The organism is Pseudarthrobacter sp. fls2-241-R2A-127, from assembly GCF_030209355.1.
GTDB lineage: Bacteria > Actinomycetota > Actinomycetes > Actinomycetales > Micrococcaceae > Arthrobacter.
Window position 1 is genome coordinate 56,729 of the sequence record NZ_JARVSF010000005.1, and the last position, 57,671, is coordinate 114,399.

48 protein-coding genes (1 of these 48 cut by a window edge) are annotated in these 57,671 nt (G+C 66.8%); 32 read left to right on the plus strand and 16 right to left on the minus strand.

What is annotated here, in order from left to right:
- The 18 genes from QRN53_RS02785 to dnaE all read left to right on the plus strand — a co-directional run.
- Positions 1 to 1,250: the 3' portion of a peptidoglycan D,D-transpeptidase FtsI family protein gene (locus tag QRN53_RS02785; RefSeq protein WP_285242499.1), read on the plus strand. The gene continues 556 nt to the left of window position 1, outside the view; only the last 1,250 of its 1,806 coding nucleotides appear in the window; its start codon lies beyond the left edge, outside the window; its stop codon occupies positions 1,248 to 1,250.
- 96 nt (positions 1,251 to 1,346) lie between these two features.
- A complete protein-coding gene (locus QRN53_RS02790) occupies positions 1,347 to 2,978 on the plus strand; it encodes a UDP-N-acetylmuramoyl-L-alanyl-D-glutamate--2,6-diaminopimelate ligase (protein WP_285242500.1) in 1,632 nt (543 codons plus the stop codon).
- A 6-nt stretch (positions 2,979 to 2,984) separates the two neighbouring features.
- A complete protein-coding gene (locus tag QRN53_RS02795) occupies positions 2,985 to 4,448 on the plus strand; it encodes a UDP-N-acetylmuramoyl-tripeptide--D-alanyl-D-alanine ligase (RefSeq protein WP_285242501.1) in 1,464 nt (487 codons plus the stop codon).
- Entirely contained in the window at positions 4,445 to 5,554 is a 1,110-nt protein-coding gene (gene mraY / locus QRN53_RS02800; protein ID WP_285242502.1) for a phospho-N-acetylmuramoyl-pentapeptide-transferase, read from the plus strand. The genes QRN53_RS02795 and mraY overlap by 4 nt, the downstream gene beginning before the upstream one ends.
- Positions 5,536 to 7,113, plus strand: a complete 1,578-nt coding sequence (gene murD / locus QRN53_RS02805; RefSeq protein ID WP_285242503.1) for a UDP-N-acetylmuramoyl-L-alanine--D-glutamate ligase — start codon at positions 5,536 to 5,538, stop codon at positions 7,111 to 7,113. The genes mraY and murD overlap by 19 nt, the downstream gene beginning before the upstream one ends.
- 2 nt (positions 7,114 to 7,115) lie before the next feature.
- On the plus strand, positions 7,116 to 8,441 hold the full coding sequence (ftsW, locus tag QRN53_RS02810; RefSeq protein WP_285242504.1) for a putative lipid II flippase FtsW: 1,326 nt from the start codon (positions 7,116 to 7,118) through the stop codon (positions 8,439 to 8,441).
- Positions 8,442 to 8,447: 6 nt separating this feature from the next.
- Complete coding sequence (gene murG, locus QRN53_RS02815) at positions 8,448 to 9,548, plus strand: undecaprenyldiphospho-muramoylpentapeptide beta-N-acetylglucosaminyltransferase (RefSeq protein ID WP_285242505.1); 1,101 nt, start codon at positions 8,448 to 8,450, stop codon at positions 9,546 to 9,548.
- Positions 9,545 to 10,921, plus strand: a complete 1,377-nt coding sequence (murC, locus tag QRN53_RS02820) for a UDP-N-acetylmuramate--L-alanine ligase (protein WP_285242506.1) — start codon at positions 9,545 to 9,547, stop codon at positions 10,919 to 10,921. The genes murG and murC overlap by 4 nt, the downstream gene beginning before the upstream one ends.
- Positions 10,914 to 11,831 carry a cell division protein FtsQ/DivIB gene (locus QRN53_RS02825; RefSeq protein WP_285242507.1) on the plus strand — a complete coding sequence of 306 codons (918 nt, stop codon included), beginning with the start codon at positions 10,914 to 10,916 and terminating at the stop codon, positions 11,829 to 11,831. Before murC ends, QRN53_RS02825 begins: the two co-directional genes overlap by 8 nt.
- A gap of 185 nt (positions 11,832 to 12,016) precedes the next feature.
- On the plus strand, positions 12,017 to 13,270 hold the full coding sequence (ftsZ, locus tag QRN53_RS02830) for a cell division protein FtsZ (RefSeq protein WP_285242508.1): 1,254 nt from the start codon (positions 12,017 to 12,019) through the stop codon (positions 13,268 to 13,270).
- Between the two features lie 8 nt (positions 13,271 to 13,278).
- Positions 13,279 to 13,968, plus strand: a complete 690-nt coding sequence (locus QRN53_RS02835; RefSeq protein ID WP_285242509.1) for a purine nucleoside phosphorylase YfiH/LACC1 family protein — start codon at positions 13,279 to 13,281, stop codon at positions 13,966 to 13,968.
- Entirely contained in the window at positions 13,961 to 14,713 is a 753-nt protein-coding gene (locus tag QRN53_RS02840) for a YggS family pyridoxal phosphate-dependent enzyme (RefSeq protein ID WP_285242510.1), read from the plus strand. The genes QRN53_RS02835 and QRN53_RS02840 overlap by 8 nt, the downstream gene beginning before the upstream one ends.
- A gap of 90 nt (positions 14,714 to 14,803) precedes the next feature.
- A complete protein-coding gene (locus QRN53_RS02845; protein WP_285242511.1) occupies positions 14,804 to 15,334 on the plus strand; it encodes a cell division protein SepF in 531 nt (176 codons plus the stop codon).
- Between the two features lie 135 nt (positions 15,335 to 15,469).
- On the plus strand, positions 15,470 to 15,757 hold the full coding sequence (locus QRN53_RS02850) for a YggT family protein (protein ID WP_285242512.1): 288 nt from the start codon (positions 15,470 to 15,472) through the stop codon (positions 15,755 to 15,757).
- Positions 15,758 to 15,933: 176 nt separating this feature from the next.
- Positions 15,934 to 16,617, plus strand: a complete 684-nt coding sequence (locus tag QRN53_RS02855) for a DivIVA domain-containing protein (protein WP_285242513.1) — start codon at positions 15,934 to 15,936, stop codon at positions 16,615 to 16,617.
- A gap of 94 nt (positions 16,618 to 16,711) precedes the next feature.
- Positions 16,712 to 17,284 carry a signal peptidase II gene (gene lspA, locus QRN53_RS02860; RefSeq protein ID WP_285242514.1) on the plus strand — a complete coding sequence of 191 codons (573 nt, stop codon included), beginning with the start codon at positions 16,712 to 16,714 and terminating at the stop codon, positions 17,282 to 17,284.
- Entirely contained in the window at positions 17,277 to 18,203 is a 927-nt protein-coding gene (locus QRN53_RS02865) for an RluA family pseudouridine synthase (protein WP_285242515.1), read from the plus strand. The genes lspA and QRN53_RS02865 overlap by 8 nt, the downstream gene beginning before the upstream one ends.
- A 49-nt stretch (positions 18,204 to 18,252) precedes the next feature.
- Positions 18,253 to 21,810 carry a DNA polymerase III subunit alpha gene (dnaE, locus tag QRN53_RS02870; RefSeq protein WP_285242516.1) on the plus strand — a complete coding sequence of 1,186 codons (3,558 nt, stop codon included), beginning with the start codon at positions 18,253 to 18,255 and terminating at the stop codon, positions 21,808 to 21,810.
- Positions 21,811 to 21,900: 90 nt separating this feature from the next.
- Here dnaE and QRN53_RS02875 read toward each other — a convergent pair whose 3' ends face one another.
- Complete coding sequence (locus QRN53_RS02875; RefSeq protein ID WP_285242517.1) at positions 21,901 to 22,401, minus strand: flavin reductase family protein; 501 nt, start codon at positions 22,399 to 22,401, stop codon at positions 21,901 to 21,903.
- Positions 22,402 to 22,526: 125 nt separating this feature from the next.
- On the opposite strand from QRN53_RS02875, the gene QRN53_RS02880 reads away from it, so the two are divergent.
- The 3 genes from QRN53_RS02880 (at position 22,527) to nrdR (ending at position 25,083) form a co-directional block, all read left to right on the plus strand.
- Entirely contained in the window at positions 22,527 to 23,057 is a 531-nt protein-coding gene (locus QRN53_RS02880) for a hypothetical protein (RefSeq protein WP_285242518.1), read from the plus strand.
- A gap of 4 nt (positions 23,058 to 23,061) precedes the next feature.
- On the plus strand, positions 23,062 to 24,435 hold the full coding sequence (hisD, locus tag QRN53_RS02885; RefSeq protein ID WP_285242519.1) for a histidinol dehydrogenase: 1,374 nt from the start codon (positions 23,062 to 23,064) through the stop codon (positions 24,433 to 24,435).
- A 147-nt stretch (positions 24,436 to 24,582) separates the two neighbouring features.
- The gene (gene nrdR, locus QRN53_RS02890; RefSeq protein ID WP_285242520.1) at positions 24,583 to 25,083 is read left to right on the plus strand and encodes a transcriptional regulator NrdR; all 501 of its coding nucleotides are present in this window, start codon (positions 24,583 to 24,585) and stop codon (positions 25,081 to 25,083) included.
- A gap of 51 nt (positions 25,084 to 25,134) precedes the next feature.
- Here the strand turns inward: nrdR and ppgK are convergent, their stop codons facing one another.
- Both ppgK and map read right to left on the minus strand, forming a co-directional pair.
- The gene (ppgK, locus tag QRN53_RS02895; protein ID WP_018763570.1) at positions 25,135 to 25,938 is read right to left on the minus strand and encodes a polyphosphate--glucose phosphotransferase; all 804 of its coding nucleotides are present in this window, start codon (positions 25,936 to 25,938) and stop codon (positions 25,135 to 25,137) included.
- 111 nt (positions 25,939 to 26,049) lie between these two features.
- Entirely contained in the window at positions 26,050 to 26,928 is an 879-nt protein-coding gene (gene map, locus QRN53_RS02900; protein ID WP_285242521.1) for a type I methionyl aminopeptidase, read from the minus strand.
- 122 nt (positions 26,929 to 27,050) lie between these two features.
- On the opposite strand from map, the gene QRN53_RS02905 reads away from it, so the two are divergent.
- Positions 27,051 to 27,215: an SPOR domain-containing protein gene (locus tag QRN53_RS02905; RefSeq protein ID WP_285242522.1), complete on the plus strand. Its 165-nt coding sequence runs from the start codon at positions 27,051 to 27,053 to the stop codon at positions 27,213 to 27,215.
- A 175-nt stretch (positions 27,216 to 27,390) separates the two neighbouring features.
- Here the strand turns inward: QRN53_RS02905 and panB are convergent, their stop codons facing one another.
- On the minus strand, positions 27,391 to 28,281 hold the full coding sequence (panB, locus tag QRN53_RS02910; protein ID WP_285242523.1) for a 3-methyl-2-oxobutanoate hydroxymethyltransferase: 891 nt from the start codon (positions 28,279 to 28,281) through the stop codon (positions 27,391 to 27,393).
- A 277-nt stretch (positions 28,282 to 28,558) separates the two neighbouring features.
- Here panB and glnA (QRN53_RS02915) point away from each other — a divergent pair, with 277 nt between their 5' ends.
- Genes glnA (QRN53_RS02915) through QRN53_RS02925 form a run of 3 tightly spaced genes read left to right on the plus strand, consistent with a single transcriptional unit; the run spans position 28,559 to position 33,455 of the window.
- Positions 28,559 to 29,899 carry a type I glutamate--ammonia ligase gene (gene glnA / locus QRN53_RS02915; protein WP_285242524.1) on the plus strand — a complete coding sequence of 447 codons (1,341 nt, stop codon included), beginning with the start codon at positions 28,559 to 28,561 and terminating at the stop codon, positions 29,897 to 29,899.
- 9 nt (positions 29,900 to 29,908) lie between these two features.
- Entirely contained in the window at positions 29,909 to 32,920 is a 3,012-nt protein-coding gene (locus QRN53_RS02920) for a bifunctional [glutamine synthetase] adenylyltransferase/[glutamine synthetase]-adenylyl-L-tyrosine phosphorylase (RefSeq protein ID WP_285242525.1), read from the plus strand.
- The gene (locus QRN53_RS02925) at positions 32,910 to 33,455 is read left to right on the plus strand and encodes a GNAT family N-acetyltransferase (protein ID WP_285242526.1); all 546 of its coding nucleotides are present in this window, start codon (positions 32,910 to 32,912) and stop codon (positions 33,453 to 33,455) included. Before QRN53_RS02920 ends, QRN53_RS02925 begins: the two co-directional genes overlap by 11 nt.
- 279 nt (positions 33,456 to 33,734) lie before the next feature.
- Here the strand turns inward: QRN53_RS02925 and glnA (QRN53_RS02930) are convergent, their stop codons facing one another.
- A complete protein-coding gene (gene glnA / locus QRN53_RS02930; RefSeq protein WP_285242527.1) occupies positions 33,735 to 35,159 on the minus strand; it encodes a type I glutamate--ammonia ligase in 1,425 nt (474 codons plus the stop codon).
- Between the two features lie 298 nt (positions 35,160 to 35,457).
- Here glnA (QRN53_RS02930) and QRN53_RS02935 point away from each other — a divergent pair, with 298 nt between their 5' ends.
- Positions 35,458 to 35,895 carry an RDD family protein gene (locus QRN53_RS02935; protein WP_285242528.1) on the plus strand — a complete coding sequence of 146 codons (438 nt, stop codon included), beginning with the start codon at positions 35,458 to 35,460 and terminating at the stop codon, positions 35,893 to 35,895.
- A 12-nt stretch (positions 35,896 to 35,907) separates the two neighbouring features.
- Here the strand turns inward: QRN53_RS02935 and QRN53_RS02940 are convergent, their stop codons facing one another.
- From QRN53_RS02940 to lipB, 4 genes are all read right to left on the minus strand, one after another.
- Positions 35,908 to 36,261 carry a DUF3817 domain-containing protein gene (locus QRN53_RS02940; protein ID WP_285242562.1) on the minus strand — a complete coding sequence of 118 codons (354 nt, stop codon included), beginning with the start codon at positions 36,259 to 36,261 and terminating at the stop codon, positions 35,908 to 35,910.
- Between the two features lie 110 nt (positions 36,262 to 36,371).
- Positions 36,372 to 37,124, minus strand: coding sequence for a DUF4191 domain-containing protein (locus QRN53_RS02945; protein WP_018763580.1), 753 nt, complete (start codon positions 37,122 to 37,124; stop codon positions 36,372 to 36,374).
- Positions 37,125 to 37,213: 89 nt separating this feature from the next.
- Complete coding sequence (gene lipA / locus QRN53_RS02950) at positions 37,214 to 38,233, minus strand: lipoyl synthase (protein ID WP_285242529.1); 1,020 nt, start codon at positions 38,231 to 38,233, stop codon at positions 37,214 to 37,216.
- Complete coding sequence (gene lipB, locus QRN53_RS02955; RefSeq protein WP_285242530.1) at positions 38,230 to 38,898, minus strand: lipoyl(octanoyl) transferase LipB; 669 nt, start codon at positions 38,896 to 38,898, stop codon at positions 38,230 to 38,232. Before lipB ends, lipA begins: the two co-directional genes overlap by 4 nt.
- 137 nt (positions 38,899 to 39,035) lie before the next feature.
- On the opposite strand from lipB, the gene QRN53_RS02960 reads away from it, so the two are divergent.
- Positions 39,036 to 40,718 (plus strand): protein kinase domain-containing protein, encoded by a 1,683-nt coding sequence (locus tag QRN53_RS02960; RefSeq protein WP_285242531.1) that lies wholly within the window; start codon positions 39,036 to 39,038, stop codon positions 40,716 to 40,718.
- A 43-nt stretch (positions 40,719 to 40,761) separates the two neighbouring features.
- Here the strand turns inward: QRN53_RS02960 and QRN53_RS02965 are convergent, their stop codons facing one another.
- Positions 40,762 to 41,664, minus strand: coding sequence for a TIGR01777 family oxidoreductase (locus QRN53_RS02965; RefSeq protein ID WP_285242532.1), 903 nt, complete (start codon positions 41,662 to 41,664; stop codon positions 40,762 to 40,764).
- Positions 41,665 to 41,737: 73 nt separating this feature from the next.
- Here QRN53_RS02965 and QRN53_RS02970 point away from each other — a divergent pair, with 73 nt between their 5' ends.
- Entirely contained in the window at positions 41,738 to 45,283 is a 3,546-nt protein-coding gene (locus QRN53_RS02970) for a S41 family peptidase (protein WP_285242533.1), read from the plus strand.
- A gap of 85 nt (positions 45,284 to 45,368) precedes the next feature.
- On the opposite strand, the gene QRN53_RS02975 is transcribed toward QRN53_RS02970, so the two are convergent.
- The 5 genes from QRN53_RS02975 to QRN53_RS02995 form a co-directional block, all read right to left on the minus strand.
- Positions 45,369 to 45,797, minus strand: coding sequence for an OsmC family protein (locus tag QRN53_RS02975; protein ID WP_285242534.1), 429 nt, complete (start codon positions 45,795 to 45,797; stop codon positions 45,369 to 45,371).
- A gap of 149 nt (positions 45,798 to 45,946) precedes the next feature.
- Positions 45,947 to 46,318 (minus strand): hypothetical protein, encoded by a 372-nt coding sequence (locus QRN53_RS02980; protein ID WP_285242535.1) that lies wholly within the window; start codon positions 46,316 to 46,318, stop codon positions 45,947 to 45,949.
- 181 nt (positions 46,319 to 46,499) lie between these two features.
- Positions 46,500 to 48,227, minus strand: coding sequence for a 2-oxoglutarate dehydrogenase, E2 component, dihydrolipoamide succinyltransferase (sucB, locus tag QRN53_RS02985; protein WP_285242536.1), 1,728 nt, complete (start codon positions 48,225 to 48,227; stop codon positions 46,500 to 46,502).
- Positions 48,228 to 48,341: 114 nt separating this feature from the next.
- On the minus strand, positions 48,342 to 49,724 hold the full coding sequence (lpdA, locus tag QRN53_RS02990; protein ID WP_285242537.1) for a dihydrolipoyl dehydrogenase: 1,383 nt from the start codon (positions 49,722 to 49,724) through the stop codon (positions 48,342 to 48,344).
- 253 nt (positions 49,725 to 49,977) lie between these two features.
- Positions 49,978 to 51,501, minus strand: a complete 1,524-nt coding sequence (locus tag QRN53_RS02995; protein WP_285242538.1) for a leucyl aminopeptidase — start codon at positions 51,499 to 51,501, stop codon at positions 49,978 to 49,980.
- 255 nt (positions 51,502 to 51,756) lie between these two features.
- On the opposite strand from QRN53_RS02995, the gene QRN53_RS03000 reads away from it, so the two are divergent.
- The 4 genes from QRN53_RS03000 to QRN53_RS03015 all read left to right on the plus strand — a co-directional run bounded on the left by QRN53_RS03000 (position 51,757) and on the right by QRN53_RS03015 (position 57,137).
- Entirely contained in the window at positions 51,757 to 52,695 is a 939-nt protein-coding gene (locus QRN53_RS03000; RefSeq protein WP_285242539.1) for a proteasome assembly chaperone family protein, read from the plus strand.
- A gap of 52 nt (positions 52,696 to 52,747) precedes the next feature.
- Positions 52,748 to 54,094, plus strand: a complete 1,347-nt coding sequence (locus tag QRN53_RS03005) for an MFS transporter (RefSeq protein ID WP_285242540.1) — start codon at positions 52,748 to 52,750, stop codon at positions 54,092 to 54,094.
- A 99-nt stretch (positions 54,095 to 54,193) separates the two neighbouring features.
- On the plus strand, positions 54,194 to 55,522 hold the full coding sequence (locus tag QRN53_RS03010; RefSeq protein WP_285242541.1) for a DUF4192 domain-containing protein: 1,329 nt from the start codon (positions 54,194 to 54,196) through the stop codon (positions 55,520 to 55,522).
- Positions 55,523 to 55,826: 304 nt separating this feature from the next.
- On the plus strand, positions 55,827 to 57,137 hold the full coding sequence (locus tag QRN53_RS03015) for an RNA polymerase sigma factor (protein ID WP_285242542.1): 1,311 nt from the start codon (positions 55,827 to 55,829) through the stop codon (positions 57,135 to 57,137).
- A 162-nt stretch (positions 57,138 to 57,299) separates the two neighbouring features.
- Here QRN53_RS03015 and QRN53_RS03020 read toward each other — a convergent pair whose 3' ends face one another.
- Positions 57,300 to 57,521 (minus strand): DUF7455 domain-containing protein, encoded by a 222-nt coding sequence (locus QRN53_RS03020; protein ID WP_285242543.1) that lies wholly within the window; start codon positions 57,519 to 57,521, stop codon positions 57,300 to 57,302.
- Positions 57,522 to 57,671 lie beyond the last annotated feature (150 nt).

The window sequence follows — 57,671 nt, forward strand, 5'->3', positions numbered from 1 at the left end:
GTGGGGTGGTGGGCTTCCTCCAGGACGGCACCACCGGGCAAGCCGGCATCGAGCAGACACAGGACGACAAGCTGAAGGGCACGGACGGCAAACGGCTGTTCGAGATCGGCGCGGACGGCCTGCGCATCCCCGTCGGACTCGACGAGTTGACCCCGCCCCAGAACGGCAAGGACGTCAAGCTCACCCTCAACTCGGACCTCCAGTACTTCGCCCAGCAGGCCATCCAGAGCCAGACGGACAAGCTCAGCGCCGAATGGGGCGTCATCATCGTGATGGACGCCAAGACGGGCAACCTCCTCGCCCTGGCGGACACCAATGCACCTGACCCCAACAACCCGGGCCTGGTGGCTGCGAAAGACCGCGGCACGCGCTCCGTGACCGCGGCCTATGAGCCCGGATCAGTGGAAAAGATGATAACCGCGGCGTCGGTCATCGACGAAGGGCTGGCCAGCCCGCTGGACAAGTTCACGATTCCGCCCACCTACACCGTGGACGGCCAGACCTTCAGTGACGCCTTTACCCACGGGACCGAGGAACGGACACTCGCGGGCATCATCGGGTATTCCATGAACACCGGAACCGTCATGGCCGGCCAGCGGCTCACTAAGGAACAGCGTCACGACTGGCTGCAGAAGTTCGGCATCGGCGAAGCGCCCGACATCGGACTCCCCGCGACGGCAGCTGGTATTCTCTCGCCCGCAGACCAGTGGGACGGACGGCAGCAGTACACCGTCCTGTTTGGCCAGGGCGTTTCCCAGTCGACGCTCCAGACCGTCCGTGCCTACCAGAGCATCGCGAACAACGGTGTCATGCTGCAGCCGCGGCTGATCGACTCGTACATTTCCCCCGACGGCACGGAAGAGAAAGTCCCGGCCCAGCCCTCCCGCCAGGTGGTCTCAGGCAACACCGCGCAGCAGGTCAAGGACATCCTGGAAAGCGCCGTCACCGAGGGTGAGATCAAGGACGCAGGCATCGACGGCTACCGGGTGGGTGCCAAGACGGGTACGTCCGAATCCCCCTGCGACGACGGCAAATCAGGCTACTGCGGCTACACCGCTTCCATCGTTGGAATGGCGCCAATGGATGATCCGCGGTTTATTGTGGAGGTGGTGCTCCAGCGGCCGAAGGGCAGCATCTACGGCATCACCAACGGGCCGGTCTTCCGGTCCGTCATGAGCCAGACGCTGCGGACCTACAACGTCCAGCCTTCGACCGGGCAGCCGGTCAGGTTGCCCCAGTACGCAAAGTAGCCGCTGCGCCACGCTGTAAATACCCGCAGCATCCAGCGCATCACAGTGCCCGGCGCGAACCATGGCGGGCACGCACTAGCACCATCGGAGATCCCCTTGTCAGAGTTCACCACGCCGGGCGGCGACGCTGCCCGGGATGAAAGCGCGGGCCGCTTCCGGCCGTCTGCCGTAGCCGCCGTCCCGCTGGCCGCCGTCGGCAACGCCGTAGGAGTAGCCGTTCCCGCTCCGGCCGCCGAGGTGCAGGTCACAGGCATTTCCATCAACTCCCGCACCGTGGAGCCCGGCGACCTGTATGTGGCACTGCCCGGGGCCAGCCGGCATGGCGCCGACTTCGTGACGGACGCCATCGGTGCCGGTGCGGCCGCGGTGCTGACGGATGACGCCGGCGCTCGGCTCCTTGCCCTCGCCGCTGACACGTCCGTCCCGGTCCTGGTTGTGGACAGTCCCCGGAACGAGGTGGGGCCCCTCTCTGCCCTGATCTACCGCAGCCAGTCCGCGGATGGCAGTCCGCTGCGGCTTTTCGGGGTTACCGGAACCAACGGGAAGACCACCACGACCTACTTCATCACCTCGCTCCTGCGGGCCCTGGGGCGGCAGGCAGGCCTGATCGGTACCATCGAAATCCAGGCCGGCGGAGAACCAATTCCCAGTCTCCTCACCACGCCGGAATCACCCGAGGTCCATGGACTGCTGGCGCTCATGCACGAGCGCGGGCTTGATGCCGCAGCCATGGAGGTGTCATCCCACGCCATCTCCTACCAGCGGGTGGACGGGCTGCTGTTCGACGTCGCCGGGTTTACGAACCTCACCCAGGACCACCTGGACCTGCACCACACCATGGACGGCTACTTCGCCACGAAGGCAGAGCTTTTCACCCCCGGGCGCGCCCGGAAGGCCGTGGTCACGGTCGACGACGAGTGGGGCCGCCGGCTGGCAGGCGACGCCCAGGTGCCGGTCACCACGCTCAGCACCAGCGGCCATGGGCCCGCCGACTGGAGCGTGACATCGACGTCGCCACGCGGTCTCGGAACCGAGTTCACCCTCGCGGGGCCTGAAGGTGCCGTCCTGAACGTCCACACCGGGCTGCCGGGCAGCTTCAACGTTGCCAACGCCGCCCTCGCCGCCGTCATGGTCGTTACCTCCGGCGTGGATGCCGCCGACCTGCAGGCCGCCCTGGACCGCGCCGACCCCTTCACCGTCGCCGTGCCGGGCCGCATGCAGCTGATCTCTGACCGGCCGGCCGCCGTCGTGGACTTTGCCCACAACACAGACGCACTGGCGCGGGCCCTGGAAGCAGTCCGCTCACCGGAACCCGGCTCACGGCTGATCGTGGTGTTCGGTGCCACAGGGCAGCGGGACCAGGGCAAACGTCCGGCGATGGGGGCCATCGCCGCACGGCTTGCTGACACCGTGATCATCACCGACGACGACCCGCACGACGAGGATGCCGCCGCCATCCGCGCGGACGTACTCGCGGGGGCCCGGGAGGCCGTGCAGAACGAATCGCTCGACGCCGGGGTGCTGGAAGTCTTCCCGCGGGCCGAGGCCATCCGACGCGCCGCAGAACTCGCCCGCCCGCAGGACACGATTCTTGTCGCCGGCCGCGGGCACGAGGTTTGGCAGGAGGTCAAGGGCGTCAACCTCGCCCTCGACGACAGGGTGGAACTGCGCAGCGCCTTGACAGCCAGGGGATTCAACGTTCTCCATGACGACCGGATAGAGTCCTAGACCGAGATGATTGCATTTACTGCGGCGGAAATCGCCGAAATCACCAACGGGCGCCTGGACGCCGATCCCGGAATTACGCCCCTTTCGGTGGTGACGGATTCACGTGAAGCCACGCCGGGTTCGCTCTACGTCGCGAAGCCGGGTGAGCAGGCCGACGGCCACGACTTCCTGGACGCCGCGTTTGCTGCCGGAGCCGTTCTGGCCCTCGTCGAACGCCCCGTCACAGCGGTGGACGGCCAGGGCTACCCGACCGTCCTGGTCAGCGACGCCGTCATCGCCATGGGCGCCCTCGCCGCTGAAGCTGTCCGCCGGATCCGTGCCGCGCGGTCAGCGGCGGGAGACCAGCTGACGGTCGTTGGCATCACCGGGTCAGCAGGCAAGACCACCACCAAGGACCTCCTGGCCGGAATATTCGCCACCCAGGGGGCGACCGTAGCGCCGCAGGGCTCCTACAACGGTGAGGTTGGCGTACCGCTGACGGTTTTCCGGGCCGGAACCGACACCCGCTACCTGGTCATTGAAATGGGCGCCACGGGGATCGGCCATATCCGCTACCTGGCGGAGATGGTCAAACCGGACATCGGAGTCGTGCTCGCAGTCGGAACAGCCCACGCAGGCGAGTTCGGGGGAGTGGAAAACATCGCGCTGGCCAAGGGCGAAATGGTTGAAGGACTCACCAGCGCAGGCACCGCCATCATCAACCTCGACGACGAACGCGTCGCCGCGATGCGCAGCCGGACCTCCGCGACAGTCCTCGGCTTCTCCGCGGAAGGCCGCCCCGAGGCACTGGTGCAGGCGCTGAATGCCGACACCAACGCTGAGGGCTGCCCGGAATTCGATCTCCAGCTGCCTGGCGGCGAAGCGCCGCGGCACGTCCGCAGCCGGCTCATCGGCGCCCACCACGTGGGCAACCTGCTGGCGGCTGCCTCAGCCGCGTGGGCCGCAGGGGTGCCTGGCGTTCACATTGCTGATTCATTGAGCAAGCAGGTGGCCGCCAGCCGCTGGCGGATGGAACGCACCGAGCGGCAGGACGGCGTCACCATCATCAACGATGCCTACAACGCCAACCCCGAATCCATGCGTGCCGCCTTGCGAACCCTGGCCGACCTTGGCCGGGGGCGCCGGACCTGGGCCGTCCTGGGGGCCATGCTGGAACTCGGCGAGGACTCCATCCGCGAGCACACCGCGGTGGGCACCCAAGTGGTGCGGCTCAACATCTCCAGGCTGCTGGTGGTTGGCCGCGAAGCCCGTGCACTCTACGTTTCCGCCGTCCAGGAAGGATCCTGGGGCGACGAATGCCTCTTCGCCGAAACGGTCGATGAGGCCCAGCAAATCCTTGAGGCCGAACTGCAGCCGGGGGACCTGGTGCTGTTCAAGTCGTCCAACAGCGTTGGGCTCCGCCATTTGGGTGATCGGATAGCATTACCCACATCCCCGACACCTGCCGACGAAAGGAGCACTCTGCTGTGATTGCTCTCCTGATCGGTGCGGGCCTTGCCCTGCTGTGCGCCCTCGTCGGCACCCCGTTGTTCATCCGGCTGCTGGTCCGCCGCGGCTATGGTCAATTCATCCGCGACGACGGCCCCACCTCGCACCACACGAAGCGTGGCACGCCCACCATGGGCGGCACCGTGGTGGTTGCCGCGGTCCTGCTCAGCTACGGGCTCACCCACCTCATCATGCTGATGATGAATCCCGACTCGCCCGGCCCTTCGGCCTCCGCGCTCATCCTGCTGTTCCTCATGGTGGGCATGGGGCTGGTGGGATTCCTGGACGACTTCATCAAGATCTCCCGGCAGCGGAGCCTGGGCCTCAACGCCAAGGCCAAGCTGATCCTCCAGGCAGCTGTAGGCATCATCTTCGCCATCCTGGCGCTGAACTTCCCCAACGGCGCCGGGCTCACTCCGGCGTCCACCAAGATTTCCCTGGTCCGCGACCTGCCATGGCTGGACCTCGCGTTCGGGGGCACCGTGCTGGGCGCCATCCTGTTCGTTATCTGGTCCAACCTGATCGTCACGGCGGCCACCAACGGCGTCAACCTCACCGACGGCCTGGACGGCCTGGCTGCCGGTGCCTCGATCATGGTGTTCGGTGCATATACGCTCATGGGCATATGGCAGAGCAACCAGGCGTGCGGTTCACCGCGGGAGGCCGGCAGCGGCTGCTACCTCGTCAGGGATCCGCTGGACCTGGCCCTCCTTGCCGCAATCCTGAGTGCAGCCCTGGTGGGCTTCCTCTGGTGGAACACCTCGCCGGCCAAGATCTTCATGGGCGACACCGGTTCGCTTGCCATCGGTGGAGCGGTGGCCGGGTTCGCCATCCTGTCCAGGACGGAACTGCTGCTGGGCATCGTCGGCGGCCTCTTCGTACTGATCACCCTTTCCGTCATCATCCAGGTGGGCTACTTCAAAGCCACCGGCGGAAAACGCGTGTTCAAGATGGCGCCGCTGCAGCACCACTTTGAACTGAAGGGGTGGGCCGAAGTGACCGTTGTGGTCCGGTTCTGGATCCTGGGCGGACTCTTCGTCGCCGTGGGCCTGGGCATCTTCTACGCTGAATGGGTTGTACTGCTGTGACCGTTTCCCCCCGCCTGGCCAACCTCGTCTCCTGGGACTCCGATTGGGCCGGCCTGCGCGTTGCCGTCACCGGCATCGGCGTCTCCGGGTTCGCGGCGGCAGACACCCTGATCGAACTCGGCGCACGCGTGGTGGTGGTGGACGCCGCCACCAGCGACACGGCGCGGGCGCATGCCGATACCCTGAAAATCGTGGGTGCCGCCGACGTCCTGCTGGGGCCGGATGCCGTCACCCACATTCCCCGGATCGACGGCGAACTCCCGGAACTGATCGTGACCTCGCCCGGGTGGCGCCCGGACCAGGCGCTACTCGCTGCCGCGGCCCGCGCGCACATCCCAGTGTGGGGTGACGTCGAGCTCGCCTGGCGCGTGCGGATCAGAGAGGGCCGTAAGACGGCCGACTGGCTGGCCATTACCGGAACGAACGGAAAGACCACCACGGTGGGCCTTACGGAATCGATGCTCCGGGCCGCCGGCCTGAAGGCCATCGCCGTCGGCAACGTTGGCACATCCATCCTCGATGCCCTTCGCGATCCGGTCGACTACGACGTCTTCGCCGTCGAACTTTCCAGCTTCCAACTGCACTGGGCCGAGTCGCTCTCGCCGGTGGCCAGCGTGTGCCTCAACGTGGCCGAGGACCACGTGGACTGGCACGGATCCTACGATTCGTACCTGGCTGACAAGGCCAAAGTTTACGAGAACACCCAAAAAGCCTGCATCTACAACGCCGAGCAGATTGAAACCGAGCGGATGGTGGAGAACGCCGACGTCGTCGAGGGCTGCCGTGCCGTGGGCTTCACCACGGTCACGCCTGCCATCAGCATGCTTGGCGTCGTCGAGGGGCTGCTCGTGGACCGTGCGTTCATCGAAGAACGCCGGGAAAGCGCAGCAGAACTCGCGTCCATGGCCGACCTCGGACCGCTGGCACCCCGCCACATGGTGGCCAACGCCCTCGCTGCCGCCGGCCTGGTGCGCGCATACGGTGTTGACCCCAAGGCCGTCCGCCAAGGCATCCTGGACTACGTCCCGGGAGACCACCGCATCCAGCCGGTGGCCCGCATGAACGGAGTCCTCTGGGTTAATGACTCCAAAGCCACCAACCCGCATGCCGCCTCGGCTTCCCTCTCCGCCTTCACCAAGGTGGTCTGGATCGCCGGTGGACTCTCAAAGGGCGTCAGCTACGACGACCTCGTCAGGCAGCACGCCGCCAGGCTCAAAGCCGTGGTCCTGATCGGAACTGACACCAGCGGCCTCCGTGAGGCCATCCGGCGACACGCGCCGGATGTCCCGGTCATCGAGCCGGAAGCGGGCGACACTGAAGGCGTGGAGACTGCTTCTGCGCCCGGTGCCACAGCGGCCGGTTCCCCCGGCAACGGAGAACTGGTGATGGTCCGGGCCGTCGCGTCAGCAGCCCGGCTCGCCGAATCAGGCGACACCGTGCTGATGGCGCCGGCTGCGGCCTCCATGGATCAGTTCTCTTCCTACGCTCACCGTGGTGGTACATTCATCGACGCTGTCCGCGAGCTGGTGGAAGGGCAGGCCCAGACCGGCGAGGAGTAACAATGGTCAGCACGCCAACCCGGCCACAGGGCAGCAAGCCGCGCTCCGGCTCCGCTGCCAAGGCCGCCCGGCCGCCGGCATCATTCCGGATGAGACTGCAGGCCCTGCACCACAAGTTCTGGTCCGCCCTGGAGGGCACCGGAACCTCCAAGAGCGGCTCCACCTACTACCTGATCCTGGGTGCCACCGTTGCCCTGACCGCCATCGGCATCATGATGGTGCTCTCCGCCTCCAGCGTCGAATCGATCGCTGCCGGCAAATCCCCCTACGGCGACGCCATTAAACAGGGCGTCTTTGCGGCGATCGGGATCTTCACCATGTTCGTCCTTTCGCGCATCAACGTCGTATGGCTCAAGCGGCTGGCCTGGCCCGCCGTCGGGGCCGCCGTGCTGCTGCTGGGGCTCGTCCAGGTGGTGGGCGAGGAAATCAATGGCAACCGGAACTGGATCGACATCGGCGGCATCAGCTTCCAGCCCTCGGAAGCGGCGAAGCTGGCCCTCGCCCTCTGGATGGCCACTGTCCTTGCCAGGAAGGGCAGGCTGCTCAGCCGGTGGCAGCACGTCTTGGTTCCGGCCATACCCATGGCCGCGGTCGTCATCGTCCTGATCCTGGTGGGCAACGACCTCGGCACGGCCATGATCATCATGATGATCGTGGCCGCGGCCCTGTTCTTCGCCGGTGTACCCCTCTACCTGTTCGGGATCGCCGGCATCATCGCCGCCGCCGGCACCGCCTTCATGGCCATCACCAGCTCCAACCGCATGTGCCGGATCACCTCCTGGTGGACGGGGCAGTCCTGCGCCGACGGCGTCGACGCCAACTATCAGGCAACCAACGGCCTCTACGGACTCGCCTCCGGTGGCTGGCTCGGGGTGGGCCTTGGTCAGAGCCGGCAAAAGTACAGCTGGATCCCCGAAGCCCACAACGACTTCATCTTCGCCATCATCGGCGAGGAACTCGGCCTGGTAGGGACCGTCGTCGTGCTGGTCCTGTTCGCCATCCTGGGCGCCGCGATCTACCGGGTGGTGGTGGCTCAGGAAGACATGTTCCACCGCGTCCTGGCCGGCACCATCATGGTCTGGCTCCTGGGCCAGGCCACCGTGAACATGTCCGTGGTCACCGGACTGGTGCCCGTCATCGGTGTGCCGCTGCCGTTCATTTCCTACGGCGGTTCGGCTCTGATGATGTCCCTGTGCGCGATCGGCGTGGTCCTCTCCCTTGCCCGGGAGCAAATGGCGCCGGCCATGCGGCCCAAGCGGATGCTGACGTTCAAGGCCCGGAAAGACCGCGACAAGAGCCAACCCAAGAATTCCAGAAAGCGTGCCTAACCTCAGATGACACCTGCAACACCCTCTATCGTCCTGGCCGGTGGCGGTACGGCCGGCCACATCAGCCCCCTGCTCGCCATCGCGGCTGCACTCCGGAGCGAAGCACCGGGGGCGGAGATCCTCGCCGTCGGAACGCCGTCCGGGATGGAAACCCGCCTGGTTCCGGCCGCCGGCGTGCAACTGGCCACGATTGACCGGGTGCCGTTTCCACGGAAACCCTCAGCTGACCTGTTCCGCCTGCCAGCGAGGCTGGCCGGCGCGGTCCGCCAGGCTGGCGCCATCCTGGACCGGGCCCACGCTGATGTGCTGGTGGGTGTGGGCGGGTACGTCTGCACCCCCATGTACCTGGCCGCACGGAAGCGCCGGATCCCCGTGGTGATCCACGAGGCCAACGCACGCCCGGGACTGGCCAACCGGGTGGGGGCATTCCTCAACGGCCGGGTGGCCGTGGCATTCGAAGGCACCCCGCTCCGGAATGCCGTCCATGTGGGAATGCCCATGCGGAAGGAAATCTCCGGGCTGGACCGCAAGGCCGCCAGGACTTCGGCCAGGGCCGCTTTGGGGCTTGATCCCCAGCAGCCCACCTTGATCGTGACGGGTGGGTCCTCCGGAGCGCAAAGCATCAACCGCACCATCGCCGCCGCCGTGGGCGCGCTTGCCGACGCCGGAATCCAGACGCTGCACGTCACCGGCCGCGGCAAGACCGTGCTGGATGAGGCCGGCCAGCCCCTCGCCGCGGAGGGGTACCGGCAGGTGGAGTACATCGACGGCATGGAGCTCGCCTACGCCGCGGCTGACCTGCTGCTGGCACGCTCGGGGGCCGCTACGGTCTGCGAGGTAGCAGCCGTGGGCGTTCCCGCAGTGCTGGTGCCCCTTCCCATCGGCAACGGCGAGCAGTCCTTGAACGCCGCTGGCCTGGTCGCCGCAGGCGGCGCACTATTGGTGGCCGACCGTGAATTTACTCCCGACTGGGTGGCACGCGAACTGATCCCCCTGATCACCGACAAGGCACGGCTCGCAGCCATGGAAGCAAAGTCCTACCGGCTCGGTATCCGAAATGCCGACCAGCGGATGGCTGGTCTTGTCCTGGAAGCGGTATCCGCATGAACCCCATCACCAACGCACACACCGACACCCTCGGCAGGGTGCACTTCATCGGCGTCGGGGGAGTGGGCATGTCCGCCGTGGCCCGGATCATGGTGGCCCGTGGCGTCCCGGTCAGCGGATCCGATGCCAAGGACCTGCCCGTCATGGCGGACCTCGCGGCGGCCGGTGCCCGCATCGCGGTCGGGTATGCCGCGGAAAACCTGGGGGATGCACAGACGGTGGTGGCCGGGTCCGCCATCAGGGAAGACAACCCCGAACTGGCTGCGGCGAGGAAGGCCGGGCTGCCCGTACTGCACCGCTCCGAGGCCCTGGCAGCCACCATGGAGGACGACGCCGTGGTGACGGTGGCGGGAACGCATGGAAAATCCACCACGACCTCCATGATTACCGTGTTGCTGCGTGCTGCCGGCTTGGACCCCTCCTTCGCCGTGGGGGCCAATATTCCCGCCCTTGGCGTCAACGCCGCCCACGGGACATCAGGGATCTTCGTTGCGGAGGCCGACGAATCCGATGGTTCCTTCCTTAACTACCGGCCCCGGATCGCCGTCGTCACCAACGTCGAGCCCGACCACCTCGACTACTACGGCACAGCCGAGGCGGTCTACGCGTCCTTTGACCGGTTCACCGCGCTGCTGCCTTCTGACGGGCTCCTCGTTGCCTGTGCTGACGACGCCGGAGCGTTGGCCCTCGCCGAGAGGACCAAGGCCCGCGGGGCCGCGCGGGTGGTCCTGTACGGCACCAGCGAGGCCGCTGACGTTCGGCTGCTCGACGACGGCCCGGGCCAGGTGGCCGTGGCAACCCCCGGTGCGCAGTTCCCGCTTGCCCTGCAGGTACCCGGCCGGCACAACGCGCTCAATGCCGCAGCGGCGTTTGCAGTGGCCCTGGAACTAGGCGTGGATCCGGCGGCAGCCGCGGCCGGCCTTGCCGAGTTCTCGGGAGCCTCCCGCCGCTTCGAACTGAAAGGCTCAGCCCGGGGGGTGCGGGTCTTCGACGATTACGCTCACCACCCCACGGAAGTCCGTGCTGCCCTTGCCGCGGCCCGCTCCGTCGCCGGGGACCATAAAGTCCACGTCTTGTTCCAGCCGCACCTGTTCTCCCGGACGAGGGAGTTCGCGGCCGAATTCGCCGACGCCCTGAACCTCGCTGACACCGCCCTGGTCCTGGACATCTATCCTGCCAGGGAAGACCCCATTCCGGGCGTCACCAGCCAGCTCATCGCCGACCACCTCACCGGGGGAGGACGGTTGGTGGCAGCCGACGACGCCGTCCCCACCCTGGCAGCAGCCGCCGGCGAGGGCGACGTCGTCCTGACCGTCGGTGCCGGTGACGTCACCGCCTATGGCCCCCGGATCGTGGAGGCACTTCATGCCTAGCTCCCGCCGCCCCACCTACGCCCCTCCGAAGCGGCCCAACCGGACCGACGCAGCCGCGGGTACCGGTGCCCGGAAAGACCCGGAGAACGGTGGTACCCCTGCCCCCGGCGGGGACGTCATCACCGCTTCGCGCGGCATTCCGGACCAGGCGGCGCAAAAACCGGCCAAGGTGCAGGAACCGGCCGGTGCGACAGTTTTGGCGTTCCCGGAGCCCAAAGCCAAACGGCGCCGGAAGAAAATCCTGATCGCCGTGGGCACCGTGCTGGTGCTGGTGGCCGGGATCGTGGCCGGTGCCATCTATTCACCCGTCCTCGCCCTCCAGACCATCTCGGTCAGCGGCACCCGGCTCCTGACGCCCGCCCAGGTGCAGGCCGCCCTGGAACCGCTCCACGGCAAGCCGCTGCCGCAGATCAGTGATGAGGACGTCCGGAACCTCCTCGGGCCGTTGGTCCAGGTTAAGTCCGTTTCGGTCGAGGCGCGGCCGCCCTCCACGCTGGCCATCGCGGTGCACGAGCGGGTCCCCGTGGCCCTGGTTAAGCAGGGCGATCAGTACCAACTGGTGGATGTCGACGGCGTCCAGCTGGGCACCACGGCCGATCCGGCGTCGGCGTCGCTGCCGGTGATTGACGGCGGGGCCGGCGCGATCGGCCAGGATCTGTTCCGTGCCACGGCAGCAGTCTTGGGTGCGTTGCCGGCGGACGTGCTGGCCAGGCTTTCCAATGCCTCCGCCCAGTCCGTGGATGCCGTCGAGCTGAAGCTCGTGGACGGCCAGACGATCGTTTGGGGCAACGCTTCGGAAAAGGAGCTCAAGGCCAAGGTGCTGGCCGCGCTGCTCAAGGTTCCGGCGGATCCGAAGAACCCCGTCAGGGTCTACGATGTCAGTGTGCCCCGGCACCCCGTGACGCGCTGAGCGCTTTCTTTCCCGGTATTAATCCGACACGCGGACCCGGTTATTGAATGTCGGATCCAGAGGAAATACCGTCACAGACATGAGTTACTTGACATAACTATAATCTTCAACTCGAAGGTTAAGGTTGCAGGGTTCAAGCTCACCATCAGTTTTCGCAATACAGACACGAACAAGGGACACGTAACGTGGCAGCTCCGCAGAATTACTTGGCCGTCATCAAAGTCGTCGGCATCGGCGGCGGTGGCGTGAACGCAGTCAACCGCATGATCGAGGTCGGCCTCAGGGGTGTTGAATTCATCGCCATCAACACCGACGCCCAGGCCCTGCTGATGAGCGACGCCGACGTCAAGCTCGACGTCGGGCGCGAGCTGACCCGCGGCCTGGGGGCCGGGGCCAACCCGGAGGTAGGCAAGCAGGCTGCCGAGGACCACGCAGACGAGATCGAGGAAGTCCTCCGCGGCGCCGACATGGTCTTCGTGACCGCCGGCGAAGGCGGCGGAACGGGCACCGGCGGCGCTCCCGTCGTCGCCCGGATCGCACGCTCCCTCGGGGCCCTGACCATCGGCGTTGTCACCCGTCCGTTCACTTTCGAGGGCCGGCGCCGCGCCGGCTCCGCCGAGGCCGGCATCGACGCCCTGCGCGACGAAGTGGACACCCTGATCGTGATCCCCAACGACCGCTTGCTCTCCATCAGCGACCGCAACGTCTCGGTGCTGGACGCCTTCCGTTCCGCCGACCAGGTCCTGCTGTCCGGTGTCCAGGGCATCACCGACCTCATCACCACCCCGGGCCTGATCAACCTCGACTTCGCCGACGTCAAGTCCGTGATGCAGGGGGCCGGCTCCGCGCTCATGGGTATCGGCTCGGCACGCGGTGAGGACCGCGCCGTCAAGGCTGCCGAACTGGCCATTGCATCGCCCCTGCTGGAAGCCTCGATCGACGGCGCCCACGGCGTGTTGCTCTCCATCCAGGGTGGATCCGACCTGGGCCTCTTCGAGATCAACGAAGCCGCACGGCTGGTCCAGGAAGTGGCCCACCCGGAGGCCAACATCATCTTCGGCGCCGTCATCGATGACGCCCTGGGCGACGAAGCACGCGTCACCGTCATTGCTGCCGGCTTCGACGACGTCAAGGCCACCTCACCGTCCATGGACCAGTCACAGCCGCAGGCCGCCCCCCAGCGGCCCGCTGCCCCCGCTGCCGCCCCCGCCTCTGCCCACCCCCAGGGTGGAAACCAGCAGGGCAGCGGAAGCCACCAGCAGAACGTCCAGCCCATCCATGCCGGTGTCGGTGCCGCGGGCCTGAGCAACTGGGGCCAGCAGCGTCCGTCTGCCGTCCCGGCCGACTCCGGTTTCGACGTGGACCTCCCGTCCGTCGTGGAGCCGGACATGACCGGCAACCACCCGGACGACCTGGATGTCCCCGACTTCCTGAAGTAGGCACCGGCTTGTTCCATTGGCGCGCCGACATCCTGCCCGGGGTGTCGGCCGCATTCACCGACGCCGGTGCCGGAAACCTGGCCCTGCACGTGGGGGACGACCCCGCCCGGGTCATGGCGCGCCGGAGCCGCCTGGAGGAATCCATCGGCGCCCTCCCGGGGTCGCTGTGCTTCATGAATCAGGTCCACGGCACCGCCGTCGCCCTGATGGGGCGGGACTCTCCGGTTCCCGAAGCTGATGCCATGGTGTCCAGGGGTCTTCCCCTGGCCGTCATGGTGGCCGACTGCATCCCCGTAATACTCGCGGGGGAGTCGGGCGACGGGCCCGTCCTCGCTGCCGTCCATGCCGGCCGGCCCGGTACCGCCGACGGAGTCCTGCCCGCCGCCGTGGATGCCATGAAGTCCCTTGGGGCATCCCGTATCCGTGCGTGGCTGGGGCCTTCGATCTGCGGAGCGTGCTACGAGGTCCCCGCTGCCCTGCGCGACGAAGTAGCTGCCAAGGTACCCGCAACATGGAGCACCACCTCCTGGGGAACCCCAGGGCTGGACCTGCCCGCGGGGGCCCGGAGCCAACTGGAGGCCGCCGGCGTCGAAGTGGCCTACTCCGGACCCTGCACCCTCGAGACCCAATCGCTGTACTCCTACCGCCGGGACCGGAATACCGGCCGCTTCGCCGGGCTGGTGTGGTGCCATGACTGAGCATCCGCACGGCGAACAGGACCCGGCGCTCGATCCCCGCGCCACGGAACTCGCACAGCGGCTCACCGCGGTACGGAAGCGGATCGCAGCTGCGGCCGAAAGCGCAGGTCGCAGCGACCGTCCGCCGTCGCTCATCGTGGTCACCAAGTTCCACCCGGCCGCGGACATCCGGCGGCTCGCCACGCTCGGGGTCACCGACGTGGGCGAGAACCGGGACCAGGAGGCGGCTGCCAAATCCGCCGAACTGGCGGGCTTGGCCCTCAACTGGCATTTCGTGGGCCAGTTGCAGAGCAAGAAGGCCAAATCGGTGGTCCGGTACGCCGCTGCCGTCCACTCAGTGGACCGCCTTCAGCTCGTGGACGCCCTGGCCAAGGCCGTGCGGAATGAGATGGATGCCGCGGGGCGGGCCCCTCTTGACTGCTTCATCCAGGTCAGCCTGGAGGACGACGGCGGCACGCACCGGGGCGGGGCTGACCCCGCCGACGTGCCCCTGCTGGCGGAAAGGATGGCCGGTTCCATCGGCCTGCACCTGGCCGGGGTCATGGCCGTGGCGCCGCTGGGAGCGCCGCCGGAACCGGCCTTCGAGAAGCTCGCGGCAATTTCGGCCCGGCTCGTGGCCGACCACCCCGGAGCCGCTGCCATCTCGGCCGGCATGAGCCAGGACCTGGAGGCGGCCGTCAAGTTCGGGGCGACACACCTGCGAATCGGTTCCGATATTCTCGGTTCGCGTCCGGTGGTGGGGTAGCGTCGGACCTGTTGGAAGTGATGGGCGGGGGACTCCAGTGCTGTCAAGTCATTGGGCGGCCCGCTTACGGGACACGATTAGGAGTCGACCATGGCCGGCGCTCTGCGCAAGACAATGATCTATCTTGGGCTCGCCGACGGCGATGAGCATTACGAGTCCGAGCACCAGACCACACGTAAGGATGAGGACGAACCCATGGAAGTCGACCGCGAGGAACGCCGTGCCCCGGCACCGGTCCGCGAAGTCAGCCGTGAGGCGTCTTACACCCCTGAAGAGGAATACCGCGCCCCAGTGACCCCGATTAAGCGTGCGGCCTCGAGCCGTGAAGAGAACACCGGACTTCGCCAAATCACCACCATCCACCCCCGCTCCTACAACGATGCCAAGCTCATCGGTGAAAGCTTCAGGGACGGCATCCCGGTGATCATGAACGTCACGGACATGGGCGAGGCAGACGCAAAGCGCCTGGTGGACTTCTCGGCCGGGCTGGTATTCGGCCTCCGCGGCAGCATTGAACGGGTCACCAACAAGGTGTTCCTGCTCTCGCCGTCCTACGTCGAAGTGATCGGCGACGACAAGAAAGCCAGCGACACCCAGGCCAGTTTCTTCAACCAGAGCTGACGGCAAAAGCCCTACGACAGATGCCAGGCAGGGACACCTGTCTGGCATCTGTGCTGAAATAGACAAGACACCAGCAGGACACAGCGGCATCCGGACGGGATGGTCCGCACGAAATATGGAGATATGAAATAAGTCATGGGAATTGTTTTCGGACTTCTCTATCTCGCGCTGCTGCTGTTCTTCGTCGCCCTCATCATCCGCCTGGTTTACGACTGGGTGCAGATGTTCGCGAGGGAATGGCGGCCCCGCGGCGTGGCGCTGGTCGTGGCGCACGCTGTGTATTCGATCACGGATCCGCCGCTCAAGGGACTGCGGCGGATGATCCCGCCCCTCCGGCTCGGCGGCATCTCCCTGGACCTGGGCTTCCTGATTCTGTTCATCGGCGTCAGCATTGCGATGAGCATCACCAGGAACCTGGCCTGATTCATCAATAAAGACTTGGCAATGCAGGATGATCCTCCCCGGAACAGCTACTGTAAAGCGAAGAAACCTCCCGTTTGACACCTCGGTGTTGAATTAGAGTAAGCAGACCAAATTTAGGTACCGTAGTTTTGACGGCCGGAAGGCCTACTGACTAACCAGACCAGTGAGGTGACCAGATGGCTTTGACGCCAGAAGACGTTGTCAACAAGCGCTTTCAGCCCACCAAGTTCCGCGAGGGCTATGACCAGGACGAGGTTGACGACTTCCTGGACGAAATCGTCGTCGAACTCCGCCGCCTGAACCAGGAAAACGACGAGCTCCGCAAGAAGCTTGCCGACGCCGGTTCCAGCGTCCCGGCAAGCACCACTGCCGCACCTGTTGTGGAGAAGGTCCCCGCCCCGGTCAAGTCCGAGAAGGACGAAGCCCGCGAGAAGGCCGAAGCCGAAGCGAAGGCCGCCGAAGCCAGCAAGAAGAAGGACGTCCAGCCGGCCGCTCCGGTCGCCGCCGCGCCCTCAGCGCCTGCCGCTTCCACTCCTTCCGCCGAGTCCGCTGCCGGCCTGCTGGCCATGGCGCAGCAGATGCACGACCGCCACGTCGCCGAGGGCCAGGCCCAGAAGGACAAGATCATCGCGGAAGCGCAGATCGAAGCCAGCAGCCTCGTCAACGACGCACAGGAAAAGTCCCGCAAGATCCTGGGCGCGCTGGAACAGCAGCGTTCCGTCCTGGAGCGCAAGGTGGAGCAGCTCCGCGGCTTCGAGCGCGACTACCGCTCACGCCTGAAGGCCTACATCGAGGGCCAGCTCCGCGACCTGGACGCCCGTGGTTCCGTTGCGACGCCGGAAGTCAGCGAAGCGAACTAACCCTGGCAACACGTATTCTGAAAGCCGGTGGCTGAGGATTCCTCGGCCACCGGCTTTTGGCATTGACACCTAAGTTTTTCGAAGTGAAAGCACCATGACTGACGAACTTGCAGCCGACGCCGCACGCCCCACCCCATCCTCTCCGCGCCCCCGACGGGCTGTGCTGCTGTCCCTCTTCGGCGGGTTCGCGGTCTTTGCCTACGTCCTGGACCAGCTCACCAAGCTCTGGGTGACATCAACCATGGTGGAGGGCGAGCGGATCCCGGTCCTGCCGCCCCTGCTGCACTGGTACTTCATCCGGAACTCCGGTGCCGCGTTTTCGATCGGGGAGAACGTCACCTGGGTGTTCTCCATCATCATGGCCGGCGTCGCCGTCGCCATTCTTTTGCAGGTCCGCAGGCTGGGCTCGGCCTGGTGGTCACTGGCGCTCGGGCTGCTGCTTGGCGGCGCACTGGGCAACCTGACCGACCGGCTCTTCCGCGAGCCTTCCTTCGGAATGGGGCACGTGGTGGACTTCATCCAGCTCCCCAACTTCGCAATCTTCAACATTGCGGACTCCGCCGTCGTATCAGCGGTCGCCATCATCTGCATCCTGACCATCCGCGGAATCGCCCCGGACGGAACCCGCCTGGGGAACGCACACAAGGACAAGCCCGACCATGAGTGAGCGAATCGTCGTGGGGGAGGAATTCGGTGGGACACGGGCTGACGCCGGCCTGGCCGGCCTGCTTGGCGTGTCCCGGTCGGTGGCTGCCTCCCTGCTGGCCGAGGGCCATGTGCTCACCCGCGGGAAGGTGCTGGGGAAATCGGCAAAACTTGTGGCGGGGGATGTCCTCGACGTCACTGTCCCGGAGCGGCGGGACCCGCTGGAAGTCGTGGAGGAAGCTGTGGAAGGCCTGAAGATCCTGCTGGACGACGAGGACTTCGTCGTCGTCGACAAGCCCGTGGGTGTCGCGGCACATCCCTCGCCCGGCTGGGTTGGCCCCACCGTGGTGGGCGGACTGGCCGGCGCCGGCTACCGCATCTCCACCTCCGGCGCTCCGGAGCGGGCCGGAATCGTGCACCGGCTCGACGTCGGCACATCCGGGGTGATGGTGGTGGCCAAGTCCGAGCGGGCCTACACGGCCCTCAAGCGGGCCTTCAAGGAGCGGACGGTGGACAAGGTGTACCACGCGGTGGTCCAGGGCCTCCCGGACCCCCTGACAGGCACCATCGACGCCCCGATCGGCCGGCATCCCGGCCATGACTGGCGCTTCGCCGTCATCGAGGACGGCCGCCCCTCGGTAACCCACTACGAAGTCCTGGAAGCCTTCGGGAAGGCCAGCTTGGTGGAAGTGCACCTGGAAACGGGCCGGACGCACCAGATCCGGGTCCACTTTTCCGCCCTCCGCCATCCGTGCGCCGGCGACCTCACCTACGGCGCCGACCCGCGCCTTGCCGCCACCCTGGGGCTCACCCGGCAGTGGCTCCATGCCCGCCAGCTGGGATTCGACCACCCCGTAACCGGGGAACTCGTCACCGTCACCAGCGACTACCCGCAGGACTTGGCCTACGCCCTGGAAGTACTGGAATCGGGACAGGCCTGACACGGGCGGCCTGGCCGGGCCGCCAACCGGCAGCGCTTAGAATGGTGCGGTGAGTTCCAGCAAAGATTCGTTTGTCCACCTGCACACCCACACCGAATATTCCATGCTGGATGGAGCTGCCCGCCTGGGCGAGCTGTTCGATGAAACCGAACGCCTGGGCATGCCGGCCCTGGCCACCACCGACCACGGCTATTTGTTCGGTGCGTTCGATTTCTGGCGCAAGGCCACGGACAAGGGCATCAAGCCGATCATCGGGGTCGAAGCCTACGTAACCCCCGGCACGGCCCGCACGGACAAGGAACGCGTCCGCTGGGGCGAGGAATCCCAGCGCAAGGACGACGTCTCCGGCGGTGGGTCCTACACCCACATGACGCTCCTGAGCTACAATAACGTTGGCATGCGGAATCTCTTCCGTGCCTCTTCCATCGCCTCCCTTGATTCCGTGTTCGGCAAGTGGCCGCGGCTGGACCGCGAACTCCTCAACACCTACTCCGAAGGGCTGATCGCCACCACCGGATGCCCCTCCGGCGAGGTGCAGACCCGGCTCCGGCTCGGCCAGTACCGCGAAGCGCTGGAAGCGGCCGCCGAATTCCGGGACATCTTCGGCGCGGAAAACTACTTCTGCGAGCTGATGGACCACGGACTGGATATTGAACGGCGGGTCACCGGCGACCTCCTGAGGCTCGCCAAGGACCTGAACCTGCCGCTGGTGGCCACCAACGACCTCCACTACACCCACGAGCACGATGCCAAAGCCCATGAGGCCCTGCTGGCCATCCAGTCCGGCTCCACGCTGCTCGAACCCACCTACGACAACGGCGGCTCACGGTTCGCGTTCTCCGGCAGCGGCTACTACCTCAAGTCCCCGCAGGAGATGCGCGAGCTTTTCCGCGACCACCCGGACGCCTGCGACAACACCCTGCTGATCGCCGAGCGCTGCGAAGTGTCCTTCAACACGAACGCCAACTTCATGCCCCGGTTCCCTTGCCCTCCCGGCGAGGACGAGACGTCCTGGCTGGTCAAGGAAGTGGACAAGGGCCTGCAGTACCGTTACCCGGGCGGCATTCCGGACGAGGTCCGCAAGCAGGCGGACTACGAGCTCGGCGTCATCACGTCCATGGGATTCCCGGGCTACTTCCTGGTGGTTGCGGACTTCATCAACTGGGCCAAGAACAACGGCATCCGCGTTGGCCCCGGCCGTGGCTCCGGTGCGGGTTCCATGGTGGCCTACGCCATGCGCATCACCGACCTCGACCCCCTGCGCCACGGCTTGATCTTCGAACGCTTCCTGAACCCGGACCGCGTTTCCATGCCCGACTTCGACGTCGACTTCGATGACCGGCGCCGCTCGGAAGTCATCGACTACGTGACCCGCAAGTACGGTGACGAACGCGTCGCCATGATCGTCACCTACGGCACCATCAAGACCAAGCAGGCACTCAAGGACTCTTCCCGCGTCCTGGGCTACCCGTTCAGCATGGGCGAGACGCTGACCAAGGCCCTGCCTCCTGCCGTGATGGCCAAGGACATTCCCCTCGCGGACATCCAGAACCCCGAAGCCAAGCGCTACAGCGAGGCCGGCGACTTCCGGCAGCTGATCGCCACCGACCCGGAAGCCGCCAAGGTCTTCGAGACGGCACTGGGCATCGAAGGCCTGAAGCGCCAGTGGGGTGTGCACGCCGCCGGCGTCATCATGTCCTCGGACCCCATCATCGACGTCATCCCCATCATGCGCCGCTTCCAGGACGGCCAGGTGATCACCCAGTTCGACTACCCGACGTCCGAGGGCCTTGGCCTGATCAAGATGGACTTCCTGGGCCTGCGGAACCTGACGATCATTTCCGACGCCCTCGAAAACATCAAGATGAACCGCGGCATCGAGCTGGACCTGGAAAACCTCGAGCTCGACGACGCCCCGTCCTACGAGCTCCTGGCCCGCGGCGACACCCTGGGCGTGTTCCAGCTCGATGGCGGCCCGATGCGGTCCCTGCTCAAGCTCATGAAGCCTGACAACTTCGAAGACATTTCCGCCGTGCTGGCGCTCTACCGGCCCGGCCCCATGGGCGCCAACGCCCACACCGACTACGCGCTGCGCAAAAACGGGATCCAGGAAGTCATTCCCATCCACCCGGAACTGGAGGAACCGCTCAAGGAGATCCTCGGTGGAACGTATGGCCTGATCGTGTACCAGGAGCAGGTGATGGCCGTGGCACAGAAACTGGCGGGCTACTCGCTGGGCCAGGCAGACATCCTCCGGCGCGCCATGGGCAAGAAGAAGAAGTCGGAACTGGACAAGCAGTTCGCCGGCTTCTCCCAAGGCATGCAGGACAACGGCTACTCCATGGAAGCTGTCAAGACCCTCTGGGACATCCTCCTGCCCTTCTCCGACTACGCCTTCAACAAAGCCCACTCGGCCGCGTACGGGGTCATCTCCTACTGGACCGCCTACCTGAAGGCGCACTACGCACCCGAGTACATGGCAGCGCTCCTGACCTCCGTCGGTGACGACAAGGACAAATCGGCCATCTACCTGAACGAGTGCCGCCGCATGGGCATCACGGTGCTTCCGCCCGATGTCAACGAGTCGGCACTGAACTTCACCCCGGTGGGCAATGACATCCGCTTCGGCATGGGTGCCATCCGCAATGTGGGTGCCAACGCCGTGGAGGCGATGGTCACCGCGCGCGAGAGCGAAGGCGCCTACACCTCCTTCAAGGACTACCTCATGAAGGTTCCGGCGGTGGTCTGCAACAAGAGGACCATCGAGTCCCTGATCAAGTCCGGGGCTTTCGACTCCCTGGGCCACCACCGCCGCGCGCTGGCCATGATCCACGAAGAGGCCATCGACTCCGTCATCACTTTGAAGCGGAACGAGGCGATCGGCCAGTTCGACCTCTTTGCCGGCTTTGAGGAAGCCGAATCGGAAGCGTCGCTCAGCATCGAGATCCCGGACCTTCCCGAGTGGGAGAAAAAGGACAAGCTGTCCTTCGAGCGGGACATGCTGGGCCTGTACGTCTCGGACCACCCGCTGCAGGGGCTCGAAGGCCTCCTGGCCCAGCACGCGGAAATGAGCATCACCAGCATCATCGGCGAAGATGGCCCGCAGGACGGCGCCATCATTACCATCGCCGGCATGATCACCTCGCTGAGCCGCCGGATCGCCAAGGCCAGCGGCAACGCCTATGCCCGGGCCGAGATCGAGGACCTGGGCGGTTCCATCGAAGTGATGTTCTTCGGCCAAGTCTACGGACCGATCGCCTCGGTCCTTGCCGAAGACCTGATCGTGGTGGTCAAGGGCCGCCTGCAAAAGCGCGACGACGGCGCGATCACCCTGAACTGCATGGAATTGTCCGTTCCGGACCTGAGCGAAGGCCTGCACGGGCCGCTGGTCATCACCATGCCTACCTACAAGGCCACCGAAGCCGTTGTCACGGAACTGGGGGACGTGCTCCGCACGCACCGGGGCAACTCGGAGGTGCGGCTCCACCTCCAGGGCGACACCCGCACCGAAATCATGGGCCTGCCGGTCCACCTGAGGGTGAACCCCAGCCCGTCCCTGTTCGGTGACCTGAAAGTGCTGCTGGGCCCGGCCTGCCTGGACGCCTGACGCAGGCGGGCACGACGCCGGAAGCCGGCTTCCGGCGTCGTCCGCGCCTTTCGCCCCGGGCACTGGGGCCCGGGGCCATGGGCGGGCCCGCTAGATTTCGTAGTCCAGCGGGACCGGCTGCCCGTAGGCGCCCCCGTGGTACAGCAGCGGCGCACTGTCGCCGCCCACCTGGCCGTCCACCACCTGGACCACCACCACGGCGTTGTTTTCGAAGGACAGGCGCATCTGCACCTCGCCGATCAGCCAGCCGGCCACATCCTTCAAGATGGGCACCCCGTGGGGCCCGATTTCCCAGTGGTTCCCCTCGAACCGGTTGCCCGGCCGGGCGAACCGGGCCGCCAGTTCCTGGTTTTCCAGGCCCAGCATGTGGACTCCCAGGAACTTGGTGTTGGCAACGGCGGGCCACGACCTAGAACTGCGTGCCATGTTGAACGTGAAGCGCGGCGGCTTGGCGGACAGCGAGGCCACCGACGTGGCGGTGAACCCGTACGGCTCGTCCTGGTAGTTCACGGTGATGATGGCGACGCCCGCGGCATGCCGCCGGAACATCTCCCTGAACGTCTGCTCAAAGGGCTCGCTGTTGTCGGTCACCGGAACTCCTGCACTAAGTGGCATATCTCTTTCCCCAAGCGTATTGGCCCGCGGGCCAGGCGGGAAAACACGCATCTGCGGAACCCCTGCGGGGCTCCGCAGGAACCTTTGTTAAGGTGTCTCTCATGATGAACTTTGGCCGCCCCGCGCGGCGGCTGCCCTGGTCCCTGCTGCTGGTCCCGGCGGCGGCAGGCGTTCCGGCCGGGCTCCTCTGGTGGCTGCTCGCCCCGGGCGGACTGAACCTGATCACCCGGAACCCCTCGCTGGCATCAGGGACGGCTCCGCTGGTGTGGCTGCCACGGGACCTCACGCTCGCCGGGATCATGGTGCTGGCCGGTTGCTTGCTGGCGGTGTTCCTGGCCGACGGCAAGCGTCCCGACCCCCAAACGGCGCTCCTGGCAGGCCTGGTTGGAGCGGTGGCCGGCAGCCTGGCCGCCTGGGGAACCGGCATCCTCGCGGCACGCCTCTGGGGTCCGGCGGTGGACACCTCGGTCAATGCCAGCGTCGCCTTCTCGCTCCGGGCGTTGCCGGTGCTGCTGCTGTGGCCAGCCGCCACGGCGGTCTCGGTCTTCGTTTTGGAGGTGGCAGGGATGGCAGGCCGGAAACCTGCCGGCAGCGGCGGCGGAACAGCGGGCGGCAACAGCGCCGTAAAATAGTCCGGTGACCACTTCACCGCAGCCTTCCGCCACCGCGACAACCGCCGTCGACTTCCGCACTATCGACCTTCGCGGCCGCACCCTGACCCTCGCGGCCTTGCGCGCCGCTGTTCCCCGCGCCAAGGGCCAGACTGTGGCGGATGCCGAAGAAAAGGTCCTGGACATTATCGCTGCCGTCCGGCGGCGCGGTTTCGCTGCGTTGTCGGACCTTGCGGAGAGGTTCGACGGCGTCGAGCAGCGCCATCCGCTGGTTCCCCGGGCAGCGCTCACCGCAGCCCTGGACGGGCTTGATGCGGACGTGCGGGCAGCACTGGAGGAATCCATCAGCCGGGCACGGAAATTCGCCGATCGGCAGCGGCCCCGCAACGTGGACGTCGAACTGGGCGACGGCGCCGTCGTCAGCCAGAACTGGGTCCCCGTGGCGCGCGTGGGACTGTACGTCCCCGGCGGCCTGGCCGTGTACCCATCGTCCGTGATCATGAACGTGGTGCCGGCCCTGGCTGCCGGCGTTGAATCCATTGCCCTCGCCTCGCCGCCCCAGAAGGAGTTCGGTGGCCTGCCGCACCCCACCATCCTCGCGGCGGCTGCACTCCTGGGAATCACTGAGGTCTACGGCATCGGCGGGGCGCAGGCCATCGCCGCATTCGCCTACGGTGTGGACGCCGGCGACGCCGGCCCCGCGCTGGAGCCCGTGGACGTGGTGACCGGGCCCGGCAACATCTTCGTCGCCACCGCCAAGCGCCTGGTCAAAGGTGTGGTGGGCATCGATTCGGAGGCGGGAACCACCGAGATCGCCATCCTTGCCGACGACTCCGCCCAGCCGGCGCTGGTGGCCGCGGACCTGCTCAGCCAGGCCGAGCACGACCCCAAGGCGGCATCGGTCCTGGTCACCGATTCGGAGCCGCTGGCCACCGCGGTACGCGACGAACTCGAACGGCAGGCCGCCGCCACCAAGCACTCCGCCCGGGTCCGCGAGGCGCTGTCCGGTCCCCAGTCCGGCGTCGTGCTGGTGGACAACCTGGAGCAGGGAATCGCCGCCTGCGACGCGTACGCCGCCGAGCACCTTGAGATCATGACGCGTGACGCCGCTTCCGTGGCCGCCCGGATCCGGAATGCCGGCGCGATCTTCGTGGGGGACTACAGCCCGGTCAGCCTGGGCGACTACTGCGCAGGTTCGAACCACGTCCTGCCCACCAGCGGGACCGCAGCCTTCTCATCCGGACTGAACGTCACCACATTCCTTCGCGCCATCCAGGTGGTCAACTACAGCCGCGCGGCATTGGCGGAGGTCAGCGGCCATATCGTAAGCCTGTCCCGCGCCGAGGACCTGCCCGCCCACGGCGACGCCGTCACGGCGCGGTTTCCGGTCCGGGGCTAGCCACTACATATAGGCCGCAGGGTACTACATATAGTAATTACAGGCTTGTTATTACCCGTGGTGCAGCCGTAAACTGGGATCGCAGCCCGCCCAACGGTGCTGCCGGCTTCGTTGCTGTTCGACGCCGGAAGGGAAAGGGGAAACGCCATGTACTGTCCGTTCTGCCGCAACCCCGACTCCCGCGTCGTGGACAGCCGGATGGCCGACGACGGCTCGGCCATCCGACGCCGGCGCCAGTGTCCCGATTGCGGCCGCCGGTTCACCACCGTTGAAACCACCAGCCTCTCCGTCATCAAGCGCTCAGGCGTGGGCGAGCCGTTCAGCCGCAGCAAGGTGATCAACGGCGTCCGTAAAGCATGCCAAGGCCGGCCGGTCAGCGAAGACGACCTCGCAATGCTGGCCCAGGAAGTGGAAGAACAGATCCGCTCCTCCGGCGCCGCCGAAATCGATGCGCACGAGGTAGGACTGGTCATCCTCGGACCCCTCCAGAAGCTGGACGAAGTAGCGTACCTGCGCTTTGCAAGCGTCTACCAGGCGTTCGAGTCCCTTGAGGACTTCGAATCGGCTATCGCCCTGCTCCGCCGTGAGGCCAATGCAGGCGCCAAGGGCGCTGCCGGCCCGAAGAGCTCCGAGAAGAGCCCGCTCTAAGCTCCGGTGGCGGCAGCGGAGGGGAAGCCGCAGCCGCCACCGGCACCACCTTTACTTGGTGAGTTTGTGCTGCAGCGCGATTTCCAGCGCCGCGCCCACGATTCCGGCCTCGTTCCGCAGGACGGCCGGGACGATCGGGGTCCTGAGCTTGAGGTTGGGAAGGTACTCGTCCGCGCGCTTGGAGATTCCGCCGCCGACGATGAACAGCTCGGGAGAAAACAGGAACTCGACATGCGAGAAATAGCGCTGCAGCAGCACGCTGTACTCGTCCCATGACAGCCCGTCCCGTTCCCGGGCCACGGCGGACGCCTTCGATTCGGCATCAAAGCCATCGATTTCCAGGTGCCCCAGTTCCGCGTTCGGTACCAGTTTCCCGTCGAAAATGAAGGCGGAGCCGATTCCGGTGCCCAGGGTGATGACCAGGACGGTGCCTGCGACGCCCTCACCGGCACCGTACCGGGCTTCGGCCAGCCCGGCGGCGTCGGCGTCGTTAATGACCTCCACAGGGCGGCCCAGCCGCTCCGTGAGGAGGGCATCGATGTCCGTGTCCAGCCAGCTCTTGTCCACATTGGCCGCAGAGTGGACCACGCCGTGCTGGATGATGCCCGGGAAGGTCACGCCCACGGGGGAGCCGGCTTCCGGGGCCTCGGGGCGCGCTGAGAGTTCGGCGACCACGAGGGCCACTGCCTCGGCAACCGCTTCGGGGGTGGCGGGCTGCGGGGTAGGAACCCGAAACCGTTCACCGAGCAGCTTGCCCTTCTTCAGGTCGACAATGCCGCCCTTGATGCCCGTACCGCCGATGTCGATGCCGATCAGTGGTGCGTTCTTGTGCGACTTCTCGTCCTTCTTGGCCAATGGGATTCCGTTCTAGGCTGGGGCGGGCAGGGAAGGGGCGCCCTGGGGCGCCCCCACAACAGGTGGTGGGCCTGCACCGGCAGCAGATGCCGTGTGCGGGCAGGGGACAGACTACGGCAGGGTGAGGATTTCCGCACCGGTCTCGGTGACCAGCAGGGTGTGCTCGAACTGGGCGGTGCGCTTGTGGTCCCGGGTCACCACGGTCCAGTCGTCGCTCCACATGTCCCACTCCACGGTGCCGAGGGTGAGCATCGGTTCGATCGTGAACACCATTCCGGTTTCGATCACGGTGTTGTAGGCGGGGGCGGCATCGTAGTGCGGGATGATCAGCCCGGTGTGGAACGCTTCGCCGACGCCGTGGCCGGTGAAGTCGCGCACCACGCCGTAGCCAAAACGCTTGGCGTAGGACTGGATGGCACGGCCGATCACGTTGATTTCCCGCCCTGGTGCCACGGCCTTGATGGCCCGGTTGAGCGACTCTTGGGTGCGTTCGACGAGGAGCCGGGATTCCTCATCCACGTCGCCCACGAGGAACGTGAAGTTCGTGTCGCCATGGACACCGTTGATGAAAGCCGTGATGTCGATGTTCAGGATGTCACCGTCCTGGACCACCGTGCTGTCCGGGATGCCATGGCAGATGACCTCGTTCAGGGACGAGCACAGGGACTTGGGAAATCCGCGGTATCCGAGCGTGGACGGGTACGCGTGGTGGTCCAGCAGGAATTCGTGACCCACCCGGTCCAGCTCATCGGTGGTGACGCCGGGCTGGATGTGCTTGCCGACCTCCACGATGGCCTGGGCCGCGATGCGTCCGGCGATACGGATCTTTTCGATCGTCTCGGCGGACTTGACCTCCGAACCGGTGAATTTGGCGGGGGCAGGCTTGCCGACGTACTCCGGACGGGGGATGGACGCCGGGACGGAACGCTGCGGGCCCACGGTACCCGGGGTGAGGGTGCCGGTGGGTGCAGTAGAGGCAAGGGAAGGCATAGATTGATCATATAAGGCACCGCAGAACGCCTAACAACCGACAAGCGGCGGAGGACGCACGTAAGTGTTTGTGTTACGTGGATCACCCCGCGGCTTCCCTGTCGCCGGAACGAGGAGCAACGATGACTGAGTACTGGTTCAACATCAACACCCACGAAGTGGAAGAAGACCGGCTCTCGGACTGGAGCCAGCTCATTGGGCCCTACAAGACCCGTGAAGAAGCCGAACACGCCATCGAGAAAGTCAAGGCGCGCAACGAGGCCTGGGAAAAGGGCGACGACGACTGAACAGTTTGGCGTCAGGGCGCAAGGCCGTTTTGACGGCATTCCTCCGCGGACTGCCTCGGCCGCTGGCGGCCTCACCTTGACGTCCGCTTCCGGAGTACCGTCCTGACGCCGCGGGTCATCCATGCATATCCGTCAGTCGCCGGTTCCGTGGTGCCGTCCGGCCGAAGGTGAAAGTTTAGAAGGAATGCTCCGGGCCGGGGAACTGGCCTGTCCGGACGTCGTCGCCGTAGGCGGTGGCCGCCTCCAGCAAGGTTGTGCGCAGGTCCGCGTACTGCTTGACGAACTTCGCCATCCGGCCGCCCCGCAGGCCCGCCATGTCCTGCCAGACAAGGACCTGGCCCGTGGTCGCGTTTCCCGCCCCAATGCCGATGGTGGGGACGTCCACAGCGGCGTCCACGGCGGCCGCGGTGTCGGCCGGGACCATTTCCATGAGCACGCAGAACGCGCCTGCGTCGGCGAGGGCGCGGGCGTCGTCGATCAGCCGCTGTGCGTCGTCGCCCCGGCCCTGCACCCGGTATCCGCCCAGTGCGTGCTCGCTCTGCGGGGTGAAGCCGATGTGGGCCATCACCGGGATGCCTGCTTGCACCATTGCGCGCACCGTTGGGGCATAATACGCGCTGCCCTCGATTTTCACCGCATGCGCCAGGCCTTCCTTCAGGAAGCGGACGCCGGTGGCGACGGCCTGTTCGGCGCTGACCTCGTAGCTGCCGAAAGGCAGGTCCGCGACCACCATGGCGCGTTCCGCGGACCTGGCGACGGCGCGGCACAGCGGCAACAGTTCGTCCACGGTGACGGGAAGGCTGGTTTCATTGCCGAACACGTTGTTCGAGGCCGAATCACCAACCAGCAGCAATTCGATGCCCGCAGCGTCAAAGATCTCAGCTGTGTACTGCTCGTAGGCGGTGAGCATGGCGAACCTGGTGCCGTCGCGCTTGGCCTGCTGCAGGTGGTGGATCCGGACCTTGGCTGGTTTCCGCCCGGCCGCTGCATCCTGACCGGGTCCGCTGCCGTAGGGGGCGGGTACTTCGGCGGACGCGCTGGAGTCGGAGCTGTTGCTGGTGGCCATGGGATGAGCGTAGTGCGGGACCTGCCGTGCTTTCTACCGCAGCCGGTTCGGGCAAAGGTGATTAGCGTCATAGCGGACGGGCCGGAACGTCGTGGACGCACCACGGTGGACCGCGCCAGGACGCCCTCCGGGCGGCTCCGCAGGTTAATGCTGTGTTACGCACGGCGCAGGCTCAAGCATCGGCGCCGAATGCTTAGTACAGTGTTGGTGAACTGCTGCCGGCTTCCCCCTACCCGCGGGCCCCGGAGCATGGACGTTGACCGGAGAAGAGGCCATCATGGACCGCCAGCAAGAGTTTGTCCTGCGCACAATCGAAGAGCGCGACGTACGTTTCGTGCGCCTGTGGTTCACCGACGTCGTGGGATCGCTGAAGTCCGTGGCCTTGGCGCCTGCCGAAGTCGAGGGTGCCTTCGAAGAAGGGCTTGGCTTTGACGGCTCGGCCATCGAAGGCCTGGCCCGGGTCTTCGAATCCGACATGCTGGCCCAGCCCGATCCGTCCACGTTCCAAATCCTGCCCTGGCGCGGCGAGACGGAACAGACCTCACGCATGTTCTGCGACATCCTCACCCCCGACGGCGAGCCGTCCGCAGCGGACCCCCGCAACGTCCTGAAGCGCACGCTGGCCAAGGCCGCGGACATGGGCTTCACGTGCTACACCCACCCGGAAATCGAGTTCTACCTGCTGAAGTCCCAGGAACCGGGCCCAAACGGATCGCCGGTGCCGGTTGACGAGGGCGGCTACTTCGACCACGTCCCGGGCGGCGTGGCCCAGGACTTCCGCCGCACGGCGGTAACCATGCTGGAATCGGTGGGCATCTCCGTGGAGTTCAGCCACCACGAGGCCGGACCCGGACAGAACGAGATCGACCTCCGCTACGCCGACGCCCTGCAGACCGCGGACAACATCATGACGTTCCGAACCGTCATCAAAGAAGTGGCGTTGCAGCAGGGCACGTACGCCACCTTCATGCCCAAGCCGTTCACCGACCACCCCGGTTCCGGCATGCACACGCACTTCTCCCTGTTCGAGGGCGACAGCAACGCGTTCTTCGAAGCCGGCGCCGAGTTCCAGCTGTCCAAGACGGCCCGGCAGTTTATTGCCGGCATCCTCAAGCACGCCCCGGAGTTCACCGCCGTCACCAACCAGTTCGTCAACTCCTACAAGCGACTCTGGGGTGGCGGCGAGGCTCCGAGCTACCTGAGCTGGGGGCACAACAATCGTTCCGCCCTGGTCCGGGTGCCGCTGTACAAGCCGGGCAAAGGCCAGTCTGCCCGGATCGAATACCGGGGGATCGACTCGGCCGCCAACCCCTACCTGGCCTACGCTGTCCTGCTCGGTGCGGGCTTGAAGGGCATAGAGGAAGGCTACGACCTGCCGGCCGCCGCCGAGGACGACGTCTGGTCGCTGAGCTCGGCTGAACGCCGTGCCATGGGCCACGATCCGCTCCCGGCCAGCCTGCACGACGCCATTCGTTCGATGGAAGACTCCGAACTGATGCCGCAGATCCTGGGCGAACAGGTCTACGAGCACTTCCTGCGCAACAAGCGGGCAGAGTGGCAGGACTACCGCCTGCAGGTGACGCCCTACGAACTGCAGCGCAACCTCGGCATCCTCTAGGTGCCCGGAGTGAGCCTGGCACGCCGGCTCATTTCGGCCGGATTCAGCGACCTGGAGAAGAGCGAACGGTTCCTGGCCGCGCGCGAGCTCGAGGGGCTCGACCAGGACAGGCTCTTCGCCGGGCTGCAGCTTGCGGCCAGCCCGGATACAGCCCTCCAGTCCTTGGTCCGGCTGATCGAAAAGCACCCGCAGCTCCGGGACCTGGCAGCCGCCGACCCGGAGTCCAGCGAACCGCTGTACCGGGTCCTGGGCGCCTCCGAGGCGCTGGGGGAGTTCCTGATCAGGCACCCCGAGCACCTGGACGCTTTCTGGGTCCGGGCCAGTCCCGAACCGCTGCCCGCCGAGCCTGAACAACTGCGGGCCGCGCTCCTGCAATCAGTCGGAGCCGACCCGCGCGCCGCCCGTCCCGTCGCCGCCGTGACCGGCGTCGACGCCTATGCCGCCTTGCGCACGGCGTACCGGCGCGGGCTGGTGGACCTCGCCGTCAAGGACCTCTGCGCCGCAGATCCGCTGGACTTCCTGCCGTCGGTGGGCCGTGAACTGGCAGACCTGGCCGCAGCCGCGATCGAAGCCGCCGTCGCAGTGTCCCGCGCCGAGGCAGCCGGCCAGTTCGGCGTTGCCGACGTCGCCGACGTCGGCCTCGCCGTCATCGGCATGGGCAAATGCGGAGCCCGCGAGCTGAACTACATTTCCGACGTCGACGTCATCTACGTGGTGGACGCCGGCAGCCTGGATGACGCGCACGCCAACACCATCGGTACCGCCCTGGCCAGCGGCATTTCGAGGGCCATCTCGTCGGTGGCCCGGGAGCCCGGGCTGTGGGAGGTGGATGCGAACCTGCGTCCGGAAGGAAAGTCCGGTCCGCTGGTCCGCACCCTCGCCTCGCACGAAACGTACTACGCCAGATGGGCTGAAAGCTGGGAATTCCAGGCACTGCTGAAGGCGCGGGCCATGGCCGGTGATGCCGCGCTGGGCCGGAAGTACGAGGAAGCCGTGGCGCCGTTGATCTGGAATTCGGCGGGGCGCGAAGGCTTCGTTGAGTCCGTCCAGGCCATGCGGCGGAGGGTGACCGAGCACATTCCGCCCGCGGAGGAGCAACGGCAGATCAAGCTGGGGCGCGGCGGCCTGCGGGACGTCGAGTTCACCGTCCAGCTGCTTCAACTGGTGCACGGCAAGGCTGATGAGACATTACGACGCCGGGACACCACCTCAGCGATCGCCGCGCTGTCCGCGGGGGGCTACATCGGGCGGTCTGACGCCGCCGCGTTCGACAATGCCTACCGGTACCTTCGCCTGCTGGAACACCGGATCCAGCTGTTCCAGTTGCGCCGCACCCATCTCATGCCGGTGGCGGAACCGGCCCTGCGGTCCTTGGCCAAGGCCGTGCTGGGACCGTTCTCCAACGAGCGGCCCGGACCCGATGCGCTGCTGTCCGCGTGGCAGCGGACCAAACGCTCGGTCCGGGAACTGCACGAGCGCATCTTCTACCGGCCGCTGCTGAACACCGCGGCCAAGCTCAGCACCGAAGATGCAAAGCTGACGCCGGAAGCCGCCCAGGGGCGGCTCGCCGCCCTCGGCTACCGGGACCCGCAGGGGGCGATGCGCCACATCGAGGCTTTGACGGCCGGTGTCAGCCGCCGCGCGGCGCTCCAGCGGCAGTTGCTGCCCATCCTGCTGGACTGGCTGGCGGAGGGGGTGGACCCCGATGCCGGTCTGCTCGCCTTCCGGCGCGTCAGCGAGGCGCTGGGCACCACGCACTGGTACCTGGGCATGCTGCGGGACTCCAACGCTGCCGCTGAGCGCCTGTGCCACATGCTGTCCAACTCCCGGCTGATCGCCGACCTGCTGGAAGTGTCGCCGGAGTCCGTGGCATGGCTGGGGCAGGACAAGGACCTCGTTCCGGTGGGCTTTGAAGCCCAATGGCAGGAGATCACCGCCAAGATGTCCCGGCACGCGGACCCGGAGAGTGCCATGCGCCTGATCCGGCTGATCCGGCGCCGGGAGATCCTGCGCATTGCCATCGCCGATTCGGCCGGCCTGCTGGACCAGGACCAGGTGGGCAGTGCCCTGGCGGACACAGACCGCGCCGCCGTCCTGGGCGCGCTCAGGGTGGCGGAGGGAATAGTGTCGGCCGGCGGCCCGCTCAAGACCACCGTCCTAGTGGTGGCCATGGGCCGTCAGGGCGGCCGGGAGATCGGCTATGGCTCCGACGCCGACGTCATGTACGTGCACCGGGCCCTCCCCGGCTTCACGGAGGCCGAGGCCCAGGAGCAGGCCACCCGCCTCGTGGCAAAGATCTCCAGCCTGCTCACCCAGCCGCTGAAACCGGCCATCATGGCCGAACGCGTGCTCCAGATGGATGCCGACCTCCGGCCGGAGGGCAAAAACGGGGCCATGGTGCGTTCCCTGGACTCCTTCGCGGAGTACTACCGCCGGTGGTCCCTGATTTGGGAGGCGCAGGCACTCCTGCGGGCACGCCCGATGGCCGGAGACGATACCCTCGCTGCCGATTTCCTTGAGCTGATCGATCCCATCCGGTACCCGGCCTCGGTATCCGACCAGGACCTGCGCGAGATCCGGCGCATCAAGGCCAGGGTGGAATCGGAGCGGCTGCCGCGCGGTGCCGACCCCGCACGCCACCTGAAGCTGGGCCGAGGGGGCCTGAGCGACGTCGAGTGGCTGGTGCAGCTGCTGCAGCTCCAGCACGCCGGCAGGAATCCGGAACTGCGGACCACGTCAACGCTGGAGGCCCTGTCCGCCGCGGCGGACCTTGGGTTGCTTGACGACGCCGACGCGCGGCTCCTGGCCGAAGCCTGGCGGCTGGCAAGCCGGATCCGGTCCGCCAACGTCATCTGGAGCGGCAAGGCCTCGGACCTCTTGCCGTCCTCCCGCCGGGACCTGGAAGCCGTGGCGCGCTGGTGCGGCTACGAGCCGGGCCGCGCCGCAGCGCTGGAGGAGGACTACCTGAGGGTGAGCCGGCGGGCCCGGGCGGTCTTTGAACGCGTCTTCTATGGCCAGTGAGGCCCCGGGATGGGTCTGGCTCATCCCGCTGGGCGAGCTCGACCCGGACGCCCGTGCCATCCAGCTCGGCGCCGTCGCCGGCCTGGAGTTGCAGCCAGGCCAGGAGCGCTTCGTCGGCGACCCCTTGCGGATGGCGCTGGCAGGGCTGGAAGAGGAATCCAGGCACCCGTACGTGGTGGAAGCCTTCGGGGCAGCTGTCGGGGTGCTGACGCTCCAGCTGGGCGCTGCAGGGCTGGCCGGCTGGCCCGACGATCATTCAGCCTGGCTGCTCCGTGGGTTCCTCATCGACCGCAGGCACCAAGGCAAGGGGCTTGGGACCCTCGCCGCGGTTGCCGCTGTCGACGCCGCCCGGCGGCTCACGGCTCGGCACAGAAGCGGCGAGGCCGGCGTCGTCCTGTCCGTCAACGAGGCAAACCTGGCCGGCCTGGCTGCCTACCGGCGCGCCGGTTTCACCGATGCCGGACAATACCTGGGTGGATCCGCCGGGCCGCAACGGACAATGTTCCACCGTTTTGGCGGCGTGGCGCAGCCGTAACGCGCCGGACCGGCATTGCGTTCAGCAAGCGTTTGCCCGATCATGTGGATTGGCGGTGTTCTTCAACCTTGTTGGGGGGAAGGCTGTACTGAGTCTTCGTCTCGGGGGGCATTCGTCAGGGGGTCCGGCTCCCGGTCTCAGCACGTCTGGAGGCGGGCCCCCACCTTTCCGTTCTTCCTTGCCTGTGGGCCCATGGCCCCGGAACGCAAAAGGCGGCCACCGGATGGTTCCGGTGGCCGCCTTTCGTTACGTCAGCGGGCCTGGCAGGCAGGCTGCAGGCTAGACGCCGTAGTAAAGCTCGAACTCGTACGGGTTCGGGCGCAGCGACAGCGGGCGGATCTCGTTCTCGTACTTGTACTCGATCCAGGTGTCGATCAGGTCCTGGGTGAAGACACCGCCGGCCTGCAGGAACTCGTTGTCCTCGCGCAGGGCCTCGAGGGCTTCCTCCAGCGTGCCCGGTGCCTTGGGGATGTCCTTGGCTTCCTCGGCGGGGAGCTCGTAGAGGTCCTTGTCGATCGGAGCCGGGGGCTCAATGCGGTTGCGGATGCCGTCGATGCCGGCCATCAGCTGCGCCGCGAAGGCCAGGTACGGGTTGGAGGAGGGGTCCGGAGCGCGGAATTCGATGCGCTTGGCCTTCGGGTTGGAGCCCGTGATCGGGATACGGATACCGGCGGAGCGGTTGCCCTGCGAGTAGACCATGTTGACCGGGGCTTCGAAGCCCTTGACCAGGCGGCGGTAGGAGTTCACCGTGGGGTTGGTGAAGGCCAGGACGGCGGAGGAGTGCTTCAGCAGGCCACCGATGTACCAGCGGGCGGTGTCGGACAGGCCGGCGTAGCCCTTCTCGTCGTAGAACAGCGGCTCGCCGCCGTTCCACAGCGACTGGTGGCAGTGCATGCCCGAGCCGTTGTCACCGAAGACCGGCTTGGGCATGAAGGTGACCGACTTGCCCCAGGCGTCAGCGGTGTTCTTGATGACGTACTTGAACTTCTGCAGGTCATCGGCAGCGTGGGTCAGGGTGGTGAACTTGTAGTTGATCTCGGCCTGGCCGGCAGAGCCGACTTCGTGGTGGCTGCGCTCAACCTCAAGGCCGGCTTCGTCCAGGGCAACACACATGGCGTCGCGCAGGTCAGCCTGCTTGTCCGTGGGGGAGACCGGGAAGTAACCGCCCTTGACAGGGGTCTTGTAGCCCAGGTTGCCGCCCTCTTCCTCGCGTCCGGTGTTCCAGTGGGCTTCCTCGGAGTCGATCTTGTAGAAGCTGCCCTGCGGTGAGGACTGGTACTGGACGTTGTCGAACACGAAGAACTCGGCTTCGGGAGCGAAGAACGCGGTGTCGGCGATGCCGGTGGAGGCCAGGTAGGCCTCTGCCTTCTCGGCCACGCCACGGGGGTCGCGGTGGTACGGGTCGCCGGTGCGCGGGTTCACGATCGAGAAGTTCAGCGCGAGGGTCTTCTCCATGCGGAAGGTGTCCAGGAACGCGGTGGTCACGTCCGGGATCAGCTGCATGTCAGACTCGGCGATGCCCTGGAAGCCGCGGATGGAGGAACCGTCGAAGAGCTGGCCGTTGACGAAGAAATCGGCGTCAACACTCTTGGCGGGGACGTTGAAGTGCTGCTGGACGCCCGGAAGATCGGTGAAGCGGATATCGACGAACTTTACATCTTCGTCCTTGATGAACTTGAGGACTTCGTCCGCAGTCTTGAACATCTATGCTCCTAACGCATATGTAAATATCTGGCATGCAAGCCATGTGGTCCAGCGCAATCCAAAGGCAGGGAGAACGCAAGGTTTTCCCTGCTGGTACACCTGCCGAGGGGATTGCTTGAAACTTCTCACAGCCTATGGATTCGGCATTTCCCGTCCGTGTCCGCATTGTTTCGGGCAGGTTACAGAATGCCCTGCTATGGACCTGCTATGGAAACGCTATCGCCGGTCCACAGTGTGGTCCAATCCCATCCACACTGTGGGCGTCCCCGCCGGCCGCGGGGGCCGGTAGGCTTGGATGGTGGTAGATCGCAAAGACATTGGTTCCTGGCTCAGCGGACCGGATACCTCCGGCATCTCCAAATATCCGGGGGAGCGGCTGGGCCTGCCGGAGTCCGGCCCCGGCTCCATTGCACGGGCGGGACGCAGGATCGCAGCGATCTTCATCGACTGGGGCATCGCGCTGCTGATCAGCAACTTTGCCTTCGGCGGCGACTCCTGGGCGACCCTGGGGGTCTTCGCTATCGAGCAGATCCTGCTGGTGGGAACCCTCGGCTACAGCATCGGCCACCGCGTCATGGGCATTGCCGTGGTGAGGCCGGGCGGCGGCACCCCCGGACCGCTCGCGGCCCTGGTGAGGACGGTGCTGCTGTGCCTGTTCATCCCTGCCGTCATTTTCGACCCCGACCAGCGCGGCCTCCACGACAAGGCCATGAATACGCTGCTGATCCGCCGGTAGGCGCCCGTAAGGTCAGGCGTGGCTGGACGCGAGGCTGTCCCTCGAGCCTTCCGTCAGGGCGGTGCCAAGGTAGCCGCGGCGTCCGGCCCAGCGCTCGAACAGGATGGTCGCGAGCGGGAAGATCGCGGAGAAGCCTGCCAGTGCCGCCACTCTGAAAGGCCACCGCTGAACGCGCCAGAGCGTCAGCGCTGCCAGCCCGTAGCCAATGAACAGGGCGCCGTGGACCGGCCCCGCCACCTGGACGCCAACCTCTGTGGTTCCGGCAATCCATTTCAAGTACATCCCTGCCAGCAGTGCAGCCCAACTGCAGGCTTCGGCGATGGCGAGGACCCGGAAAACCCGGGTCACGGTGGTCCTCAGCGGCATGGTGGTGTTCCTGTCGTTGTTGGGTGCACGGTCCGTCACGTGCCGCCGGTTTGGCGGCAACAAAAAACGCCCCGGCGGCCGGCTGTACCGGGACCGGGGCGTTCTGCCGGCTAGCGTCCGCGGTTGGGACGGGCCTTGTAGGGGTCGATGCCCTTGGGGATCGGCAGGCGCGTGCCCATGGAAGCGATGCGCTTGGACACGGTGCTGACCTCCAGCTTGGTCAGTTCGTTCTTCATCTTGCCCATCTTCTTTGCAACCTGGCTCAGCGGGACCTGACCTTCGCCGTGGCCGGTCTGGATGGTGTGGACCGGAACGTTGGGCAGAATGCGGGCGAGGCGCTTGCGTTCGGCATCCAGCAGGGGCTTCACGCGGTGGGTGGGGCCTTCGCTGACAAGGACGACGCCGGGACGGCCCACCGCACGGAACACGGCATCCTGCGTGCGCGGGTTCACAGCCACGGGCTGTTCCTCGGTAATCCAGCCGCGGCGCAGCGTGCCCAACGCGGCACCGGAGGCGCCGGGCTGGTTTTCGATCTGCGCAAACGCTGCCCGTTCGGCCCGGCGGGAGAGAATGAATGTGGCTGCCAGCAGGCCCAGCGGAATACCGATGATCAGGCCTGTGATCCAGTTATCCAGCCAGAAGCCCACCAGGAAGCTCACGGCCACAACACCAAGGAACACCAGGAGCATCAGCCACGGAACCATGGGGTCGTGGCGGCGGGTCATGGTGAAGACCTCGCCGATCTGCTTGAGCCTGCTGGGCTTCTTGGCCTTCGCTTCCTTCGGCTTGCGCGAGAAGAGGCCGCGCTTCACCGCGCTTGGGCCCGCCGGGGTGGAGTTGCTGGAGTCAGGGGATTTAGCCATAGTGCCTCAATTCTACGTGACTTAAACGCCGGGGCCGGACGCCGGAATCTTCCGGTGTCCGGCCCGTAGCCAGTCCGCGCAGGGGCAGGTCAGGAATGTGCGCCGAGGAGGGTGGCGGCTTCCTGGCGGGTGGTGCCGGAGTCCTGGATGCCTTCGGCGATGTGGGCGAGTTCGGCGGGGATGTCGCGGCCTTTTTTGCGCATGGCGGTGGCCCAGAGCCGGCCGGCACGGTAGGAGGAGCGGACCAGGGGGCCGGACATGACGCCGAGGAAACCGATCTCCTCCGCTTCCTGCTGCAGCTCCACGAACTCCTGCGGCTTGACCCAGCGGTCCACCGGCAGGTGGCGCTCGGACGGGCGGAGGTACTGGGTGATGGTGATCAGGTCGCAGCCGACCTCGTGCAGGTCGCGGAGGGCTTCGGAGATTTCCTCGCGGGTCTCGCCCATGCCCAGGATGAGGTTGGATTTGGTGACCATCCCGTGGTTGCGGCCCTGGGTGATGACGTCCAGGGAGCGGTCGTAGCGGAACGCGGGGCGGATCCGCTTGAAGATCCGGGGGACGGTTTCGACGTTGTGCGCGAAGACCTCGGGCTTGGAGTCGCAGATCGCCTTGATGTGCTCCGGGTTGCCGGAGAAATCGGGGATGAGCAGTTCGACGCCGGTGCCGGGGTTCAGTTCGTGGATCTTGCGGACGGTTTCGGCGTAGAGCCAGACGCCTTCGTCTTCAAGGTCGTCGCGTGCCACACCGGTGACGGTGGCGTAGCGCAGGGCCATGGATTGGACCGAGCGGGCCACCTTGGTGGGTTCGAACATGTCCACGGGGGAGGGTTTGCCGGTGTCGATCTGGCAGAAGTCGCAGCGGCGGGTGCATTCGGAGCCGCCGATCAGGAAGGTCGCTTCCTTGTCTTCCCAGCATTCGAAGATGTTGGGGCAGCCGGCCTCTTCGCAGACGGTGTGCAGGCCTTCCTTCTTCACCAGGTTCTTGAGCTGGACGAACTCCGGGCCCATCTGGACCTTGGCCTTGATCCACTCCGGCTTACGCTCCACCGGGACGGCAGCGTTGCGCTGCTCGATCCGCAGCATCTTCCGGCCTTCAGGTGCCAATGTCACAGTAGAGCTCCTTCAGGGCTCGAAACCAATGCTTCTTCGTGCTTGTGGAATTCCTCCACGAACCGGTCCACGATGTGGGCCGGACGGATATCCCGTCCTGTTTCCACGGACATGGTGGTCACCCCGGCGTCGGTGATGCCGCAGGCAATGATCTGGCCGTACGGGGCGAGGTCATTGCTGCAGTTGATGGCGATGCCGTGCATGGTGACGCCATTCAGGACCCGGATGCCGATAGCGGCAATCTTGCGGTCGGGTCCTTTGGCGTCCGCCTTGATCCAGACGCCGGCGCGTCCCTTGATGCGTTCAGCATGGATGCCGTAATCCGCCATGACCGTAATCATGATCTCTTCGAGTCGCTCCACGTAGTCGCGGATGCCGGCACGGTTCTTCAGCTTCAGGATGGGGTAGGCCACCAGTTGGCCGGGGCCGTGCCATGTGAGTTTACCGCCGCGGTCTACTGCGACGACCGGCGTGCCGTCGAAAGGCCGTTCGTGGTCCTCGGTGAGCTTGCCCGCCGTGTAAACGGCAGCGTGTTCAAGGAGCAAGACTGTGCTGGGGGCATCTCCGGCGACGACTTTTTCATGGAGTTCGCGCTGGGCTTCCCAGCCTTCCATGTAGTCAACGAAGTCGGGGGCCAGACCCAGCCGTGAAAACTCAAGAGTCATGGGATCCAGCTTAGACCCCGAAGCCGCTCCGGCCCGGTTTAGTGTCCAAGCTCACCGGAGGCACCCAATGTGACTGCAGCGGCCAGGACCTGTGGATAACTTCTGCAGCCCTTCGGGGATTCCGGTAGACATGGACCATGGATGGTGCACAGGTGCCGGAGGTTCCGGGCTACGACGTCGGACGGCTGCTGGGCCGCGGAGGCAGCGCGGACGTCTGGCTGGCGACGGAACAACGCACGGGGAGGGACGTCGCGCTGAAGTGCTTCCGTGGCCAAAGCACGGGGGCCCGGGGAGAAGCCATGTCGGAGGAGGAAGTGCGGAGGGAAATCCGCATTCTTTCGGTCCTGGACCATCCGCACCTCATCAGGGCCCACGATGCCGTGCGCGTGGCGGGGCCGGGGCCGGTGACAGCCCTCACGATGGACTACGCCGCGGGTGGCTCGCTGGCCCAGTTGGTGGCGTCCAGGGGCAAGCTCAGTGTGGGGGAGACCATTACCGTGCTGACTCCCATAGCGCAGGCCCTGGGCTACCTGCACGCGCAAGGGTTCACTCACTCGGACGTTGCGCCCGGAAACATCCTGTTCACCGGGCAAGGGAAACCGATGCTGTCCGACCTCGGGGTGGCCCGGATGCTCGGCGATCCGGGCGGTGCAATTGCGGCTGGAACCGGCGGCTTCCTTGACCCGTCACCGGTAGATGCCGTCCGCGCGGGGCTTCAGCCCGGGCGCGATGTCTTCTCGCTGGCCGCGATTGGCTGGTTTTGCCTGACCGGCGAGGTGCCCGGCCGCACGCTGGACCGGCCGCCGTTGTCCCTGCTGGTTCCCGGGGTGCCGAAAGAACTTGCCGCAGCCCTCGAACAGGGGTTGAACGAGGACCGCCGGCTGCGGCCTACTGCCATGGCGCTGGGTACCGCCGTCTACCGCAGCGCGGCGCCGCTGCCGGTTGACCTCTCGGCTGCCGTCCATCCCACGGTCCTGACGGAGCTGCTCACCCGCCGGAGCCTGCCCGCTTCGTCCGAGGGCACGGCGCTGGGCAGGAAACTCCGGACCCTGCATCGGCGGGCCTCAACGTTCCGGTGGTCAGGTCCGGTAGTCCAGGCCCAGGCCCTGGCCCGGGCCCGGTCCCGACCGTTGCCGCCGCTGTCCTCGGCCGATGCAGCACCCCGCGGAAAACATGCGGCCGGGCCAGCCGGGGCCCCGGCCCTGCGCATCCCGCGGCTGCCGGCCCGGCTCGTACTGCCGGCAGCGGGCGCCGCGGCGGCGGCGATCTTATGGTTGTCCGCAGCCGCCGGTGCCGGACCCTGGCCCGGCGACGCCGCACCAGCCGTGCCGGTGGACTCCGCTGCCCTCACTCCGTCGGTTCCCCCCGCGCCAAGCCATGACGGCGGCCGCAGCCGCACCACCGCGCTTGATGAGGCCCGGCTGCAGGCTGCGGCCGCCGATCCCGAGGTTGCCGTGCGGGGGCTGGCAGCCCTGCGGGACTATGCCCTCAACACCGGCAGCATGGACCTGCTGGCAGCCGTCAACGCGCCGGGTTCGGCCGCCGCCGCCGAGGACCAGGAAATTGCCGTGGCATTGGGTGCGTCCGGTCAGCGCCTGGACGGGTTCGCCACCACGGTCTCGGACGTCACGCCCGAGACAGTGCCGGCGCAGGGCCGTGCCGTGGTGGGGCTGACGTCCGCATCCTCCGGCTACCAGGCAAAGGGCCCGGGGGGCGAGGTACTGGCGGCCGGGGCGGCCAGCCCGGCCCAGCGGCTCAGGCTGGTCCTGGTGTCCGTGGACGGCCGGTGGAGGATCAGCGACATCCTCCCGGGCCGGTGAAAAGGGTACCGGAGAGACGGTTGTCCGGCATCGGTACCCCGGGTCAGCTGCCGCTGTCCCTCCCAGCGACCCAGCGGACCGCGGCGTCAAGGTTGCCGTGCTGCCACTGGAAGCCGGCCGCCGACAGGACGGCGGGTTCCAACCGCTGGCTGAACAGCAGAAGCTCCTCGGCCAGCCCGGGCATTACGGTGCGCAGCACGGGCGCCGGTACCCGCAGCACGGCAGGCCTGTGCAGGGCACGGCCCAGAGCTGCGACGATCGCATTGACGTCCGCCTGCTCCGGCGCCGCAACGTTCACCGGCCCGGCAACCTGGGATTCGAGGAGGAACAGGAAGGCAGCCGAGACATCGGGAAGCGTCACCCACGGCCAGAACTGCCGGCCGTTGCCGAACGGGCCGCCCAGGCCCAGCCGTAACAAGGGGAGCAGCTTGCCCAGTGCGCCGCCGGAACGGCTGAACACCACCCCGGTGCGGGGTGTCACCACGCGCACGCCCTCGGGCGCCAGGTTCGCTTCCCGTTCCCACTCGATGCAGATCTGCGACAAGGTGCCCGAACCGGCAGGTGCGTCCTCGCGCAGGACGGTGTTGCCGGCGTCGCCGTAGAAGCCCGAGGCCGATTGGCTGATGAAGGTGGCGGGCGGGGTCTCCAATTGCGCCATGGCCTGCACCAGGGTCCTGGTGGGTGCCAGCCGCGAACTGAACAACTCTTCGACCCTGCGCCGCGTCCAGGGCCTGTCGCCGATGCCGGCGCCGGCCAGGTTGACCACGGCGTCGGCGCCGGCAAGGGCGCCGGGGTCCAGGGTGCCGGCCGCCGGATCCCACCTGATTTCGGACGGGCCGGCGGCCTGGCGGCGGACCAGTGTCACCACCGAGTGGCCGGCGTCGCGGAAGGCTGCGGACATAGAGGTGCCGATAAGCCCGGAGGCGCCGGCCATGACGATGTGCATGGTCCATCTCACCACGTCAGCGCGGCTCCGGCACTTCCCGCGGGGGCGGCCGGTGGTTGACTATGATCGAACGATGACTTCCTCGAGCTACTTCCGTTTCCCGCATCTGCACGGCGACCTGGTCACTTTCGTGGCCGAGGACGACGTGTGGATCGCGCCCCTGGACGGCGGCCGGGCCTGGCGCGTCTCATCCCTCCAGCTCCCGGCCCGCAACCCGCGGTTCACCCCGGACGGCAAGCGGCTGGTGTGGACAGTGGTGCAGGGCACGGCGCCGGAGGTTGTCTCGGCACAGGTCGACGGCGGCGGGTACCGCCAACTCACGTATTTCGGGCACAGCAGCACCCGGGTCAAGGGGTTCACCGCCGGCGGTTCCGTGGTGGTCACCAGTGCGTTCCGGCAGGCTGAAAGCCGCCACACTTACGCCTACAGTGTCCCGTTGGACGGCGGGTGGGCCCAGGAACTGCCGTACGGCCCGGTCGAATCCGTGGCGTTCGCCCCCGAAGTAGGTGACGAACGGCCGGTGGTGCTGGCTTCCGTGCTGTCCCGCGAACCGGCATGGTGGAAGCGGTACCGCGGCGGCACGGCCGGAAAGTTGTGGATCGACAACGACGGCAACGGTGAATTTGAGCGGCTGCTGCCGGACCTGGACGGCAACCTCGCCGACCCCCTCTGGGTCGATGGCCGGATCGCCTTCCTCTCCGACCATGAGGGCTACGGCAACCTCTACTCGGTGCTGCCCAACGGGCAGGACCTGCGCCGGCACACCGACCACCAGGACTTCTACGTCCGGCACGCCGCCACGGACGGCAAGCGGGTCATCTTTGAATCCGCCGGTGAACTCTGGGTCTTGAACGACCTCGGGTCGGACGCCGTCAAACTGGACATCTCCCTGGGCTCCGCCTCGCAAACCAGGCGTCCGGCCCTCCTCGACGCGGCGAAGCACCTGGGCGCGGTGGCACCCGATACCACCGGTGCCGCCAGCGCCGTCGAATCGCACGGAACCATCCACTGGGTACGCCACAAGGACGGGCCCTCCCGGATCATTGAAGCCACCCCTGGCGTCCGCGGCCGCCTGCCCAGGCCCCTCGGCGACGGCCGCATCGCCTACATTGCCGACCACGACGGCGTCGAGGCACTGCACATCAAGGACATCGCAGCACCTGTCCCGCACGCGGCCCCGCAGGCGACGGCACAGGACGCAAATGCCGCTCCGGGTTCCGCCGCGGGCGACCCCGCCGGCGACGGACAACCCGGCGGGGAAGGCCCTGAAACGGTCAGCCTGCCGCAACCGGTCCCGGCCTCCGGTGCCGCCGTGCTTGCCGGCGGCAACCAGCATGTTCCGGCCGACGACGACCAGCAGGCCGACGTCGCACCGCAGGACCAGCCTGCCGAGGCGGAAAGCACCGAAGATGAGGGGGACACCGGCATCACTGTCCCCACGCCGTCGCGTGCCAGCTCACTCGAGGCCAGCCCGAACGGCCGGTGGATAGCCCTGGGCACCTCGTTCGGCGACGTCCATGTGGCCGATACCCGCACCGGCAACCTCACGCGCGTGGCCAGCATCGGCGAAGGCAGCATCTCCGAGCTGGCCTGGTCCGCGGACTCGCGCTGGCTGGCATGGTCGGAACCGGTCACGTCCTTCGGCTCGCGCAGCCGCCTGCGCCTGGCCACCGTGGACCGCCTCGACGCCGACCCCGTGGAGGTCACGGACGGGCGCTTCCGTGACGCCTCACCATCCTTCACCCCGGACGGCAAGTTCCTGGCCTTCCTCTCCAACCGCAGCTTCGACCCCGTCTACGACGGGCACTCTTTCGACCTCTCCTTCCCCAGCCCCATCAAGCCCTACCTGGTGGCACTCGCCGCTGACACGCCGTCGCCCTTTGGCCCATCGGTGGATCCTGCAGGCGTGGAGAGCGCAACCGAAACCGCAAAGGACGGCCCGGACGCAGGCGAAGGGCCGCAGGACGGTGCAGCCGCCGTCCATGTCGACGCCGAGGGCCTGGCGCACCGCGTCATCGGCGTTCCCGTCCCCCAGGGCAACTACAGCTCATTGAAGGCTGTTGACGGCGCACTCCTGTGGCTGGACTCCGTCCTTACCGGCGTGACCGGCGACGGCAAAGCCAGCCAGGAGGACAAGGACGCCCGCCCGAGCCTGGTCCGCTACGACATTGCCCGGCGCAAGCAGGCCACGCTGGTGGATGCCGTGGACAGCTACCGCCTGTCCGGGGACCGCAGCAAGGTGGTCCTGGTCTCGGACAAGCAGGTCACTGCCGTTCCGTCCGATGCGAAGGCGGAAGAGGAATCCGGCAAGGCCGTCAAGGTGGACCTGGGCCGGATCAGGGCCCTGCTGGACCCGCTCAGCGTCTGGGGACAGGCGTTCGACGAAGCCTGGCGCCTGCAGCGCGACTTCTTCTGGACCGAAGACATGGCCGGCCAGGACTGGGAATCGATCCGCGGCCGGTACCGTCCCCTGGTGGACCGCCTGGGCTCGCACGACGACCTGGTGGACCTGTTGTGGGAGTTGCACGGCGAACTCGGCACATCCCATGCGTACGTGCGCCCGGCCGCTGTAACCGAACGGGGCAGCCGCGGGCAGGGCCGGCTCGGAGCCGACCTCACCCACACACCCCAGGGCTGGGAGATCACCCGCATCCTGGCCGGCGAGTCCTCCGATCCGCTCGCCACGTCACCGCTGACCCGGCCGGGCGTCAGCGCCAGGGCAGGGGATATCCTGCTGGCCGTCGACGGCGTCCCCTTGTCGCAGGCCGTCACCCCGGCCATGCAGCTGGTGGGAGCCGCAGGCCGCGCGGTGGAGCTGACGCTTCTCAACGGCCCGGGACACGGCGGCGCTGCAGGCACCCAGCGGCGGGTCGCCGTCGTGCCTGTCAAGGACGAGGAACGGCTGCGGTACCAGGAATGGGTTGCCGGCAACCGCCGCACCGTCCGGGAGGCGTCCGACGGAACCTTCGGGTACCTCCATATTCCGGACATGATGGCCAATGGCTGGGCCCAGCTGCACCGGGACCTGGACACCGAAACCGCGCTGGACGGACTCATTGTCGATGTGCGCCGTAACCGCGGCGGCCACACGTCCCAGCTCGTCGCCGAGCTGATCGGCCGCAAGGTCACTGGCTGGAGCATGCCGCGCGGGGAGAAGCCCCGGACGTATCCGCACCACGCTCCGCGCGGGCCGGTGATCATCCTCGCCGACGAATTCGCTGGCTCGGACGGCGACATCATCACCCAGGTCTCCAAACTGCGGGGGATTGGCCCCGTGATCGGGACGCGGACCTGGGGCGGTGTGGTGGGCATCGACAACCGCTTCTCCCTGGCCGACGGCACAGGCGTCACCCAGCCCAGGTACGCCACGTGGTTCGGCGGCGGTGTTGGCTGGAGCGTCGAAAACTATGGCGTGGATCCGGACATCGAGGTGACCTACCCGCCCCACGCCTACGCCGCCGGGCGCGATCCCCAGCTCGAGTACGGCATCGGCGCCCTGAAGGAAATGATCCAGGAACTGCCCACCGACCGGCCGCCGGCGCGCTCGGGCTACCGCCGCCTGAAGCCGGAGCCGCTCCCGCCCCGCCGGGAAGGCAGCCAGGCGGCGACCACGGCCTAAGGTCACCCGCGGCAAAAGAAAAGGCCCTGCGCCGCCGGACGTCCGGCGGCGCAGGGCCTTTTCGCGTGGTCTAGTCCTGCATGGCCTAAGCCTGCAGCGTGGCATCCAGGGTGATCTCGATGCCGGCGAGGGCCTGGGACACCGGGCAGCCCTTCTTCGCTGCCTCGGCGATCCGCTGGAAGTCCTCTTCCGAAATGCCGGGAATACGGGCATTCAGGGTCAGGTGGCTACCGGTGATGCCGGTCCCCGGCTGGAAGCCGACCTCGGACTTGGTGTTGACTTCCTCCGGCGTGAAGCCGGCCTGGCTCAGTTCGTGGCTGAACGCCATGGAGAAGCATGCCGAGTGCGCAGCGGCGATCAGCTCTTCCGGGCTGGTCTTTCCGCCGGCGGCCTCGGTGCGCGCCTTCCAGGTGACATCGAAGGTGCCCAGGCCGGAGCTGTCCAGGGTGGTGTTGCCCGAACCCTCGGTCAGGCTTCCGTTCCATACAGTGTGCGCGTTGCGTGTTGTCGCCATGTCTCTCCTCAACGTCGGTTCGAATCCGGGCCGTGCAGCCGCTGCCGGGCCCGCCGTTCCCATCCTAGGGACCGTGCGCGCCCGGTGCACGGGTTGTCCGCTCTCAGAGGATTATGACCGGGCCGGCACGTCCGCGGGGTGCCGCGGGCCTACTGCCAGAGGGTGGCGATGGCCACGTTGACCAGGGCCAGGCCGCCGACGCCGTGCGCGAGGCCGGTGGAAACCGGCTGGCCGTTCTTGACCTTGCGCGTTCCAATGACCGCAAGAACTGCCACAACGACGGCGATGACGAGCTTGATGCCCAGCTTCGCATAGTTCAGCTCGCCGAACTGCGCAGGATCCTGGTTGTGCAGGACGGGGAGGACGCCCATCATGGCGATGCCCGTCAGCAGCTGCAGGAAGGCGCCGTCACGCTGGCGCGGGTGCACGGTGGGGGTACGCATGGTGGCAATCCAGTAGCCCACGATCATGGCAGCGCCCACCACGTGCAGGAAGATGAGGATGTTCAAGAGAATAGTCATGGCTCCAGCTTAGCCAGACATTTCTACGGCCCGTAGCAGAGGCGCGTTGCGACGGCATGGCGGTGCCGCCGCGCAGCGGCCCCGGGTTAAACCACGACGGCGGTGCGGGGCTGCGGATGGATACCCATCCGTGCCCGGCACCGCCGTCATGACTGCTTCGTGGCGTGAAGCCGGTTGGCTGCTAGAGCCCCAGGTCCGCCTCGAACGCGCCTTCTTCGAGGCGTGCCTTCAGGGTCTGGAGGAACCGGCCTGCGTCCGCGCCGTCCACCAGGCGGTGGTCGTACGTCAGGGACAGGTACATCATCGAGCGGATGGCGATCGAGTCGTCACCGTTCTCGTCCGAAACCACCACGGCGCGCTTGACGATCGCACCGGTGCCCAGGATTGCGACCTGCGGCTGGTTGATGATCGGTGTGTCGAACAGGGCGCCTACGGAACCGATGTTGGTGATGCTGAAGGTTCCGCCGGAGAGCTCGTCCGGGCCGATCTTTCCGCTGCGGGTGCGGTCGGCGACGTCGGCGATCTTGCCGGCCAGGCCGGCCAGGTTCAGGTTGCCGGCGTCGGCGATGACCGGAACCAGCAGGCCCTTGTCCGTGTCCACCGCAATCGCCAGGTGCTCGGCGTTGTGGTAAGTGATCTCCTGCTTGTCCTCGTCGTAGGAGGCGTTGACCTTCGGGTGCTGCTTCAGGGCCTCGGCGACGGCCTTGGCGATGAAGGGCAGGAAGGTCAGCTTGGAGCCGTTCTGGGCCTGGAACGAGTTCTTGGCCCGGGCGCGCAGCTTGGCGACCTTGGTCATGTCCACCTCGTGGACCTGGGTCAGCTGGGTGGAGATGTCCAGCGACTCACGCATGCGGCGGGCAATGACCTGGCGGATGCGCGGAGCCTTCTGGACGGTGCCACGCAGCGAGGACGCTGCTGCGCCGGATGCAGCCGGAGCCGATGCTGCCGGGGCAGCAGCCGGTGCTGTGGCCGGAGCGGCCTTGGCTTCAGCAGCAGCGATGACATCCTGCTTGCGGATGCGGCCGCCCACGCCGGTGCCGGACAGCGAGGAGATGTCAACGCTGTGCTGGTTGGCGAGCTTGCGGACCAGGGGAGTGACGTAACCGGACTCGGAGCCGCCGGCGGAGGCTGCTTCCTGGGCTGCGGGAGCCGCAGGTGCCGCCGGAGCGGCAGCCGGTGCGGGAGCAGCAGCAGGCGCGGGCGCCGCGGCGGGCTTCGGTGCCTCCTGCTTGGGTGCTTCCTGCTTGGGGGCTTCGGGTGCCGGTGCAGCGGCCGGAGCCGGGGCGGCAGCGGCGGGGGCGCCGGAGCCGATGACGGCTAGCACTGAACCGACCTCGGCGGTCTCGTCCTCGCCAACGCGGATTTCCTGCAGGGTGCCGGCTACCGGAGACGGGATCTCGGTGTCCACCTTGTCAGTCGAAACTTCGAGCAGCGGCTCGTCGACCTCGACGGAGTCGCCCACGGCCTTCAGCCAGCGGGTGACGGTGCCTTCGGTGACGCTTTCGCCGAGGGCGGGGAGGGTGACCTCGTGGCTCTCGCCACCGGCAGCCGGAGCGGCCTGGGCGGGAGCCTCCTGTGCAGGGGCTGCCTCAGGTTCGGCCGGTGCGGCCTCGGCCTGGGCGGGAGCTTCCTGGGCGGGGGCTTCCTCGGCAGGCGCGGAACCGCCGCCGGAGCCGTCGCCGATCCGCACCAGCGGTGCGCCCACCTCTGCGGTCTCATCTTCAGCGACCAGGATTTCTTCAATCACGCCAGCTACAGGAGAGGGGATTTCAGTGTCTACTTTGTCGGTGGAGACTTCGAGCAGCGGCTCGTCCACCTCTACCCGGTCACCTACCTGCTTGAGCCAGCGGGTGACGGTTCCTTCGGTGACACTCTCACCGAGGGCGGGCAAGTTAACGGATTCAGACATGTCGTCCCCGTTCTCCTTATTGATCTTTTGTGCGAATGATTGCTGCCATGGTGGAAGCCTAGTGCACCCGGCCTGCGCGGCCGGGTGCACCAGGCCTGGTAATACTGTGGAAAATCAGCCGTGCAGCGGCTTGCCGGCCAGCGCCAGGTGGGCTTCGCCGAGGGCCTCGTTCTGGGTGGGGTGGGCGTGTACCAGCTGGGCCACGTCCTCCGGGTAGGCTTCCCAGTTCACGATCAGCTGGGCTTCGCCCACCTGCTCGCCCATGCGGGCGCCAATCATGTGGACGCCCACCACGGGGCCGTCCTTCTGGCGGACCAGCTTGACCAGGCCGGCGGTGCCCAGGATGGAGCTCTTGCCGTTGCCGGCCAGGTTGTACTCCTGGGTCTGCACCTGGTCTTCGCCGAACTTTTCCTTGGCAGCCTTCTCGGTGTAGCCGACGGTGGCGATTTCGGGTTCGGAGTAGGTGACCTTGGGGATGTTGATGTCCTCGACCACAACAGGCTTCAGACCGGCGATTTCCTCGGCCACGAAGATGCCCTGCTGGTAGCCGCGGTGGGCCAGCTGCACGCCGGGGACAATGTCGCCCACAGCGTAGATGTTGCCGACGCCGGTGTGGAGGCGCTCGTTGGTGATGACGAAGCCGCGGTCGATGGTGATGCCGGCGTCCTCGTAGCCCAGGTTGGCCGTGACGGGGCCGCGGCCAACAGCCACGAGCAGCAGGTCGGCCTCGAACGTCTTGCCGTCCACAAGGGTGACCTTGACGCCGTCGTCATTCTGCTCGACGCCCTGGAAGAAGATGCCGGTGGAGAACTTGATGCCGCGCTTCTTGAAGGCGCGTTCGAAGTTCTTCACGATCGTGGCGTCCTCGTTGGGAACGAGGGAAGGCAGGCCTTCGACGATGGTGACGTCCACACCGAACGACTTCCAGACCGAGGCGAATTCGACGCCGATGACGCCGCCGCCGAGGATGATGGCGCTCTTGGGGATGAAGTCCATGGTGAGGGCCTGGTCGGAGGTGATGACCTTGCCGCCGATTTCCAGTCCCGGAAGGGTGCGCGAGTACGATCCGGTGGCCAGGACGATGTTCTTGCCTTTGTAGGCGGTCCCGTTCACGACGACCGTATCGGTGCCCTGCAGCTTGCCTTCACCCTCGATCACGGTGATGCCCTTGGACTTGATGAGTCCCTGCAGGCCCTTGTACTTGCCGGCGATGATGCCGTCCTTGTAGGCATTGACAGCGTTGATGTCGATGCTGTCGAGGGTGACGTTCACGCCATACTTGGCGGAGTCACGGGCGTGGTCGGCCAGTTCTGCAGAGTGCAGCAGCGCCTTGGTGGGGATGCAGCCGTTGTGGAGGCAGGTGCCGCCCAGCTTGCCCTTCTCCACGAGGCCGACGGTAAGGCCCAGCTGTACCGCCCGCAGCGCCGCGGCGTATCCGCCGCTGCCGCCACCGAGTACCAGGATGTCGAATTCTTGCGCAGTTGCCTGATCGGCCACTAAAACGCTCCCTCGCGTGAACGATGACGCGATCAGCGCGCATCATCTGGTCTTGGAACTTGCACTGCCGTGATTATGTCAGCAGGGCAACTCTCTTGCATTTGTGACTACCGTGGTTCACCTTAGCGAACCACCTATCCATGCTCCACCTTGCCGGCGCCTTTGTGGAGCGCTTGTGGCCAGTGTCACGCGGCTTTGTGGCGGAGGGATCACCCCGCCGCAAAGCCGCGCGGCACCGGCCATCAATCCCTCATCAGGCCGCGGCGATGATGTCCTCGACGTACGCAACCAAGGTCCGGACGGTGCAGCCGGTGCCCTGCTTGTGCGTGTAGCCGTACGGGCTGCCGTTGTTGAATGACGGCCCGGCAATGTCGATGTGCGCCCAGGGGATCTGTGCGCCCGCCTTGTCCTTACCCACGAACTCGCGCAGGAACACAGCGGCGGTCATCATGCCGCCATGCCGCTCGCCGATGTTGGCAAGGTCAGCCACCTGGGAGTCCAGGCTGGGGCGCAGTTCCTCCGGCAGGGGCATCGGCCAGACCAGCTCACCGGCGCGGTCGGCTGCAGCTTTAAGTGCCCCCGTGACGCTGTCCGAGCCCATGATGCCGGCGGTGCGGTTGCCCAGGGCAATAAGCTGCGCACCGGTCAGGGTGGCGACGTCGATGATGGCGTCCGGGTATTCGCCGCTCGCGGCGACGATCCCGTCCGCCATGACCAGGCGGCCTTCGGCATCCGTATTAAGTACTTCCACGGTTTTGCCGCCGAACATGGTCAGGACATCGGCGGGGCGTGAGGCGCCACCGCCGGGCATGTTCTCGGCGATGCACAGCCAGGCGGTGGCCTTGACGGGCAGGCCCAGTCCGGCAATGGCCAGGACAGTGTTAAGAACGACGGCGGCGCCGGCCATGTCACTCTTCATGTCGCCCATGTTCAGGGCCGGCTTGAGGGAAATTCCGCCGGTATCGAACGTGATGCCCTTGCCGACGAGGGCGATCTTCGACGTGGCCTTGGCGGGGGAGTATTCGACCTTCACCAGGCGCGGCTGGCGCGAGGAGCCCTTGCCAACGCCCATGATGCCGCCGAAGCCCTCCTTCTCCAGGCGCTTTTCATCCCATACGGTCACCTTCACCGGCAGGCCCTTGGCGAGGTCCTTGGCGGCCTCTGCGAAGGACTCCGGGTACAGGTGGCTGGGCGGGGTGTTGACCAGGGACCGGGTCGCGTTCACGGCCTTGGCCAGCAGGCCGGCACGCTTCAACGCGGAGTCCACCCCGCCGTTGCCGGCAAGTTCGGTGAAGATCACAGCGTTGCGGACGGGATCCTTCAGGCCGTCCGTCGAGGACCGGAACTCGGTGAAGGAGTAGGCGCCCAGCGCGGCACCCTCGGCGACGGCCGCGACGTCCTCCACGGTCGCCGTCGGAAACGCCAGGGTGACTGTGGCCAGGCCCGCAAGCTGGCGGACCGCCGAGCCTGCGGCGCGGCGAAGCGACTCGCCTGCCGGCGGCTCCGAGGCAGCAACCTTGCCAACCCCGGAAAGGACCAGGATTCCGGCTCCGGTTTCGGGCAGGCCCGGCAGGCGGACCAGCTGGTCTGCGGCGCCCGTGACGCCGAGCGCCTTGAGGGAGGCCGTGAGGGCCTCGGCGGACTTCGCCGTCAACGGGTTTTCCAGGAGGACGGGCCCGTCGGTTCCCTGCCCCACCCCGATGACCACAGCATCGCTGGGGCTCTTCTTCAAGTCCCGCGAGACGGTACTAAGGTTGATTTCAGTATTCTTGACCACAGGGATGAGTCCTCAATTCTCGAAACGTTCGGGCAGGGATGCATGTTGGGCGCTCTGCCATGGTGGCCCGGCTCCGGCCGTTGTGGACCGCTCCGGGAGCGTGCAAGCCCGCCTGGCAGGCCAGTTCCGATCGTAGCCCTTCCGCACCATGGCGGGAGAATTTCCTGAGAGGTGCGCCACACACGGTGCCGGAATGCCCGGCGCCCCCGCCGCGTTATGCAGGATGTCCACCCAAACCCCTGAAAGGAACACGCCGTGCTTGAACGGATTTCCGGCTCCCTGCTGGACCCCGACGCGCTCTATGCCAGCAACATCGAGCTGTTCCACAGCCCAGACCTCCAGGGGCTGAACCTGGTTATGGGATTCACCGGGTTCGCCGACGCCGGCCACGTGGTGAAGCAGATCAACGCCGAGCTGCTGGACACCCTCGATGCCCAGCCGGTGGCGGTCTTCGACGCCGACCAGCTGATCGACTACCGGTCCCGCCGGCCGCACCTGAGCTTCGTGGAAGACCACATCCAGGATTACCAGGAGCCCCGGCTGGCCCTTTACCGCCTCGTCGACGGACTTGGAAAGCCGTTCCTCCTGCTGGCAGGATTCGAACCCGACCTGCAGTGGGAGCGGTTCGCCCGCGCCGTTGTGAACATCGTGGAGAAACTGGATGTCAACCTGGTCACGTGGATCCACTCGATCCCCATGCCGGTACCGCACACCCGCCCCGTCGGTGTCACCGTGCACGGAAACCGGCCCGAGCTGATCGAAGGCATTTCGGTCTGGAAGCCCACGGTGGAGGTTCCCGCCGCCGTCGGCCACATCCTGGAGCTGCGCCTCGTCGAAGCCGGACGCAACGTCGCCGGCTACGTGATCCACGTGCCGCACTACCTCGCGGAGGCGGAGTACCCTACGGCCGCCGTCGCCGGCCTGGAATACCTGGGTGCTGCAACGTCGCTCATGCTTCCTACCGACAGGCTGCGTGAATCGGGCCGTGACGTCAGCCGCCAGATCGCCGAACAGATCGAGGCGTCCGAGGAAGTCCAGCAGGTGGTGTCGCGCCTCGAAACGCGCTACGACGAGAAAGCCGACGGCATGGTGCGGCGCTCGCTCCTGGCCAACGAAAATGACGAGCTTCCCGACGCCGATGACCTCGGTGCCGCCGTTGAGGCGTACCTGGCCAGGGAGAATCCCGGGCAGTAGCGGCGCGTCACGGCTTCGGGGGAGCCGCCCCCGGCCGGGCATAATGAAGAGTGTGACTGCACCCCGCGCCTGGCTTATTTGGACCGTTGGAATTTTTGGGTACCTGGTGGCCGTGGCGCAACGCACCTCCTTTGGGGTGGTGGGTCTCGAGGCCACCGAGCGCTTCCACGCCTCCGCCTCCGCCATTTCCTTCTTCACCGTGCTGCAATTGCTGGTCTACGCCGGGCTGCAGATCCCCGTTGGTTTGTTGGTGGACAGGTTCGGCTCCCGTGCCATGATCGCCGGTGGCGCCGTGCTGATGGGGCTGGGCCAGTTACAGCTTGCCTTTGCCGAAAGCATCCCGGGCGGGGTCCTTGGCCGCGTCCTGGTGGGCGCCGGCGATGCCATGACGTTCATCTCCGTGATCCGGCTCATCCCGCTCTGGTTCGCCCCGGCCCGCGTCCCCCTGGTCACCCAGCTGACCGGCATGTCCGGCCAGCTGGGGCAGTTGTTCAGTGTCCTGCCGTTCGCGCTGGTCCTGCACCTGTCCGGCTGGACCCCCGCCTTCCTGATGCTCGCCGGGATGTCAGCCCTCGCCGTCGTGCTGGTTCTCCTGTTGCTGCAGGACGTTCCGCCGGGCACGGAGCGACCGGAGGCCCGGCAGGGGCTCAAAGCCACCGGCGTCTCGCTTGCCCGCGCCTGGCGCCAGCCCGGAACCAGGCTGGGAATGTGGAGCCACTTCACCATCCAGTTCAGCGGCACCGTATTTGCCATGACCTGGGGCTACCCGTTCCTGATCTCCGGCCAGGGACTTGATGCCGGGACGGTCGCTGCCTTGATGGCACTCTATGTTGCTGCCGCCATGGCGGTGGGCCCCTTCATTGGCCGCTTCGTTTCCCGCCACCCGCTGCGGCGGTCCACCATGGTCCTGCTCATTGCCGGTCTCACGGCCGCGGGCTGGGCAGCGGTGCTGCTGCTGCCGGGCCGTGCTCCGCTGTGGCTCTTGGCGATGCTGGTGGTTGTCCTCGCGATCGGCGGCCCGGGCTCTATGATCGGTTTCGACTTCGCACGGACGTTCAACCCCGCCCACCGGATCGGGACGGCCACCGGCATCGTCAACGTTGGCGGCTTCATCGCCGCCCTGGTGTCCATCTTCCTGATCGGCCTGGTGCTGGACCTGCTCTATGCCGCCGGGTTCTCGCAGGGAGTCCTGTACGGCCTGGACCCCTTCAGGCTCGCCCTGAGTGTCCAGTTCCTGCTGCTGGCTGTTGGTTCCGCCGCGATTATCGCATCACGGCGGAAGGTGCGCCGGCAGATGGCTGCCCAGGGAATCGTCGTGCCACCCCTGCGCAGCGCCCTGGCACGGCAGCGCCGCGAGAGCCTGGCACGCCGCCGCCAGCCCGCACCCACCGACGACTAAGGGCGCAGCCCTGAGTCCACTGGTCCTCCACCGCGAAGGTTTCCCACATAGCTGAATTGCCCGCTGCGCGCCGCACGGCCGGGGGTGAATGCTGGAGCCATGACAGCTCCGGAACGATTGACAGTGCGCGGCCCCGAAGACATCCTCGGCTTTATCCCGCATTCGCTGGGATACTGGCCGGCATCCAGCCTCGTGGCCATGACCCTTCGAGGCACCACGCTGGGAGCCACGCTGCGGCTTGACCTTCCCGGCGTGGAAGCACAGGTGGACCTGCCGGCGTTCGCACGCGCCGTCCGCGGATACCTGGAGTCGGATGTCGAGGCCGACGGCTCGCTGCTGGCCATTTTCACCACAGACGCCGGGGCAGCGCCGGCCGCCACCTACGACCCATTGGTCCGCGCGGTGCAGGCTGTCCTGGACCAGGCCGGCATGCCTGTACGTGACGCCTGGTTCGTGGGCGACGAATATTGGCGGGACGCCCTGTGCCGGGACGCTTCATGTTGCCCGCTGCCGGGCCGTCCGGTCCAGCAGATCAGGGACAGCATGCTCAATGCCGAGATGGTGTATCGGGGCAGCAGCGTTGGGGAAGCGCCGTCTACCCGCACTGCGCCGGGGCCGCCGCTCCCGGCCCCTTTCGTGGCCTCCGTCCTGGCGGGGGAGGACCGATGGCTGGCGGAACTGGCCGGCCGGTCGCGGAGCAGGGCCCAATTCAGCACCGTGCTCGACGTCTGGGAAATGCTCCTGGGCCGGGCCGACGGGGCAGCCTGGCTGCCCGACGCTGAACGCGACGCTTTCCTGCGCGCCACGCTCACTGTCCCGACCTGGCGCGACGCCGTCCTGGTCATGGCTGCGGCGGACAGGAAGGCCGCAGAGGCCGGGGCGGAACAGTTCGGAGTCCTGGACAACCCCCATGATCCGGACACCGCGGGTGACTCCGCCGTGCCTACGCCGCTGGTCCGGCTCGACACATGGCGGGGTACGTCGCCGCGGTTGCGCAAATCCGGGCTGCAGGCCGCCACAGCCGCCACGAGGCCGGACCGGCAAAGCCGGCCACGTCGGTTATACCCCGCAGGGTCTCCTGCCGTCGGCTACGGCGAGATCCTGATGGGAGCGGCACCGGAGGTGCCCGACTGGGCGGCCCTGGACATGCTGGACTTCATCCTCGAACAATTGGCAGGGCCCGGCGGCCGGGCGGGCGCTGCAGCCCTGACCGGCAGGGGATGGGTCGCCTGGTGCCGTGGCCGGGGTTCGTACGCGGCCGCCTACCTGGGCGAGGCGCTCCAGCTTGAGCCAGGCTACCGGCTGGCGGAATTGCTGCTGGACATTGTGGCCCGTGGGACGCTCTGCGGCTGGGCGTCGCGGAAGGAAGCTGCCTGGCAGAAGTTCGGCCCGGATCCGCTGGCGCCTGGCGGTGGAGGCGTGGGCTGACATCGGGCCCTGGTGGTCGCCGGGCGCGCCAACCACGGGGCGGGCGGCGGTGCGGTGGTAACGGATGGCGGCACGAGAGGCCGGATTCGGCCAAATCATGAGACAATGGATGCCGAGACCCGGTTGGGTCCGTGTATCGAGTGCTTGTAACCGTGCCCGCAAGGGAACATTACAGCCGCTCCGGGAGTTGTCTTAAGTGACTCTGCCGGCCGTGGTGGCGCTTGGTTTTCATCACGGACTTGACAGGGTCATAGTGGTGTTGCCCGTATGGTGATTCCACAGACCACCGCTAGAAAGGTTTTCTGTGACCCCGTCTTCCACGAAGAAGGATTCTGCCGCCCAGGACGTCTTGTCCCCCGAGGAGAAGCAGGCCGCGACCAACGCCAAGCGGGCAGCTACGCGGGCAGCCAATAAGGCTTCGTCCGGTGAGGCTGCAGCGGACGGCAAGCGCGAGCCGAAGAAGCGCGGGCCCAAGCCCGGCGCCAAGGCTGCAGCAGAGGCTGCTGGAAAGTCCGCCGCCGGGGACGTTGACCCGGACGACGTCGATGAGGTCGAGGAGGACATCGACGACATCGTCCTCGAAGGCCCCGACGCGGCCGAAGATGCCGACCCCGTCAAGGGTGCCGCCGGCAGCGGCAAGGGCTTTGTCTACTCCGACGCGGACGACGACGACGCCCCGGTCCAGCAGGTCATGTCCGCCGGCGCCACTGCCGACCCCGTTAAGGACTACCTCAAGCAGATCGGCAAGGTGGCACTGCTCAACGCCGAGCAGGAAGTCGACCTGGCACTCCGGATCGAAGCCGGACTGTTCGCCGAAGAGAAGATCGCCGCCGACGGGGACACCATGGACCCCAAGTACAAGCGCGAACTCGAATTCATCATCCACGACGGCAAGCGCGCCAAGAACCACCTCCTGGAGGCCAACCTCCGCCTGGTGGTTTCCCTGGCCAAGCGCTACACCGGCCGCGGCATGCTCTTCCTGGACCTCATCCAGGAAGGCAACCTGGGCCTCATCCGTGCGGTGGAGAAGTTCGACTACACCAAGGGCTTCAAGTTCTCCACGTACGCCACCTGGTGGATCCGGCAGGCGATCACCCGCGCCATGGCCGACCAGGCACGCACCATCCGTATCCCCGTGCACATGGTTGAGGTCATCAACAAACTGGCACGCGTCCAGCGCCAGATGCTTCAGGACCTCGGCCGCGAACCCACGCCCGAGGAACTGGCCCTGGAACTGGACATGACCCCGGAAAAGGTCGTCGAGGTCCAGAAGTACGGCCGCGAACCGATCTCGCTGCACACCCCCCTGGGTGAGGACGGCGATTCCGAGTTCGGCGACCTGATCGAGGACTCCGAGGCGGTGGTCCCGGCGGACGCCGTGAGCTTCACCCTGCTGCAGGAGCAGCTGCACTCGGTGCTGGATACCCTCTCCGAGCGCGAAGCCGGTGTGGTGGCCATGCGGTTTGGCCTGACCGACGGACAGCCGAAGACTTTAGACGAAATCGGCAAGGTCTATGGCGTCACGCGCGAGCGGATCCGCCAGATCGAATCGAAGACGATGTCCAAGCTCCGCCACCCCTCGCGGTCGCAGGTGCTGCGCGACTACCTGGACTGAGTCTCCGGCGCTACCAACCGGGCCGTCCCAGCCCCACCCCTGCGGTGGGAGTGGGGCGGCCCGGCCGTTTAACCCGCGCGAGGCACCGGAACAATGGTTAAACGCCGGTGGGACCCGTCCATTCGGACAGGTCCCACCGGGTTCGTATTACCGATGCCTCATCTAGTCGATCTCGACGGCAGCCTTCTCTTGAAGCTTTCCCGTCTCGTCGTGCCAGTCGGAGCTCAACGGCTTCAGCGTCGCCTCCACTGCACGGGCGTGGTGGCCGCAGAACAGCAACTCACCGCCGGAGGACTCGAGTACAACCCGGACATATGCCTGAGCTCCGCAACGGTCGCACCGGTCCAGTGCGTTAAGCGTGCGGTCTGCCACTGCTGTTGTCATGTCGGCCTCCTTAGTAGATCAGTACATCTATATAACCAGCATTCGTATCCGATCCATCGCAAGGATGGGGCAAGTTCGCTGTGCGCGTATCCGCAAGGTTGGGTCAAGAATGTTCCACCGGCCGCCTGGACGCCGCCCGTGGCGCGCCGC

Excerpts from the sequence above, each read along its gene's own strand:
- QRN53_RS02795 (WP_285242501.1), top strand. The coding sequence starts at position 2,985 with ATGATTGCATTTACTGCGGCGGAAATCGCCGAAATCACCAACGGGCGC.
- murD (WP_285242503.1), top strand. The coding sequence starts at position 5,536 with ATGGGTTGTACTGCTGTGACCGTTTCCCCCCGCCTGGCCAACCTCGTC.
- ftsW (WP_285242504.1), top strand. The coding sequence starts at position 7,116 with ATGGTCAGCACGCCAACCCGGCCACAGGGCAGCAAGCCGCGCTCCGGC.
- murG (WP_285242505.1), top strand. The coding sequence starts at position 8,448 with ATGACACCTGCAACACCCTCTATCGTCCTGGCCGGTGGCGGTACGGCC.
- murC (WP_285242506.1), top strand. The coding sequence starts at position 9,545 with ATGAACCCCATCACCAACGCACACACCGACACCCTCGGCAGGGTGCAC.
- QRN53_RS02825 (WP_285242507.1), top strand. The coding sequence starts at position 10,914 with ATGCCTAGCTCCCGCCGCCCCACCTACGCCCCTCCGAAGCGGCCCAAC.
- QRN53_RS02840 (WP_285242510.1), top strand. The coding sequence starts at position 13,961 with ATGACTGAGCATCCGCACGGCGAACAGGACCCGGCGCTCGATCCCCGC.
- QRN53_RS02845 (WP_285242511.1), top strand. The coding sequence starts at position 14,804 with ATGGCCGGCGCTCTGCGCAAGACAATGATCTATCTTGGGCTCGCCGAC.
- QRN53_RS02850 (WP_285242512.1), top strand. The coding sequence starts at position 15,470 with ATGGGAATTGTTTTCGGACTTCTCTATCTCGCGCTGCTGCTGTTCTTC.
- QRN53_RS02855 (WP_285242513.1), top strand. The coding sequence starts at position 15,934 with ATGGCTTTGACGCCAGAAGACGTTGTCAACAAGCGCTTTCAGCCCACC.
- lspA (WP_285242514.1), top strand. The coding sequence starts at position 16,712 with ATGACTGACGAACTTGCAGCCGACGCCGCACGCCCCACCCCATCCTCT.
- QRN53_RS02865 (WP_285242515.1), top strand. The coding sequence starts at position 17,277 with ATGAGTGAGCGAATCGTCGTGGGGGAGGAATTCGGTGGGACACGGGCT.
- QRN53_RS02880 (WP_285242518.1), top strand. The coding sequence starts at position 22,527 with ATGATGAACTTTGGCCGCCCCGCGCGGCGGCTGCCCTGGTCCCTGCTG.
- nrdR (WP_285242520.1), top strand. The coding sequence starts at position 24,583 with ATGTACTGTCCGTTCTGCCGCAACCCCGACTCCCGCGTCGTGGACAGC.
- map (WP_285242521.1), bottom strand. The coding sequence starts at position 26,928 with ATGCCTTCCCTTGCCTCTACTGCACCCACCGGCACCCTCACCCCGGGT.
- QRN53_RS02905 (WP_285242522.1), top strand. The coding sequence starts at position 27,051 with ATGACTGAGTACTGGTTCAACATCAACACCCACGAAGTGGAAGAAGAC.
- panB (WP_285242523.1), bottom strand. The coding sequence starts at position 28,281 with ATGGCCACCAGCAACAGCTCCGACTCCAGCGCGTCCGCCGAAGTACCC.
- glnA (WP_285242524.1), top strand. The coding sequence starts at position 28,559 with ATGGACCGCCAGCAAGAGTTTGTCCTGCGCACAATCGAAGAGCGCGAC.
- QRN53_RS02925 (WP_285242526.1), top strand. The coding sequence starts at position 32,910 with ATGGCCAGTGAGGCCCCGGGATGGGTCTGGCTCATCCCGCTGGGCGAG.
- glnA (WP_285242527.1), bottom strand. The coding sequence starts at position 35,159 with ATGTTCAAGACTGCGGACGAAGTCCTCAAGTTCATCAAGGACGAAGAT.
- QRN53_RS02940 (WP_285242562.1), bottom strand. The coding sequence starts at position 36,261 with ATGCCGCTGAGGACCACCGTGACCCGGGTTTTCCGGGTCCTCGCCATC.
- QRN53_RS02945 (WP_018763580.1), bottom strand. The coding sequence starts at position 37,124 with ATGGCTAAATCCCCTGACTCCAGCAACTCCACCCCGGCGGGCCCAAGC.
- lipB (WP_285242530.1), bottom strand. The coding sequence starts at position 38,898 with ATGACTCTTGAGTTTTCACGGCTGGGTCTGGCCCCCGACTTCGTTGAC.
- QRN53_RS02960 (WP_285242531.1), top strand. The coding sequence starts at position 39,036 with ATGGATGGTGCACAGGTGCCGGAGGTTCCGGGCTACGACGTCGGACGG.
- QRN53_RS02965 (WP_285242532.1), bottom strand. The coding sequence starts at position 41,664 with ATGCACATCGTCATGGCCGGCGCCTCCGGGCTTATCGGCACCTCTATG.
- QRN53_RS02970 (WP_285242533.1), top strand. The coding sequence starts at position 41,738 with ATGACTTCCTCGAGCTACTTCCGTTTCCCGCATCTGCACGGCGACCTG.
- QRN53_RS02975 (WP_285242534.1), bottom strand. The coding sequence starts at position 45,797 with ATGGCGACAACACGCAACGCGCACACTGTATGGAACGGAAGCCTGACC.
- QRN53_RS02980 (WP_285242535.1), bottom strand. The coding sequence starts at position 46,318 with ATGACTATTCTCTTGAACATCCTCATCTTCCTGCACGTGGTGGGCGCT.
- sucB (WP_285242536.1), bottom strand. The coding sequence starts at position 48,227 with ATGTCTGAATCCGTTAACTTGCCCGCCCTCGGTGAGAGTGTCACCGAA.
- QRN53_RS03010 (WP_285242541.1), top strand. The coding sequence starts at position 54,194 with ATGACAGCTCCGGAACGATTGACAGTGCGCGGCCCCGAAGACATCCTC.
- QRN53_RS03020 (WP_285242543.1), bottom strand. The coding sequence starts at position 57,521 with ATGACAACAGCAGTGGCAGACCGCACGCTTAACGCACTGGACCGGTGC.